Source organism: Bacillus sp. JJ1609, from assembly GCF_036967045.1.
GTDB lineage: Bacteria > Bacillota > Bacilli > Bacillales > Cytobacillaceae > Mesobacillus.
The window spans coordinates 6594-47754 of record NZ_JBALSS010000028.1; the positions used below are offsets into that span (position 1 = coordinate 6594).

Below are 41161 nucleotides of genomic sequence, written 5' to 3' on the forward strand. Positions count from 1 at the left end.
CTACAATCAACAGGTTTTTAAAAACAACATAAGGCTTTAACAGAGCCTATTTTAATAAAATGGTTTCAGCTTTCTTGATGGCTTTTTCTAGCTGTTCTGCAGGAGATCGAAGCAATTCCCCATGCCCCACTGCAAGCAGGCTCGGTTTTAGTCCTTGGATGATTCTGGCGCTTTCCAGCGCTATTTTTTTGTTCCAAGTTGCCATTGCCGGGAACGGAAACCACGGAACGGTTACGCCTGACACGGCCGTACCTCCTCTTGTCTGGAAGGCATCACCTGCAATTACTGCATTTGTCCTTACATCAAGGAATGACATGGATCCAGGTGTATGACCCGGAGTGAAAAAGGCTGTTAACGACCCAATTTTATCTCCATTCTGTAAAAGTACATCCGCCTTCGTTTTAATATTCTTAGGAATCCCGCCGCGTATCGGAGTTTGAGTTTCTGAAGGGTCCAGCGATGTATCTCCAGCTAGCAGTCGGGAATCTCTTGCTGAAATATAAACAGGGACTTGCAGCTTATCTTTCAATTTATCAAGCGCTCCTATATGGTCACCATGTGCATGGGTCAGAACAATTCTTGAGATTGGCTTTCCAATTTGCTTTGCCGCCTGCAATATAGGTTCTGCACTATTAGGCAACGCCGTGTCGATCAAAGTCAAACCATCCTCTTCTTCAATAAAATAACAATTCACCGGAAACAGTTTTGGCATAAACGTCAGTTGATATAGAAACCCTTCTTTTATCACTCTCATGAACAGGCCCTCCATTAAAACTAATATCGTTAGTTTTATTTTAACTAACATCATTAGTTTTAACAACAATAACTTTTCGACAAAAAAAGCAGAGGCCGGTTGCCTCTGCTTTCAAGTCTATTTTTTAACTTCGGTTGTAATCCCTGTCGGCGTCAAATCCATTTCACTCAGGCCAACCCACTTGGTATTATTGGCTAACTTATAGCCGAACCACAAAGCGAGGAATAACGGAATTCCGATATAGGTAACCATTATTCCCTGCCAATCAATGCTATCCCCTGTAAAAGCTTGATAGTTTTGCCCCAGGATGATGAAGATACAAAGTGCAGCAGCAAACAATGGCCCTAACGGGAACCATTTTGCCTTATAGGTTAACAGATTCATATCTCTTCCCTGTGCGATGTAGCCCTTACGGAAACGATAATGGCTGACTGCTATGCCTACCCACGCCAGAAAACCGGCAAGCCCTGATGAATTCAGGAGCCACATGAAAACTTTCCCCTCACCGAATATGGAGCTGAGGAATGCCAGAAGACCGAACGCCGTTGTAGCCAGCAAGGCATTGACCGGAATGCCATTTTTATTGACCTGTTTCAGGAACTTAGGGGCCTGACCTTCTTTTGCCATCACCCATAACATTCTTGTAGATGCATATAAACCTGAATTTCCTGCAGATAAAACAGATGTTAATATAACAGCATTTATTATAGACGCTGCAAAGGCAATGCCTGCATTTTCAAATACGAGTGTGAAAGGGCTCATTGCCACTTTATCGATATCTCCGCCAAGCAGCCTTGAATCTGTGAACGGAATAATCATGGCGATCACAAAGATTGATAGCATATAGAATAGCAAAATGCGCCAGAAAACCTGCTTGATTGCTTTTGGAAGATTTTCCTTAGGATTTTTACTTTCGCCAGCTACAATCCCAACAATTTCAGTTCCCTGGAACGAAAAACCTGCCACCATGAAAATTCCAATGATTCCAAGAATCCCATTATTAAATGGGGCATCACCAGCAGTAAAGTTTTTAAATCCTCCGACATCTCCTGACATGATACCAAAAATCATAAGCAATCCAGTAATAATGAAGGCGATAATAGCCACTACTTTAATAAGTGAGAACCAGTATTCAGCTTCACCATATTGTTTTACGGATAGAAAATTAAGTCCAAAGATAATGGTTAAGAATAATGCGCTCCAGATAAAAGATGGTGTATCGGGAAGCCAGTATTTCATTAAAATCGCAGCCGCTGAAACCTCAAGCGCAAGGGTGATTGCCCAGCTGAACCAGTAAATCCAGCCAATTGCAAAGCCAAATGCAGGGTCAACAAACTTTGTCGCATATGTACTGAAAGATCCTGTTACCGGCATATACGTGCCCATTTCACCAAGACTCGTCATAAGCAAATACACCATGAAACCGATAATTCCGTAAGCTAGCAGCGCGCCGCCAGGTCCAGCCTGGTAAATCGAAGCTCCACTTGCTACAAATAATCCTGTTCCAATACTTCCTCCGATGGCAATCATCGATAAGTGGCGGGTGCCCAGCCTTCTTTTTAATCCTGATGTGGAGAGTACTTTCTCTCTCCTAATTTCGCTTATAGCCTGTGTATCAGTAATCTGAGCTTCTCTCATAGTTTCTCCTCTCCTGTTGCTTCTTGTTAATAAAACGATGCTTGTTTGCTAACTTGTTAGTTTAGGAGTAAACTACCCGCTTTTTTTATTTCGCTAACCTGCTGATGAAAAAAGAATTTCGTTTAGCAGATTTCTCAGCAATTTTTTCTAATAAAAAAGCTGTACCAGTCCCTTTTCATGGGAAAAATAAACAAAATATTAATCTGAATAAAAATACTTATTTAAAAATTTAGAATTATAAAATATAATTTGGACATACCAAATAAAAAGGTGGGAATAAAGTTGAAAGCTATTAGGTCTATTATCATTTGGGGACTAGTCTCCGCACTCGGCGCTGCCGGCTTTGCGATGATGGCATTGAGCAGCGGAGAAAGCGTTAATGCCATCTGGCTATTAACGGCAGCAGTCAGTGTGTATGCCATTGCCTACCGGTTTTACAGCCGATTCATGGCAAGAAGAGTATTTGAACTGGATGACAACCGTAAAACTCCCGCAGAAATTAACAATGACGGGAAAGATTATGTACCGACGAATAAATGGGTGCTTTTTGGTCACCACTTTGCAGCCATCGCTGGGGCAGGCCCCCTTGTAGGTCCAATCCTGGCAGCTCAGATGGGGTATTTGCCGGGAACGATTTGGATTGTAGTCGGTGTTGTTTTAGCAGGTGCTGTCCAGGACTTCATCATCCTGTTTGGGTCCATGCGCCGAAATGGTAAATCGTTAGGTGAGATGATTAAAGATGAAATGGGAAAAGTGACAGGCTTTATTGCCATGATCGGGATTCTCGGAATCATGATCATCTTACTTGCAGTTTTAGCTTTAGTTGTCGTGAAAGCGCTCGCAGGAAGTCCTTGGGGTATGTTTACCATTGCCGCAACGATCCCTATTGCGGTATTCATGGGATTCTATATGAGGTATATCCGACCTGGACGGGTTGGTGAAGCCTCTGCTATTGGAGTTGTATTGCTCCTTTTGTCCATTTTCCTTGGGCAGACTGTTGCGGAAAATCCATCATTAGCCGCCATGTTCACTTTTAAAGGCGAAACGATTGCAATTATGATGATCATTTATGGTTTTATCGCTTCTGTTTTGCCTGTATGGATGCTGCTTGCACCGCGTGATTATTTGAGCACATTCCTTAAAGTAGGTACAATTGTAGGTCTTGCTCTTGGAATTATCATTGTAGCACCGGACCTGTCTATGCCTGGAGTAACGCAGTTCGTTGACGGTACAGGCCCAGTATTTGCTGGAAATATGTTTCCTTTCTTGTTCATTACCATTGCCTGTGGAGCTGTATCCGGGTTCCATGCGTTAGTATCATCTGGTACAACACCAAAAATGATCGAAACAGAATCTCATGCACAGCCGATCGGTTATGGTGCGATGCTGACAGAATCCTTTGTTGCAGTCATGGCAATGATCGCAGCTTGCGTCCTGACACCAGGGATTTACTTTGCGATTAACAGTCCTCCTGCTGTGATTGGAACGGACGCTATCCAGGCTGCCCAAACAGTTACGAGTTGGGGATACACGATCACACCGGATGATATTACAAACCTCGCTAATGATGTAGGAGAAGAAAGCGTTCTCTCACGTACTGGTGGAGCGCCGACTCTGGCAATTGGTATGGCCGTGATTTTCTCTAAAGTGATTGGCGGAAAAGCATTGATGGCTTTCTGGTATCACTTCGCCATCCTATTTGAGGCTCTGTTTATTTTAACGACAATTGACGCTGGTACTCGTGTGGGCAGATTTATGATCCAGGATATTATCGGAACGGCTTACAAGCCATTCGCCAGGACCGATGCCTTGATTCCTAACATTATTGCTACCACTCTTTGTGTACTTGGATGGGGATATTTCTTATACCAGGGTGTCATAGATCCGCTGGGTGGAATCAATACCCTCTGGCCACTGTTTGGAATCGCAAATCAGATGCTCGCAGCAATTGCCCTATTACTTGGTACGACCATATTGTACAAAATGGGTAAAAAAGCGTATGTCTGGGTTACGCTCGTCCCAACTACATGGATTTTAATCGTAACAATGACAGCTGGATGGCAGAAGCTTTTCCACGATAATCCTAAAATCGGTTTCCTTGCTCACTCAAAAGTATTTAAGGAAGCCTTGGATGGAGGAAAGGTACTTGCACCTGCCACTACTCCAGCACAGATGAAACAGGTGCTGGTCAATGATTATGTCGATGCAGGATTAACTGCCTTCTTCATGATCGTCGTCATCACTGTCCTGATTTCAGCCATTAGAATCTGGATGAAGGTTTTAACCAACCAGAAGCTAGATCTTCACGAAGATCCTTACGTGCCACGAAATGAAGGTGACTTAAAGCATTATGCTTAATCGTCTTAAGAGTCTTTTTCATTACAGGAAACAGTTCATCAGCCTGCTTGTCGGTGTGCCCAGCTACGAAAAATATGTTGAGCACATGGCAGCCCATCATCCTAAAGAACCTGTTAAATCAAGAAAAGAGTTTTTCTGTGAAGCACAGGAGTCAAGGTACAGCGGCAAAGGCGGCAAGGTTTCACGCTGCTGCTGAACAGTAAAACGCAAGCGCCTCGTTTGGCGGAACTTACTAACAAACTAGTAAAAACAAGCCTGCATCTCTGTGATGCAGGCTTGTTTTATTCCTATTAACCTGTTATTCAACCGTTTGAATGAATTATAAAACCTTGCTCAAAAATGCTTTAGTCCGCTCATGCTGCGGATTTTCAAAGAGATTTTTTGGTTTGTTTTCTTCAATGATCAAGCCCCCGTCCATAAAAATGACTCTGTCCCCTACTTCCCTGGCAAAACCCATCTCATGGGTGACAACAACCATTGTCATTCCTTCGCGGGCCAGCTGTTTGATCACTTCGAGCACTTCTCCGACCATTTCTGGATCAAGTGCCGAGGTAGGCTCGTCAAACAGCATGATTTTCGGCTCCATCGCAAGTGCCCTCGCAATGGCTACACGCTGTTTCTGGCCTCCTGAAAGCGAAGACGGATATGCATCTGCCTTGTCCTCCAAGCCTACCTTTTTCAAAAGCTCCATACCTTTGGCTCTTGCCTTCTCTTCGGAGATTCCGCGAACCTTTAAAGGAGCCAGCATGATGTTTTCCATCACTGTCTTATGAGGGAAGAGGTTAAAATGCTGAAAAACCATTCCTACATTCTCTCGCACTTTATTAATGTTGATGCCTTTATCGGTGATGTCCATCCCCTCAATCAGCACATGGCCGTCCGTAATTTTTTCAAGTAAATTGATGCAGCGCAGGAAGGTTGATTTTCCTGAACCAGAAGGTCCTATGACAACCACCACCTCCTGTGGCTTTACTTCAACATCAATCCCATTCAATACCTTGTTATGGCCAAAGGATTTCTGCAGGTTTGCAACTTTTATCATTCTGTATCAAGCCTTCTTTCCAGACGATTTAGCAGGAAGCTAAGTGAAAGTGTCAGTATGAGATAAATAACTGCTGCAGTCAGATATGGCTCCCAAACCCGGTAATACTGCCCGGCCATTGAACGTCCCCAGTACATAATTTCTGGAGTGGCAATGACCGCTGCGAGCGAGGATTCTTTAATCAGGACAATAAATTCATTGCCAAGCGGTGGAATCATTCTTTTAAATGCCTGAGGCAAAATAACGTATCTCATCGCTTGTACGTGGCTCATTCCGAGTGAACGGGCGGCCTCCATCTGTCCTTTGTCAATCGACTGGATTCCCGCCCTGAAAATTTCAGCAATGTATGCAGCCGCGTTCAGGGAAAGCGCGATTATCGTAGCGATAATCCCATTCGTTTCCCCCACGAACATCGGTACCACACCAAAGTGAATCAATAAAATTTGCACAAATAACGGCGTCCCCCGGAAGAAGGTGATGTACCAGTCAAACGGCCAGGCAAGCAGCTTCCGGCGCTGCATCTTGCCAAGCCCGATAAACAGGCCAAGGATTGTCCCAATTGCAATCCCCGCCAGAGAAAGCCCGATGGTTACTAGTGTTCCTTTTAATAGATAAGGAGAATATTCAAGGATAATATCAAAACGAAAATCCATAGCTTGACCCCCAAAACTGGAATGCTAATACTTCGAAAATGATCAATTCTTATAGAGTCCAAAAACTATTAACGTGCCCAACAAGGAAAAAATTGAATCCAGCAAGTGAAAAAAACAGCTTCAACAATTAAAAAATGAATCCAGCAAGTGAAAAACCGACTTTAAAAAGTAAAAAAACACTTTAAAACGCGAATTCCACGATTAAACAGATTAATCGATCCACTATTAATAGGCCCCCATTATTAAAAAATGCGTAACACTAGTTTAAGAGTTACGCATCTTGGCTGGTTGTTTGTTTCCCAATGTTATTTTGATGCTTTTTGTGCTTCCTTCAGCTTTTCCATATTAGGCTTTTGCCCGAACCATTCCTGATAGATTTTCTCATATGTGCCATTCTCGAATACCTTTTCGATCGCTTTATCGAAATCCGTTTTAATCTCAGTTCCTTTTGGGAACAAGAGGCCGTAAAATTCCGCATCAAAGCTGCCGCTGTCTTCAATGACCTTCAATTTTTCCTTCGGGTTATTTTTCGCATACACCTCAACCACTCCGTTATCTGCAACGACGGCATCGGCTCCTCCACTCATCATTTCCATGATGGCAAGGTTGTTGTTTTCGAATTTTTTGATATCCTCATTATTCTTTCCCAGGAGTTTATCCATTGCTTCCTGGCCAGTTGTGCCATTCTGGACGGCAACCACCTTCCCCTTCAGATCGGCCGCACTTTTAATATCGCTGTCTTCGCGAACCAAAATCTTATTGGTTGATAGGAAGTAAGGCAACGAGAAATCATAGGTCTGTTTTCTGTCATCATTTATCGTTATGGATGAAATAGCTATGTCAGCCCGCTCGCTTTTAATTTCTACAAAAATAGGATCCCAGCCGACGTGTTCAATCTTCAGTTTATAACCTGCTTCTTCCGCAACCGCTTTTAGAAAGTCGATATCGAAACCAACGATTTTATCGCCTTCCATGTATTCAAACGGTGCATAGGCTGCATCTGTCACGACACGAAGTTCCTTCTTTTCCCCTTCAGACCCTGTGCCGCTCGTTTCGCTAGTCTTGCTAGTGCCACAGGCAGAAACTATTAACGCTGTAACCGCCATCAGCACAATTGCAAATAATCTTTTCTTCATCCTTGTTGCCTCCTCTTTTATAAAAAACATGCCCAAAACTTTTAGTAATTTATATGTAACAATGCGGGCTTGTATTACCCGAGGAGACTAAGAAAAATCAATAAGGAAAACTTATCTAAAATTATTCAAATCTTGGAATTTCCTTATCTTACCTATTAATTTAAAATGAAAGAAAAGGAGGGATTCATTTGGCATTCAAATTTAAAGCAATTGACCATGTACAGCTGGCTGCCCCAAAGGGTTCAGAAGACAGTGCAAGGAAATTTTTTGGAGAAATATTAGGTTTTGAAGAAATTGAGAAGCCTCCAGTGCTGAAAAAAAGAGGCGGCGCATGGTTCAAATACGGCATCTGCCAGATCCACGTCGGCATTGAGGAACCGTTCGTACCTGCACAAAAGGCGCATCCAGCCTTTGAATTAGAGAATATTGAAGGATTGAAACAGCATTTAGCTGCAGCGGGTGTTGAATATATTGAAGACGATAATCTGCCTGGGGCCAACCGCATTTACGTTCAGGATCCATTTGGGAACAGGATCGAATTGCTGGAGTGGGTTTAATTAATCATTAAATTCTTGCTTGCTTGTTTGCTTGGTTTTCAATCACACTAAAATTTGGTATAATATTTAGAAAAGCGAAATATTCGTACCAAGAAAGAAGTGTTGATGGAATGACCCAGCAACAAAAGGCAAAACGCAACTTAATCATCATGTGGTTTGCGAATTTCTTTATCGCCGGCAGCATGACAATGGTTATGCCTTTTCTCTCCTTGTATATTGAAACGTTCGGCGATTTTACGGAAAAGTATGTTCAGAACTGGTCGGGAATTACGTTCAGCATAACCTTTGTCACTGCATTTCTATTCTCTCCGGTCATTGGCAGGATGGGTGACCGGTTTGGACGAAAAAAAATCCTCATCTTCATGGCTTTCGGTATGGGATTATCGATTTTCCTGCTTGGCTTTGCACATTCAGTTTGGCAGCTATTTTTACTGAGAATGTTCATGGGCTTGTTCTCAGGATTCATCCCAGTCTCCCAGGCGCTCATTTCCACTCAGACACCGAAGGAACACGCTGGCAAGGTATTGGGAACCTTGCAGACAGGAAGCATAACAGGCTCTCTGCTTGGGCCGATGATTGGCGGCGTGCTGGCTGATTCCTTAGGATATGCTGCCACCTTCCAATCCACATCCATCTTTATCCTCCTGTCCGGCCTGTTAGTTTTCAAGGTAATGGAACACAGAATCGAAATTAAAAAAGGGACGAAGACGAATTACAGCCGCAAAGAAGTGCTTCAGCATATTCTTAAAAATCCAATCATGGTGAATGTTCTTTTGATGTCGATGCTTGTCCAGATTGCCCATTTCAGCATTCAGCCGATTTTATCCCTGTATGTCGGTGAATTGCATGGACATGTAAATCTTGCATTCTACTCCGGAATTGCCTTTTCAGCCGCAGGACTGGGTAATTTAATGATGGCAAGAAAATGGGGACAGATCGCGGATAAGATCGGTTATATCAAAATCCTTGTCATTCTTCTGTTTTTATCGGCCATCGTTTATTTGCCGGGCGGTTTCGTCGAGAATATCTGGCAGCTTGTCCTGATTCGTTTCCTGCTCGGAATCACAATCGGCGGCATTATCCCGGTCAGGGTCGCCTACATTAGACAGGAAGCACCGATTGCGATGCAAGGCGAGGTCCTCGGCTACAATACGAGTCTTCGTTTCTTTGGGAACATTATCGGCCCAGTGCTTGGCGGTTTTCTCGCTGGTTACTACGGATTCACTTCCGTTTTTATCGTAACGAGCGGACTATTGCTGGTGAGCGGACTCGTCCTGTATGGATCGATGCAGCGTAATCCACAGTATGTGAAGGAAACCTTTTAAAAAAATAACAGACTGCCTCACAGCATATTTTGTGAGGCAGTCTTTTTTTTTAACGCATTAACGCACTGGGGGTCAGACCCCCAGTGCGTTAATTTACTAAAGTGATCTTGGAAACGCAATCATTTTTCCTAGATAATTTTTCTATTGCCTAAACCATTTATTTTATGTAAATTTAGCAAGTATGTCTAAATGGAGGTTACAACATGAATAACTCAAAAACAACGCAACAAATTCAAATTACTACTGCTGATCCTTCTGCTCTTGGGCTCTTTGGACTGGCAATGGTGACACTTGTGGCATCTTCTGCAAAGCTGGGTTGGACAGACGGAGTCTCTTTCGTTCTGCCTTGGGCAATTTTTCTCGGGGGAATCGCCCAATTATTCGCAAGTGTCCAAGATGCTAAACATAACAATACCTTTGGAACGACAGCCTTTGGCGCATTCGGTTTATTCTGGCTTGGCGTTGGTACATCATGGCTGATTCAATATGGAGTATTTGGTGAGGCCGCAGCCGCAGCTGCTGATCCAAAGCAACTGGGAATCGCATTTGTTGGGTACTTGATTTTCAGCTTGTTTATGACAGTTGGAGCTATGGAAACACATAAAGTTCTGTTTATCATTTTTGTTCTGATTGATTTTCTATTTATCGGCCTTTCACTTTCTTCATTAGGAATTGCCCCGGAAGCGATGCATAAATTAGCTGCTGTTTCCGAACTGCTGATTTCGATTGCCAGCTTCTATGGATCCGCAGCTAGTGTATTGAATACTCATTTTGGAAAGGTGACACTTCCTGTCGGCAAGCCATTTGGAATTTTCAAATAAGCTCTTTCGTGATAATTTGAACACTAAGACCTTATTATGTTCAAACCATCGGAAAAAATTAAGCACAGCGTATTTTAATAATGCGAAAACAATTAATAGAAAAAGATAGATAAGCCCAAACTTATCTATCTTTTTTTTAAGTATTGCGCTTATTCATCCCATCTTGGGGAACAAATACTTTATAGATATACATACGAAACAAACATTGTCGGCAAAATTAAATTTTAGATAAAAAGATTTTAACCACCTTTGTCATTTATCCTTATAACAATAATTCAAATCGGGTGATCACATTTGGAAGTACAAGCATTGCACGAGGTTGAAAAATTAGCCTTAAAAAAGCAAAAGATCTTTAAGCAGAGTAAAGTTAGATACTTAGCCAGGGCTGCCCTGGCTTCAATGTTCATTGGATTTGGAGTAATCGTCGCCTTTAAAACAGGTAATTTTTTTTATTCGGAGCATTCTCCGTTTGCTTATCCAATGGCTGCCATTACTTTTGGTGCCTCGATCATTCTGATTGCATACGGTGGAGGTGATTTGTTTACGGGGAATACTTTTTATTACACCTTTGCAGCACTAAGGAAGAAGATGGCGTGGGCACAGGTGGCCAAGATGTGGGTATTCAGTTATATTGGCAATATTATTGGAGCTGCCGCTTTTGCTTTTCTTATCTACACGACAGGACTATTTAATGACCCGTCGGTGAATGGTTTCCTGTTGAGCGTAGCAGAAAAGAAAACACTCGCTCCGACAATGGAGCTCTTTTTCAGAGGAATCCTTTGTAACTGGCTCGTATGCCTGGCGTTTTTCCTGCCGATGTCGATGAAGGGTGACGGTCCCAAAATGTTCGCGATGATGCTTTTCGTCTTTTGCTTTTTCATCTCTGGCTATGAGCATAGCATCGCTAATATGTGTACATTCGCAATCAGCATGGTGATTGACCAGCCTGAGTCCGTTACTTTTGCAGGTGTAATCCATAATCTCATCCCTGTCACGATAGGCAACCTGATTGGCGGCGGGGTCATGATGGGCTGGATGTACTATTATGCCAACAAGCCGTTTTTTGAGGATTGATGAATGAACACAGCCTGATTTATGATGAAACTGAAATGGTTTCATCTTTTTTTTCGAATAAAAAACCTGGATATTTCCTCATATCCAGGTGAGTTTGATAGCTTCATTTCCAGGCTGACAAGTATGTTTTTCGATATTTCGAACTTCTTCAGTCTCAATCAATTCCAGGGCAGTTTGTTTAATCTGTTCATACGTTCAGGTGATCATCCAGTTTTTTCAACCCTGCCATCATGTCATAACGAATCAAGGTATATTTACTATTTTCATTGTGGACATCCATTCATTAATAGAAATACTTCTATGTTTTACCTCAGTGTTTTTGCTTGTAATAAGTGATGCCAAGAGCAAATGCAAGCACGGTTCCCTTTACAATATCCATCGCATAATAAGGAACTGACATCATGACCAGCCCATTTTGGAGAATTCCAATCAGTACGGCGCCGATGAAGGTACCGAACGCATTGGGCTTGCCTGCTCCCAGAACGGAAAAGCCGATGAAGGCAGCCGCTACGGAGTCCATTAAATACGGAGATCCAGCACTGATTTCCGATGTCATCACGCGGGATGCGAGAACAATCCCTCCAATAGCAGCAAACAATGCTGATAAAAGGTATGCCGCTGTCTTGTAACGGTTTACCGGTATCCCTGACAGTCTCGCAGCCTCTTTATTGCCGCCAATCACATACATATAGCGACCATGCTTTGTATAGGTCAGGAATATATGGACGACGATAACAGCTACAGCCATGATGAGGATGATCCAGGGCACCTGGCCGATTTTAGCAAAAATAGCGCTGATCGTTCCTGTAGAAAAGCTGCCATCAGGCATAATCATATTTTCTGAAACGGTGGCACCCTTCGTATAGGTGAGGGCCGTTCCTTGAATGATGAACATCATCGCCAGCGTCATCAGCATATCAGGGATTTTCAGTTTGACGATCATGAATGAATTGATTGCCCCGACAATCAGTGCAGCGGCAATTGCTGACAGAATCGCAATCAGCGTATTCTGCGAAAACCAGACAAACATTGAGATCACTACTGCGTTTGATAGTGATGCCACAGAACCGACAGACAAATCAAAGCCATCAACGGTTAACGAAATCGTAATGCCAATTGCTATGATGGTCACGATCGAAATCGATCTTAATATATTGATTAAGTTATCTCCATTGATAAAAGAAGGGTTCGCAGCCGCAAAAATGGCTATTAGGACAAAAATAGTCAGGATGGTCCCATACTTATATAAGAACTGGAACAATTCGAATGTCTTTTTCGGCTGTGTGTTTTGCTGCAAAGGGAGTTTGGCGTCCATCCTATCTGCCTCCTGTTGAATAAAATAATAGTTCTTCTTCGGTTGTCTTTGCCGTTTCAAGCTCTTTGACCGGCTCACCATCATAGAGGACATAAACCCGATTCGTGATCCCGATGATTTCTGATAGCTCAGAAGAAGCATAAATAACACCTTTCCCCTGGTCAGCCAGTTTTACAATCAATTCAAAAATGTCCCTCTTCGCACCCACGTCCACACCTTTTGTGGGTTCATCAAAAATGTAAACCTCAGCATCTGCGATCAGCCATCTTCCAATCGCAACTTTTTGCTGGTTGCCCCCTGAAAGATTTTCAACCTTTGCCGACTCTGTGGGTGTCTTGATTCCTAATGCGCTAATGTATTCCAGCGCTGTGTTCTTTTCGGCGCGTCTGTCGATAAAACTTAAGAACCTCGTGAATTTTTTCAGGTTAACGGCAGTCAGGTTTGAGGTGACTGATTCAGATACAAGAACACCCTCCTTGCGTCTTTCTTCGGGTACAAGGGCAATCCCAGCCTTTACGGCGGCATGCGGACTGTTCAGCCTAAGGTTTTTTCCTCGCAGCTTCACTGTACCTGTAACATTGGGAACAGCTCCAAACAAAGCCTTGCACAATTCAGTTTTACCTGCTCCAACCAGGCCGGCGACTCCGACAATTTCTCCCGCTTTTACATGAAGCCGGGTGTTCCTGACTTTATCTCCATCGCTCAGGCCATCTGCTTCAAGAAGAATTTCTCCGGTCCCGCTTTTCAGTAGCGGAAATTGGTCCTCAAGCTTGCGTCCAAGCATGTATTCAATCACCTGGTTCGCATTCACGTCAGAGATTTTCTTTCTAACAACAAACTCTCCGTTCCGCATGACAGTCAGTTCATCGCACAGTTCAAAAATTTCCGGCATCCTGTGGGAAATAAACACAATTCCTACACCCTTTTTAACGAGATCACGGACAATCCTGAACAGTTCCGTTGTTTCTGTATGGCTTAAAGGTGCTGTCGGCTCATCCAAAATTAAAAAGGTACAGTTGCTGGAAATTGCCCTCGCAATTAGCACAAGCTGCTTCTCGGCAAGAGTCAGCTCACCGGCCAGCTTCTTCACAGGAATATGAAGATTCATGCCGGATAGGATTTCTTCCGCTTGTTTAAAAAGCAGCTTCCAATTAATCCAATGCTTGTTTTCCATGTTCTGCACAGTCTGGTTCAGCATAATGTTTTCAGCCACTGTCAGCGAAGGAATGATCGCCGTATCGACCTCCTGGTACACCGTCTGGATTCCATGCAGCTGTGCATCTCCAGGCATATGGATGTCAATATTCTCTTCATTAAGGAAAATCTCGCCCGAATAATGTCCATAAGCTCCGGATAGCACCTTCATCAAAGTAGATTTACCGGCTCCGTTTGCCCCGATTAAAGCATGGATTTTCCCTGTTTCCGTGACGAAATCCACATGGTCGAGTGCCCGAACTCCAGGAAAATCAATTGTAATGCTTTTCATCTCAAGTTTCTTACCTGCCATACCGGAACCCCCTCTTCTATTAATCTGCAAAGCAGACACTCTCTTTAGGATGAGAGTGCCTGCAGATGTAGAGATTAATTTGTTGTCAGATATATTAGTGCTTTTTGCAATTAAAATGAACCATTTAACTCTGTAATGGAATCCCAATCGGTAGTAATAAAACTTCTTAAACATAAGGCTTTATTTCTTGTAGTGATCCTTTAATTTCCTCATCCAATCTTCTTCAAATGCATCTGATTGTCCCCAGCCTTCAATGATGTCTGCAAGATTGACCATGTTGACTGCATCTTTTGACTCCTGAAGTTTTTCCTGTGAGATCAGCGCTGCTTCAAGGTCATAAGTTGGAGGTGTATCTTCCCCTGCAAGCTTTTTCGCTAGGATTCTCATATTTACTGCGCCAATTAATTTAGGATCTACTGCTGCAGTATATTTCCACGAGCTGCCTTCTCCCTGGATTTCCTGAAGATCCGCGTTGGAGACGTCGATTCCATAGATTTTGATTTCATCGCGGCCGGCTTCCTTAATCGCACGGGCAGCACCAATTGCGAATGCATCCCAAGTTGCAAAAATCGCATCGATTTCCCCTTTAGGGTGTTTGTTCAGCATCGCTGCTACCGCGTTTTGAGTTTGGACGCTTGTATCGGCAGCTGCCACTCCGAATCTCTCAACCTCTTTAATTCCAGGGTTAGACTTCAATGTTTCCTGATAAACTTTATTTCTTCTCACCATTGGCGGAAAACCGTCAACCCAAAGGTAGACAATATTCGCTTTACCATTTTGTTCTTTTACGAGCTGATCTAGAGCTAGCTTTGCAAGTGCTTCATCATCCTGAGATGTAAGGGTGACCCCATCTACCTGTGCAATGTCTGCATTCGAGTCAAATGTAACAACACTCTTTCCCTTTTCAACAAGCTTTTTGACATCATTCACCGTAGCTGCATCGTCGCCGTGTGATATGAGGAATCCATCATAATCCTGCTGAAGCGCCTGGTTGATCGCATCATGGAATTTTGCCGTATCGCCATTTGCGGTGAATACGTCCACCTTAAACCCTAACGCTTCTCCCTCCGCTTTAGCGCCAGCTAAATACTGAGCAGTATGGTCATCGCCGCCAATCTTGCGGATGACCTTGATTTTCACTTCTTCTCCTTTAGCAAAGCGATCAGGAACACCTTCAACCGGTCCGCTCGCCGTCTTTGTTTCTCCACCGCCGCAGCCTGTCAGCAAAAGCGCTGCCGAAACTGCTGTTAAAAATACCTTTTTCAAACCATTTCTTTTCATCTCTTTTTCCCCCTTTAAAAATGATTTGCTTTTTCCAACCATATAAAAAAACCTCTCCAGAAAAGAGAGGTTTCATCAGCGTAAAAGAACAGACGGATTCTTCCTCCCTTATCTTTCAAAACATAAAAATGTTTTGCAGGATTTAGCACCAATTCCGTATGGAACGGTTGCCGGGCGTCACAGGGCCAGTCCCTCTGCCACTCTTGATAAGAGAATTTCTTTATTCAGTTAACGGAGCAAATCGATAAACTTACTTTAATCTCCTATACTCATATTGTCAATATTATTTCGAAAATTAAATTTTTATTCGTTTATTTGCTATAAACCTCTTTGACTGAATAAAAAAAAGAAAGATTCCCAATCAGGAATCTTCCTTTTCCAAGTTATTCCCCTCTGCCTGCCGCTGTCATCCATTCATATTGACGAAGTTTTACTTCATACAGTGTCAATGGATCGCGATACAACTCAGGGTTTACCCTCATTTTTTCAAGCTCATTCTTGCCATATTCAATTTCTGAACGTGCCTCTTCAACGGCCTGCTCAAGAGCAATGAAAGGCTGCTTGAAGAATAGATTAACATCACGTTCAATCGATTTTTCGAAAATCTCGAATTGCTGAAGGAACTTGTTCGCAATTGAAACGGCGATTTCATAGTAATCTTCGGTTTCAAGATAGGTTTTATAACGGTTGTACAGCATGTTATTATTTTGCGGCAGCACTCCAAGAAGCTTACCAGCACTCTTTAAAAAGAACTGCTGAGGGGTCGATCTGTGCATGATATTGACCTTTTCATAATAGACACCATTCGTCATCCGGTCAGCATCGCGGCGCCAGTCATCGAGCACTCTGAAATCACATTCGAGCTTAATCCGTTCATCCCCATACATCGCATTGAAGCTTTCAGCCATTTCATTCAGGTAGGACTGGCTATGGCCGAATTCATCTTTTGAAAATTGTACCCAGCCTTCTAGAGATTCATGGAACTTAGGCAGCACCGTGTTGTCTAGATACTCCTGGATTCGTATATTCATTTCTTTATCAATCTCATCATGGAGCCTTCCAAAATCGCTGTCTTCCGTCACTAAATCAGTACAGCCGCGAAGCAGTTCCGGAATTTTCTCGATGATTTCAGCGCGGGTATCGTCCTTGATTTTGCGGAACGATTTTTGGATAGAGCGTGATTTTTCCTCTTCAATATCTCCCAGCTGATTGATGGCTCCATTCAGCTTACCAACCATTTCTTCATTCCAGCTGATGGATTCCATATGGTTATTTTCAATTTCAATTCGTTTATCAAGCAAATAAGTGATTGCCCTTCTGACAAAGAATTGCAGTTTGGAAGTTCGCTCTTCTTCGAAGTTCATAGCGTTTCGATTTGTTTTGATAAATTCAGAGAAATCCTTTAGCTGCTGCTGCTTTTCATAATTTGAAGAGAAGGCAAACATTTTAGCTTCAGGGTAATATTGGCTGATTTCAGACCATGTATTATCAAATACTTCAATCGCTTCCTGCTGGCTGTAGATGACATCCATTTTATTCAAAAGGAAGTGGATCGGCAGGTTAGGAAAGTATTCCGAAATCTTCGAAAGGATATCTCTTTCCCTGTCTGTGAATGGGTCATTCGCATTCAGGACAAACAGTAAGCTATCTGCAAAACGCAGGTAATTGAACAGCGGATGCTTGTCATAATTATTGCGGTTGACTCCTGGTGTGTCGATTAAAGTGAGTTCATGCTCACGCAGGAACGGGAACTGGGCTTTAAAATCAATAACGGTTTCGTTCTTATGCGTTTGGCGGCGTACTCCAGCCACTTCCTGAAAATCATTTACATCCGTAATTTCACGTACAACTGAATCAGTAATCTCCAAGATCTCGGTATTTTGCTGATCGTTGAAACGAATGACAGCGGCTGTTGGCGCAGTAATTAGCTCTTCGCCAATGATTGTATTTACAAAAGAAGACTTTCCATTTCCGGATATGCCTGCAACCAATAGGTTATGGACATTGGACTCGTTCAGCTCCTGCACCATCCACTTGATCCGGTTGCCGACTTCGATTTCATGCTCTTCGGCCCACTTGATGATTGTCGTGAACAGGTTCATGCTATCCTCATAGCCATCGTGGTAATCACGCGAATTCAAGATGAGCGTCTCTGCATCATGGATAGCAGCGCCACTGATCGTTGATGGGAACACTTCGTTCCAGGCAATGATCGATGATGCTGAAACCAGGCTATTAGCCTGACTCGTGATCTTCAGCCAATTAGTAAGCATATCTGGAATCAAAGGTGAAATTTCCTTGATTAGCCGATCGCCATTAATCAATTCAAAGTAGGCATCCTGGTATACAGCCGAAAGCTGATTCCAGCCATCCCTTCTGTTTCCATCCATTCCACTGAACAGATGATTGAATTCTCGCAGCCATGTCATATAGGTTGTCTGGCCCCTGTAGCTTTGCCATAGTGAAACAGCCAGCCGTTCAAAACGGCTGCGGTCTACCTGGAATAATACAGATAAAGCCGTGTTGAAATATGCAGGTTCGAATGAGCTTGTATTTCCTTGATCGACATACTGCGTCAACACATCGAACCAGCGTGGCGAACCAGTGCGCACCCCTTCATTGACAGCCAGTTCAACAGCATTATCCCAATCGTGGTGCTCTTCAAAAAAGGCACGCGCAATCTCGGTCACTCCAGGATAGTCAGGATCCAGCGCCACAGCTTGCTTAATGACAGCTACCGCTTTGTCTAAACTTCCCTGTTCTATGTAAAGGGATAATAGCTGCAAGCCGCTTTCAATTCTCAAGACAGTGCTTTCTGTCTGGATGGAAAGATACAGATCCTCCGCAGAAGGCAGCAGGCCAAGCTCAAGAAACGCGTCGCCCATGTTCTTCTTCGCCCATGGCTCCAGCTCATTCGTGATGTTTTCCCATTTAAAGATCGCTGCTTCAAAATCCTTATTATGAAAATAAACCTCACCCTGTGCAAAACGAATGTAGGACAAATCAGGCATATCATTCTTTTGTTCAGCAAGGTACAGTTCTCCAAGCACGCGGACCGGATGGACTCGTTCTTCCGATCCCATATATGTTTCAAAATACGACTTTTTGATTAGTTGCTCCTCAAATGTCATGTCCTTCCTCCGACCTTATCATAATATGAATCAATAAAAAGAGCCCTCAGACTCCTTCAGGCAATTAAAGTAATCTTCTTAACATTTCCTTTTTCCTCAAGGCACCCGTCTTCAAACCTTATCATTGTATTCTATCAAACATATTTTCATTCAAGATTTCAGTTCTCTTTCAGTTATGCTACAAGCATTACGAAAATTGTAACCTTCTTAATATATCATCCAATAAAATACCATTTAACACTTTAAAGCGCTGGGGGTCTGACCCCCAGTGCATTAATGCGGTGATTTGTTGAGGGTCTGACCCCCAATCAATTAATGCGGTGATGCGGTGGTTTGTTGGGTTCCTTCTATATCTTTCGAACTATATCGGGGTTTTCTGGGGTAGGAATGAAGTTTGTCACACCGCTGATAGGGCAATATCATTATAATTGGTTTATATGATCGTTATGAAAGGGTGAATGTGATGCTCATATTGAAGGTTATGGGTGCTCCTATTGAACATATACAATCAGAACATATTAAGAAGATCGGCGGCAATTATTCTGTTTATCGAGGTAATAAATCCCTGGCTACCATCAAGGGCACTGAAAGTGAAGTCGAATTCCAGATTGACCCGTATCTTGACTTGGATGAATTTCAGTTTTTAAGAGACATTTTTCTTGAGCTTAGCTTTGGAAATGAGGCGGCGATCGACGAAAGGGGCTGCCAGCTGGGGTATCTTGAAAATGGTGAAAAAGCGTACTTGATAAAAAACTGGGAAGAGTGGAAAGCATTCTTGATGAAAGCAAAGCTTAAGACTCTTGAAGGGCAGAATGTCCAAGCTTTGAATAATGTTGGCGAGGAACTCGGATCTGGACTTCTCGCTGAATACGACATCTCGATAAATCCTTTCCGCATCACCAGCTGCACATTGATCACTCTGTTCGGCGAACGGATATTTGAAGGGGAAAATATAAGGATTGTGCCGACGAATCAGTTTAGCTAAATCTTGCTCATCTGCGTGAACATAAATAACGCCATAATAAAAAGCAGCTGGGATTCCCGCTGCTTTTCATTTACTTCTTATACTCTGCTTTTTTCCAAAAAAAGAATGCTCCCGTAGCTAATAAGGTAGAAACCAGCGCCACAGCTACAGCGATGTAGACACGCTCATCTTCATGCCCGTAATATCCCTCGATTGCATTTGAAAGGGAAACGACATTGAAAGCAAGGAACAGGAAAATCGAAATGAATGCTGCCCTTCTTTTATTCATGTCTTAATTCCCTCCCAACTGCAAATACCTTGCCATCCTTAATTTCAAGAAGGATTTTTGGCAATTCTCGCTGCGGCGGCCCTGCCATTGGCTGCCCGCTATCCACATTGAAATAACCTTTGTGGCATGGGCACAGCAGTACATTCTCCTTATGCTCGTAAAAGACTGGACACTGCAGATGTGTACACTTATTGTTATAAGCCACAAATTTATCATCAGGTGTTCGGACTAAAATCGCTGGCTCATTTTTCGTAGGATAGTTAAAGTTCCTTGACTCACCAATCGCTAAATCTTCAATGTCGGTGATCTCCACTCTTTTTACCTCACCATTTTCATCGCGCAAAAACGTGAAGATGCCAAATGGTGTCGTTGCAAGACCGATTGCAACAGTTGCACCAAAGGAGGCTTTCAAGAATGCCCTTCTATTCAAATGGACATCATCTTTCCTGTTCAGGTTTTCAATCAGCTTAATCATATCCTTGTCATCTTCATGATTAGACTGTTTCTTTTTATCATCATTCATGACCAAATCCTCCTGCTCATAGAGTTCATTGCACGATTAAAATTTCGCGTCGATTCTTTCTGCCAGGTTAAGATATTCCTTAAATAAAAGACTATTTTCCTCAGCAATGGCTGGCGTTTCACTGTTTTCATCGGCTTCCTGGATTGGCAGCTGAACCAGCAATTCCGTACCTAGCTGTGCAGCAAGCTCTTCACCGCCGCCTTTTCCAAAAATGAAATACTTCTGTTCGCTATCCTCTGGCTTAAAGTAGGACATGTTTTCAACAACGCCAATCACTTCATGCTTGCTCTTGATTGCCATTGCTCCTGCTCGTTCTGCAACAAAAGATGCAGCCTTATGAGGAGTCGTCACAACAATTTCCTTGCTCTGCGGAATCATCAAGTGCATATCAAGCGCCACATCGCCAGTGCCAGGAGGCATATCCAGAATGAAGTAATCCATTTCTCCCCAAAGGACATCTTCGGTAAAATGCTGAATCATCTTGCCGAGCATGGGCCCGCGCCAGACAATCGGCTCGTTATCCCTCACAAGGAAGCCCATAGACATGACCTTTATTCCGTTCGCTTCAACCGGGATGATTTTTCCGTTGAATGTTTTTGGCTTTGAATCTATATTAAGGATTTTCGGTACACTGAATCCGTATATATCAAGATCGATTATGGCAACTGACTTGCCTAGTTTTTGTAGCGCAAGGGCAAGGTTTACTGATAAAGATGACTTGCCTACACCGCCTTTTCCGCTAGTCACTGCCAGTACATTTCCTTTTAACATGTGAAGCACCTCTTTTTTTGAAGGTCAGGTTACTATTCCCTACCTTATATGAGTTTTATTGAAACCCAACTGGAAAAAATCATGTAGAATTTCCAGTTCGCCAATATAATAGTATTTTCGCCAATAAAGTTGTGAACTTCGCCAATAAAATCTTTTTTCCGCCAATAAACCTGTGAACTACGCCAATATAATCAGCTTTTCGCCAATAAAATTATTTTCTCTCCAATAACAAGATATCGTCAGATAAAATCAATCTAAATTTAGAAAAACGGAGCCGGCCCTAATGAACTTAGCGCTCTCTTTCGGCCGGCTCTTATTAAAATTATGATTGTGAATCCGTATAAACTCCGAAGAATTCAGGAACGTAATCCCATTTGTTCCCCTCTTGAGGCTTTTTGCCTTCTACAAGGTTCATCTGTGTACGTTTTCTGCGAAGTTGCTGCATTTCGTCGAAATCGATGAAGCGAATCGCGTCACTTGGGCAGACAGATGCACACATTGGCGCGATATCATGGCGTGTTCTGTCATAGCACATATCGCATTTGTACATTTTGTTCTTCTCAAAATCGAACTTTGGAATCCCGAACGGGCAACCAAATGTACAGTTGCGGCATCCAATACACTTTTCTTCCATCGCTGAAAGGACTACACCTTCATCCGTGATTTGGATGGCATTCGCCGGGCAGACACGCGCACATGCTGGGTCTTTACATTGCATACACAGCATTGGGAAAGTCTGGCGCGATTCTGTAAAATCAACATACTCAACATAGTTCCGTTCCTTCGCATCATGGTCCCCGCACTCACGGCAGGCTGCCTGGCAGGCACGGCATCCGATACAGCGTTCAAATTCGAGATACATTATTTTGTTCATTATAGCCGTCCTCCTATTTATTTAGCTTTTCGAGCTTAACAGCACAAACTTTAAATTCAGGCATCCTTGAGATTGGGTCCAATGCCGGGCTGGTCAGTTGGTTGACTGCGAGTTTTTTGCCCCAATGATATGGCACAAACATTGTATCCTTGCGAATCGCTTTTGTTATTTTAACCGGTGCGACCATATCGCCGCGCGGTGTTGTAAGCTTGACTCTTTCTCCATTTTCAATCTGGTAAGCGCTTGCCAATTCTGGATGCATCTCAACGAATGGCTCAGGACATTGTTCTTTCAAAAAGTCGACGCGTCTTGTCTGGTTCCCGGAAAGGTAATGGAATACGACCCGGCCGGTTGTCAGCCATAGCGGGTAGTCCTTTGACTGCACTTCCGCAGGTCCTCTGTAGTCACAAACCGCCAGATTCGCTTTGCCATCTTCAGTTGCGAACCTTTCTTTGAACATAGAAGGTGTTCCCTGGTGATCCAAAGCAGGTGCTGGCCAGAAGACGCCGTCTTGCTCATCTATTTTTTCGTATGTGACACCATAGTAATCAGCCTTGCCGCCCTTCGATGCGAGGCGAAGCTCATCAAAAATTTCTCTTGGCTCATTATATTGGAAGTGCTGGCCTTTACCCAGGCGTTCAGCAATCAGGCTCATGATCTCCCAATCCGGCTTTGATTCACCTATCGGCTCAACCACTTTACGGATATGGATGATTCGGCCTTCCGTATTTGTAGTCGTTCCTTCGTCCTCAGCCCATGTTGTCGCTGGAAGGACAACATCTGCAAGTTCAGCTGTTTCAGAAAGGAAGAAATCATTTACCACTAAGAAATCAAGGTTTTCCAGTTGTTCTTGAACGTAATTGATATTAGGCGATGACACAACCGGGTTTGAACAGATGACATGCAAGCCGCGAATTGTCTTAGCTTCCATTAGATGGAACATTTCATAAGCCGAAACCCCTGGCTGCGGCATTTCCTCTGGTTTGATGCCCCATACTCCAGAAATATACTCAACGGCCTTCGGATCTGTAAGCTTACGGTATCCCGGAAGTAAATCTGCCTTTTGTCCATGCTCACGTCCGCCCTGGCCATTTCCTTGTCCTGTAAAAGTAGCAACACCTGAAGCGAACTTGCCAATTTGTCCTCTTAAAAGGGCCATCGATGTGTAAAGACTTACGTTATCAACGCCGGCTGTCTGCTGTTCTGCACCGCGTGCGAACATAACCACAGAGCGAGGTGATTTTCCGAAAATGTGTGCAGCCTTTATGATTTTCTCAACAGCTACACCTGTAATTCTGGATGTATACTCAGGCGTGAATTTAGCAGTCATTTCCTTCAATTCTTCAAAATTGTTGCAGCGTTCCTGCACGTACTCATGATCGACATAATCATGTTTGATCAAGAGGTGCATGATACCGTTAGCCAATGCTGAATCTGTTCCCGGAAGAAGGTCAAGGTGTACGTCAGCCACTCTTGCTGTAGCTGTTTCACGCGGATCGGCAACAATGAACTTCGCGCCTTTGTCCTTTGCTTTCCAGAACCATTGGATACTTGTTGGGTGACATTCTGCCGTGTTAGAGCCAGCCATGAAGAAGCAGTCACTATGCTCGAGCTCAGTCCAAGGAAGTGATGATCCCCGGTCAATTCCAAGCGTCTTATTGAATCCGCCTGCTGCGGAACTCATGCAATAGCGGCCGTTATAATCGATATAACGAGTTCCCAGCCCAACACGAGCGTACTTGCCGACAAGGTAGCATTTTTCGTTTGTCATGGATACGCCGCCATACACCGCAAGAGCATCTTTTCCGTATGTTCCCTGGATTTCTTTGTACTTTCTTTCAATTAAATCAAGCGCTTCTTCCCAGGAGGATTCTACGAATTTGCCATTCTTCTTGATTAAAGGGCGCTTGATCCGGTCCGGGTGATCAATTGTCTGATATGCAGTAACGCCTTTCGGGCACATTTTCCCTTTAGTCAAAACCCAGTCATAACGCGGTTCAACACCCATAACCTTATTCGTTTTTTCATCGACACGAATGTGCATTCCGCACTGCATTCCACAGTAGCAGCAATGTGTTGTGACTAATTTTTCGCCTTTGCGAATCTGGTTTTTCACGCCTTCTTTAACGAGAAACTGGCTCATTTTCTGTTTCCTCCTTTAAATCCTGGTCAATTCCGTAAAATTCATCCGAACGTTTTTTACTGAAGCCTGATATATGAATTCCGTTATTTGTGCTAACCGGTCCGTATGGATTGCCTTTTGGTGCTTCAAGATTCATTTGTTTCATCGCACGCATTCTGCGGCGGCATCCAGTGCAGTAATCTGAAAGGTACGTTCCATCTGCAAGCTGAAGGTCGAAGTTCTGGCTCTTTAAAATTGCCTGTACGTCCGCAATCTGGTCGTCATTGCTGTAAGGCTGGCCGCAGCCTTTACATGATTTCGTATCCACTTTTACCACCTCTTGATAACTCATTGGGACAGCTGTTGCCAGCGGCCTTATCGGCACGTGGAACAATTTCCCGAATGGGAAGTAGACGAGCATGATGATGACTGTTACCTGGTGGATCAAGGACATGTAATGATGCATCCAGCCATCCAGGAATGTATAAAGCACTGTTAGGATCAAGCCTGTCACCGTCACTGACAGAAGAATCAGCAATGGTAAAATATCAAACTCAAAACGTTGGGTTACTTTTACATCGTAGTTGGTCACCCTTCTATAAAGTGCCATCGCTGCACCTATCAAAACCATGATGGCACCGTAATTCAGTCCGTTATAAACGATTTCAGCAAATAAGCCATGTGCTGCCATCTTTATTGTTGGAATGTTGAAGACGATAATTTGGTACGTTTCCGGGTCAATCAAATCGAAGCGCATCCAGCCGAACGTTAGCCCGAAGGTGATCCCAAAGGAAATGATGCAGCCCCAAGAAATCATTAAGTGCTGAATACCGCGGTACAACCCGCGCTGGAAAATAAATTTTTGCAAAACAATATTATCTATGAACGTTTTAAAAATTGCCTTTGAATTACGTTTCAATCGTTCTTTATTGAAAAGATTTGTGACGCTGCGTGAAGCGACACGGTTTGTGGCTTTTCGCCACATCCAGAAGCTCATCCTGATTGTCAGTCCAATCGCAAAAACTGCTGATGAAATCGCATAGCCTAAAAGCGCCATGTCAATATGCACAAATTTGGAAGTCGAAACCCACATTGAGAAAAATAAAATGAGCACAACGCCAAAGGAATACATGCTTGTTTTTGAGTAAAAGGATCTTTCGAATTTGTACAACTTTGCTACCTCCCTGTAAATCGTCTCCGATTTCAAAAGTTATCTTAACATGGAAAAACAGTAAGAAAAGGATGAAATTGTAAACACTTTGTGAATAGTGAAAAATTGATTTAACAACAACAAAAGCAATAACTTCCATGTCGAACCTTCTTTAATTAAATCTTAAAATAGGGCATATAAAAGATATGTGAAGTCCGTCACACCTGAAAGGAAATGGGCAGGAAGGACACAAATTCGTAATAAATTAACCCAGGTGCAACAAAAATCATTGGGAGTCCCTTGTTAGTTATGGTAAGGTGATTGCATTTAAAAGTTGACTTATTAGAAGTTGGGCTTGTTTTTGCCTATACTTAAGCTAATAAAGCAGGAAGGGTTGGAGATTATGGACAATTTCAAAGCTTTTATCGTCAATAAGACAGATGAGGATTTCTCAGCACAGGTCAGAATGATCAGTCTGGAGGATTTCCCTGCCGGAGATGTCGTCATTAAAGTTGCTTATTCAAGCGTTAACTATAAGGACGGACTTGCAAGCATACCGAATGGGAAAATTGTCAGGTCCTATCCTTTCATACCTGGCATCGACCTTGCCGGCACGGTTGTCAGCTCCAACGACAGCAGATTTATGGAAGGTGACCAAGTCATTGCAACTAGCTATGAAATCGGCGTGTCCCATTATGGAGGATATAGTGAGTATGCGAGAATTCCCGGGGATTGGATCGTTCCATTGCCTGAGGGACTTTCGCTAAGAGAAGCAATGGTTTATGGAACAGCTGGATTTACGGCAGCTCTGTCTGTCCACCGACTTGAAGAAAATGGGCTTACACCAGATAAAGGCAAGGTTCTCGTTACAGGGGCTACCGGAGGTGTAGGAAGCGTTGCTATTTCCATGCTGTCAAAGCGCGGTTATCATGTTGTCGCTAGCACAGGAAAAGAGTCAGAGCATGATTATTTGCGGAAAATTGGAGCAGCAGAAATTATCGGCCGCGATGAGGTGGCTGGCGAAAAAATCAAGCCGCTGGATAAGCAGCTCTGGGCGGCTGCTGTTGACCCTGTTGGCGGCAAAACACTTTCAGCGATTCTCAGCAAGCTCAATTACAACGGCTCTGTAGCAGTCAGCGGATTGACCGGAGGAACAGATGTCGCAGCGACTGTTTTCCCATTCATCCTCAGAGGAATCAACCTGCTTGGGATCGATTCAGTGTACTGCCCAATGGAAACGAGGAAGCTGCTTTGGCAGCGGATGGCAACAGACCTGAAGCCAGAGGGACTGTTAGAGACTATACAGAATGAAGTAACGCTCGAAGAATTGCCAAACGTCCTTTCTGCTATTTTAAAGGGCGAGAACCGCGGACGGACGATTGTAAAAATGTAAGGATCACTTTTCTCAAAAGTGAGTTTTCATAAACTTGGTCTTTGTTATGTTTAAAAACACTCCACCCCCTTCTTATTTGGTATAATCTACCTGTTAATAAAATAAAGAGGATGGATGCTTAAATGAATGCAAGTGATTTAATAATATTAAATTTCGAAGAAGTTAGACGCAGGAGTATAAAGGTTTGGAAAGCAATCCCTCAACAAAAGTTAGATTGGAAACCTGACGAAGATGCACTTTCTTGTGCTGAAATGATTAGGCATGTACTCGAAAGTGAATATATCTATCATCAAATTCTAATCGCAAGAGGCAGTAAATCATTAACTAATTTGTCTAATCCTTTTGAAACAAAAGAGTTTGCAACAGTAGAAGATGATCTTGCATTTGCACAGCCTTACCGTGAGGAATTTCTGAATTACATTAAATCTAGCAGTACAAACGATTTAGAGAATATAAAAATAGATCGTTCTGACGTTGGTTACGTGAGAACTCTAGGAGATATGTTATTGCGTATTGCTTACCACGAGTCCATCCACACAGGTCAGTTATTAGACTATATGAGAACAATGGGGATTGACCGGCCTGTGATTTGGGATTGATCGTTTAGAACAAGATTTAGTTAAGGAATTGTTTTTGCTCTTAGATAGAAGAACAGCTTCTTAAGAAATATAGCCCAGATCCTCTTTATAATCGGATCTGGGCTATTAATCTTTAATTTTGCGCTACGAGCACCTCTGAATCTACTTTTGCCAGATGGCCGCAATCATTCAAAAATAAGACAGCTTTCTGATTTCCGTTCACTTTCAGCAAATGAATACCAGTATCACCAGTCACAAAATAGGTCTTTGAGACTGCAGGAAGATTCAGAAAAGCTCTTAACAAATTAGAAATCATCCCGCCATGTGAAACGATGGCAATTCTCTTCCTGCCTTCACTCTCAGCAAGAATCTTTGAAAATACTGTCTCGGCACGGAAACGAAATTCAAGTTCCGACTCTCCATCTTCAATAGCTTCATGAGGCTTCCTGCCTCCTTCTGGTTCTGGATAGCGGGTTTTTGCCTCGGCATATGGCAAGCCTGCCAAAACGCCATTATTGAACTCTCTTAAACCATCCTCTTCAATTACCTTAATCCCAGTTTCCATGCTTAAAATTTCTGCGGTTTCCCTTGCTCTTTTTAATGTACTTGCCCAAATAACCTCTGGGATAAATTTCTCTTTTACCACTTTTGCCATCTCTCTCGCCTGCCTGCGCCCGCGGTCAGTCAGCAGCAGATCCGCACGCCCCTCGTGCACATGCAATATATCCCCTTGAGATTCACCATGCCTGATTAATAGAATTTCCATGCTCTCATCCCTTTTACAAAAAAATACATATAACTATTATTTTATTCTGCATTTTTTTGACAATACCTTCATGTAAACTTTAAATGAGTTTCTTCATAAATATGTCCGGAATTTTCGAACCAGATAATCTCTTTCCGAGGAGGTGTTACTGATTTCATATAGTTTTCAGGCAGTTCTGCAGGTACAGAATAATCATGCCCGTCAAGGATTAATCGTATCAAACAACTAGTGTATTCCACAAAAAAAGACTCAAGATTAATTTGAGCCTTTTACTTATAGTATAAAGTTACTTAGTGGGTCCCAAGTTGGAGCGCCGAATCACCTGATTGATGACTTCGGAAAACACAAGACCGACAGCAATCGCTCCAGAAATCATCGAGGCTTTCGCCGCAAGAGATATAGCGATATTGTAGTCATTTTCCACGAAATTCCTCATCGCGTCATATGCAAGTCCTCCGGGCACTAATGGTATGATTCCGGCGACGCTAAAAATAATGACCGGGGTTCGGTATGCCTTCGCGAAGACCTGGCTGATAACAGCAATTAAAAACGAGGCCATTAGCGTGGCAAAAATCGTCCCAAATCCATTGTAATCCAGGGCAAAATATACAATCCAGCCAATCATCCCTGAAAATCCGCATTTGAACAATGACTCTTTAGGCGCGTTGAAAATGATCCCGAATGCCGCAGATGCGATAAAGCTAGTTATTAGTTGTTCTACATATATCATGGCTGATTCTCCTGCCTATAGAAAAGATAAAATGGCCGCAATACCCGAACCAATGGCAAATGCGGTCAGCAGAGCTTCTGCACCTTTTGACAATCCTGATACTAAATGGCCAGCCATCAAATCCCTTACTGCATTTGTGATAAGCAAACCAGGAACAAGCGGCATAACAGAACCGATGATGATTTTATCAAGCTCTTGGCCAAGACCAAATTTTATAAAGAAAAAGGAAACCATCCCAATAAAAAATGATGACAGAAATTCCGCGAAAAATTTGACAGGAACAATCCTGTGAAAATAAACGGCAAGGAAATAGCCTGTGCCGCCAGCTGCCATTGAAGGAAGAAAGTCAAACCAGCTGCCACTGAACATGATTGTGAAGCAGCCACTCGATATCGCTGCTGCAGCGAGCTGGGTATAAAATGAGTAGGAAAGATTGGCTTTTTCTAGATCTGCAAGGAGCCCACAAGCCTCTTCAAGCCCAATTTCACCACTGCTGATTTTTCTTGAAATACTGTTAACCATTGCCACTTTTCTTAAATCCGTTGTCCTGTCTGAGATGCGGACAAGCTTAGTCCTTTCAGGACCTATCCCTTCCACCGAAAAAATAATGCCGGTTGGCGTCACATAACTGTGAGTATCGCTGATTCCGAATGCGGAAGCCATCCTAGACATCGTATCTTCTACCCTGTAAGTTTCCGCCCCGCTCTGAAGCATAATTTTACCCGCAAGCAGGCATGCCCGCATCACTTCAAACGTCTGATCCTGATTCTCCATATCTGTCCTCACTTACCAATTTTCGTCCGAGATAAATTTCTTTACCAGTTTAAATCATAAGAGCGTCTATAAGCAACCATATAATACCACGCAAAAACAGCCTGACTCAGAAAGAAGGTCAGGCTGTTTTTAACATAGTCATAATTTTAGGATATAGCCTCTTTAGGCTCGCGAACTTCTTTAATGCGGCGTCCCTCCAAAACTGTCAGGATAAAAGCCACTACCATAAAAACACTGGAAATCTGAAAAAGTGTACCAATCTCCACAAATTGTGCGAGAACCCCAAAAACCAATCCGCTTAAGCCAATTCCCAAGTCTATTGAAGAAAAGAACATCCCATTCGCTACACCACGGCGGTTTGCTGGGGTTTTTAATAATGTCCATGATTGTAATGTTGGGATCAACGAACCAAATCCGATTCCAAATAGTACTCCGGCTAGCGCAATCATGAAATTGGAATGTGCAAACGACAGGACCCACATTCCCATAAACGTAATGAAAATCGTCAACATAACAAGTCCTCGTGGCCCTTTTCTATCAAACCATTTTCCAGCTACCGGTCTTGATAATGATGCAAGGATTGCATTACATAGGTAAAACAGGAAGATCTGATCAATTCCACGCTCTTCCCCGAATATGACGATGAATGTGACAATCGTTCCATAGCCAAGATTGATCATCAATGTAATAAAGGCGGGAAACCAGCCTGATTTATCAACCAGTGAACCCAGATAAGAAAACTTCAGATCTTCTTTTTTGGTATTACGTACGACATCAGGTGTCTGGTAGCGTACGGAAGCCATGAGGAGTAATGCAATAACGCCTAATGCGCCTGAAATATAGACAAGATTATTAAAGGATGTAACCTGGAACAAGAATATCCCAAGACTTGGAGCAATGATCATTCCGATGGTGATCGATAAACCATAATAACCCATGCCTTCTCCTAAGCGTGAGTTCGGAATCACATCAACCGCAGCTGTGCCGTTCACCGTTGTCGACCAGCCCCAGGCAAGGCCATGAATCAATCTGAAAGCCAGAAAAATAACGACGACCTGAGAAAGCGGATATAAGAAGGTAATCAATAGAAGCAAAAGCGCTCCTATTACCACAAGTGGTTTCCTAGCTTTGTATTCAAGCATAAAACCGATAAACGGCCTGCTTAAAACCGCACCAATTGAAAACAAGGCCGTAACCAACCCAATCTCCGTCCCGCTCGCCCCGATAGATTTAATATAAGGAGGCAATGTTGGAATCAGCATTTGAAATGACATGAAAACGAAAAGATTCCCTACCATTAATTTTATAAAGGATGAAGTCCATAAAGGTTCTTTCTTTATTTGTGACAAGTCTGTATCTCCCCTTTGCTGCAAACTACTCTATTTTATAAAAAGAAAAAAATCTTCTGCACGGAGAAGATTTCATTTTTATATTTCGCATTTCTAAATAATAGCACAGCCTGCAGGATTTTTAAAAGGGAAATATTGTGGAAATCATTGCAGGTAATCGGGTTTGTTTTGTTTGCTTGATTTACCGAGCTCTTCAAAAAAATCCGGCTTCACTGATTCGTGTTTCTTTTCCGTACTTAAGATCAATGCAGGAAGATAGTCATTTAGCACTTTCTTGAACTCACCAACAGTCAGAGGCTTAGCGTCGTCCTTCAATTCATAGCCGAGCAAGCCATTAGCCTCAATGGTGGCAAACTTAATATCCTCCATTTTGGAGATTCCCTGATTCCTCAACCGCATCTCTAATTGGTCCACTGTCAGCCTAAGTTTCTTAAGGGTTTTAACATTCAATTGGCCGTTTTCAATCACAACCTTCGATTTTCCTGTAATGAATTTTTCAAAGAAATTGAACTTCAACTCTAGATATTCCAAAATCAAAATAGTAGCAACGAAAATCGCGGCCCCTCCGATGGCCTTTGTCATACTTTTCTGAACGATGGGCTGGACAATAATCGTTCCAAGTGAAATCATCACAACGGTTTGGGCAAGCGTCATTTGCGAAATCGATTTTCTGCCAGCAATTCTTAATAGCAAGATTCCTGCCATTATCATTACAAAAGTTTTCCAGATAAAAGTAAAGTCCACGGTACCCCTCCTAAAAAATACTCCTTTTAATTTCTCCTAATTTTTGGTTTTTATGAAAATTATTAAGGGGAGATTATTCCATTGAAATAGCAGTTTGCCAATAAGGTCTATTTTCACTGATTCGTTTAAATCCAGCTAAAAGTACTATGTTCAAAACATTGTGAAAAATAAATTGTCTTTTCATTTATTTTGGGTTAGGTTGATATTAAAAATGTGGATAAGATCAAAAAGGAGATGCTATAAATGCTGGCTTGCCGGGATGAAGTCTTATTTTATACGAAACAGCTTGTAAACATCGGAAGCATTGTCAATACAACAGGAGAAAAGGAGATCGCGCAGGCACTCTATACGATGATTTCTTCCTTTCTATATTTCATAGAAAACCCAACACATGTCATAAAACCACAGACACAAAATGATGAGCTTGAGCGCTATAATGTGCTGGCTTTTGTAAAAGGAACAAAGGGAAACAGCAATAAAACAGTCATTTTGATGGGCCATCATGATACGGTGGGGATTGATGATTTTACCCAGCTCGCTGATAAGGCTTTTAATCCGGATGAACTGCTTGTCGAACTTAAAAAGGAAAATCTACCACCGCTAGTAAAAGAACACGCTGAATCTGGTGAATGGATGTTTGGCCGCGGCGTGCTTGACATGAAGAGCGGTGTTTCCTCCCACCTCTTCTTGCTGAAGTACTATTCTGAACACCCTGAGGAGCTTCGGGGCAATCTTGTATTTTTATCAGAGTGTGATGAAGAGGACAGCTCAAACGGGGTGCTTTCGGCTGTTAAAACACTTAATGCCTGGAAGCAAGAACATGGCTTCGAATATGTCACTGCGATTAACAGCGATTTTGTAGCTCCACGCCATGAAGGTGACAAGAACCGTTATATCTATAAAGGAACAGTTGGAAAGCTGCTCCCTTCTTTTTTCATCACCGGAGCAGAAACTCACGTTGGCTCAACTTTTGAAGGCTTAGATCCAAACCTTGTTGCAGCCGAATTAACAAGGCAGATTGATTACAATCCTGACCTGTGCAATGAAGCCTTCGGCGAGATCACAATGCCTCCCGTTTCATTGAAGCAAATGGACCTTAAGCCGAACTATACGGTGCAAACAGCATTAGCTGCCTATGTCTATTACAATTTCTTCATTCACTCCTGGACTCCAAAAGATGTGTTGGAAAAATTGAAGGAACAGGCGTATATTGCCTTTGAAAACGCATTGAAGCTATATTATGACCGCTATGAGCTTTTTTGCAAAATCAGCGGTGAGCCATGCAAGGAACTGACCTGGCAGTCACGGGTGATGACATATGAAGAGATGGAAGCTGAACTGATTAGGGCTAATGGTTCCGACTATACAGCACATATGGCGTCGTTCAAAAAGACTCTGCTGTTAGATTCCAGCCTTGATTTAAGGATGTACGCAGCAAGAGTCGTCGAGGAGGCATGGAAATGGATGCCGGATCAAAGTCCTGCTATCATCGTGTTCTACTCATCGCTCTATTCACCGCGTATCGAAGTGACTGGTGAAACAGAAGATGAGCGTAATTTAATAGAAGCTTTGGAACAGGCTGTGAAAACCGTTCAGCCTGAATATGAGGAGCCTATTGTCATTCGCAGCTTCTTCCCTTATATATCTGATATGAGTTTTTTAGCATTGAGCGACGATGATGAAGCACTGGATGCAGCTTCAAGAAATAACCCAAGTTGGGGAACAAAATTTTATGTAGATTACCAGGACATCCGCGAGCTAAATGTTCCTGTTATCAATATCGGGCCTTATGGACTTGACGCACATAAACGTTATGAACGGATGGAAATGGATTATTCTCTCGAAATCGTTCCGAACCTGACAAATGAAGTAATCAAGAATGTTTTAGCAAAGTAATTTCAAGGTGCCTTGTAAGGAGGCACCTTTTTTACATAATCCAGTCGGCAAATCCTCTTGTATTTCCGCTTTTTTCTTATTACTATAGAGTTCAGTGGAAATATATTATAGTAATCATTAAAATAAACATAATGAGACTGATCTAAGGAAAGGCTGATACGAATTGGAAGAGAACTCTAATTTTATAAAAACGATCATAAAAGAAGATTTGGAGAGCGGCAAGCGCAATAAAGTCGTGACTCGATTCCCTCCAGAGCCTAACGGTTACCTACATATCGGGCATGCAAAATCTATTATCATTAACTTTGGCCTTGCTGATGAATTCGGCGGAAAGACGAATCTCCGTTTTGATGACACGAATCCATTGAAGGAAGATCAGGAATTCGTTGACTCGATCAAAGAAGATGTCGCATGGCTAGGGTATGAGTGGGATGGTCTTTTCTTTGCTTCAGATTATTTCGAGGAAATGTACAACCGTGCAGTGCTCTTAATCAAAAAAGGCCTGGCATATGTGGATGACCTGTCTGCAGATGAAATTCGCGAATACCGGGGAACTCTATCTGAACCAGGAAAAGAGAGCCCTTACCGCAGCCGTTCTGTAGAAGAGAATCTTGATTTGTTCGAACGTATGCGTAACGGTGAATTCGCTAATGGTGAAAAAGTATTGCGCGCCAAGATTGATATGACATCACCGAACATCAATCTTCGTGACCCGGTTATCTACCGAATTGCCCATGCCACGCACCATAATACTGGCGATAAATGGTGCATCTACCCTATGTACGCATTTGCACACCCATTAGAGGATGCGATCGAGGGTGTTACCCACAGCTTGTGCACAACTGAGTTCGAGGATCAGCGACCGCTTTACGACTGGGTTGTCCGGGAATGTGAAATGAATGAAACACCACAGCAAATCGAATTTGGCCGCTTGAATATTACGAACACAGTAATGAGCAAGCGAAAGCTAAAGCAGCTTGTCGAGGAAAATTTCGTTGATGGCTGGGATGACCCACGCCTGCCGACAATCTCTGGCTTGAGAAGAAGAGGCTATACGGCTGAAGCAATCCAGGAGTTTGTAAAAGCAGCTGGTGTCTCAAAAGGATTTTCAACTGTTGATGAGCAAATGCTTGAGCATTTTGTACGTGAGGACCTTAAGCTGAAGGCACCTCGTACAATGGGCGTTCTCCGTCCTTTGAAAGTGGTCATCACGAACTATCCAGAAGGCGAAGTGGAATGGCTGGATGCAGAAATCAATCCTGAGAACCCAGAAATGGGCATTCGAAAGATTCCATTCTCCCGCGAGATTTATGTTGAGCAGGACGATTTCATTGAAAACCCGCCAGCAAAATACTTCCGCCTCTTCCCTGGCAATGAAGTCCGATTGAAGCATGCTTATTTTATCAAGTGTGAAGAAGTCATTAAGGATGAAAATGGCGAGGTTGTTGAGCTTCGCTGCACATACGATCCTGAAACAAAGAGTGGATCAGGCTTCACTGGCCGCAAGGTAAAAGGCACACTGCACTGGGTTGATGCAACGCATTCAGTACCAGCAGAGTTCAGACTTTATGAGCCGTTAATTTTAGATAGTGAAGAAGAAGAAGCTGACGAAGCAGAAAACAAATCTTTCCTTGATTTCGTAAATGAAAAATCATTGGAGATCCTTAACGGCTTCATCGAGCCAAACATGAAGGACGCCAAAGCACAGGACAAATTCCAGTTCTTCCGCCACGGCTATTTCAATGTCGATCCGAAGCACACTACAGAAGACAAATTGGTGTTCAACCGCATTGTATCGCTGAAGAGCTCGTTCAAGCTTTAATATGTGAATAAATGCTGGATAACTTGGAATCCCCGGACTTGATACCGGGGATTTTTTATTTGGGATTTGTTTTATGGCTGTTTTATTTGGGGATAAGCTGTGGATGGCCATTCTGTATTTGTGGTTTGATAAGTTTTACATTATTGCTTGATTAGCTGGTTTGGGTCAACTGGTGAAAAAATGACTTCAACTGGTGAAAAAACGACTCCAACTGGTGAAATATTGGTTTCAACTGGTGAAAAAACTTCGCCAACTGGTGAATTAATTAATCGGCCTCTTATTCTTCCTTAAAAGAAGCTTTATTTTCCTTCTATGTTTGCTCAAAAGCTTCATTTTCCGACCCATTATAAAATTTTTCACCAAATCAGCTCATTAAAGAGGAAATCCGCCATAATAAATTGAATTTATGTAGTCAATTAATTTTTACAGAGGTGAAAGGTATGGAAATCAGGCGTTTGTTAGCTGAGGATGCTGAGATGTATCGTGTAATCCGGCTGGAGAGTTTGAGGCTGCACCCGGAAGCATTTGGCTCTAGCTACGAAGAGGAGAAGGAAGCACCGGTTGGAAAATACAGTGAAAGTTTGCCATCGGTGTATACGTTTGGAGCATTTGAAAATAGTTCACTAGTTGGCGTTGTGACATTATTCCCTGATGGAAAGCGGAAAATGAAGCATCGCGCCAGCATTTTTGCGATGTATGTGGCTGCACAGGCGCGCGGAAAAGGTGTCGGAAAGCGATTAGTGGAAACTGCTATTGAGCAGGCTCGGGAGTTAGGCAGGATTGAACAGATTCACTTGCAGGTCGTGACCAGCAATGAATCTGCGAAAAGACTCTATTCTTCATTAGGCTTTGAAGTGTACGGTCTTGAAAAAAGAGCACTGCGCATTGGGGATATCTATTACGATGAGGAATTGAGAGTACTATTTTTATAAAAGGCCAATATTGGCCTTTTTTTCATGTTTAAAATTTGTCCAGAAAGGAAGTAGTTAAGGGATGAGTTTTAAGTGAAAGGAGAATTTCTATGTTTTTAGATGCATATGCAAATCAGAAGGTCCAGGTTAAGCTGAAGAATTTTCCCGAAAATATGATCGGCGATGTAACAGGAATCTATCAGCCAGATGAATGGTATCTTGTGAAAATGGTGCAAGCGGAGAGTATGGGAATATGGGTCGAGAATCCATGCTATAAGCGGACTCCTGTTCAAAAGGAAGATGGAACGGCGATTCCTTCGGAGGATCAGGTAGAGGAAACGTGTACCACTCACCTCTTCCTCCGCTGGGATTACATTGCTTCTATCATCACATTCCCAGATGCAGATCCTAAGGCGGATAAAAAAGCGAAATTGATAGGTTTCCAGCCTGATATGGATTAAGATAAAAAATGCCTTTCCAGTGCGGAAAGGCATTTTTTCATAGTAGGAAGCCGTATAGGATTGTAGCAATAATCGTCATCGCCAGCCCGATCGCTGTTTCATAGGGTATTAATTTCATCCGCTCGCTGATGGTCATTTTTACAGAATCAGCCGTTACATGAAAGAAGTTTCCATGTGGCAGGTGGTCCAGGACGGTTGCTCCTGCGTGAACCATAATAGCAGCGCTTAATGGAGCGACACCCATATCAATGATCGCTTCGCCAAAGGTTCCTACGGCAACGATTGTGCCTGTTGAGGTTGCTGCTGTTGCGCCACCCATCAAAATGCCTGCAATCGGAGCAAGCAGAGTTCCTGAAATACCAGCTGCCTCGATACTGTCGACAACTACACTGCTCAAATTTGAATTGGAGATGATTCCTGCGATCGACCCAGCACCAATCAAAATCATCGCCACTCCAGTCATTTTATTGAAACCTGATGTTGTATATTCAATGACTCTATCAAACTTGCCCATCGTAATCAGGCCCACGATGCCTGCGAATGGCAATATGATCATTGAATCGATTTTTACAGAAGTAAGGGCGTCGATGTGCAGGATACTGCCGATCGGATTGATCGCCAGCAACGCGATAGCTACTATAGGTGCAACAATTGCTTTTCCAAAACTGGGTTTTTCCTTTGGATGAACCTTTTCCAGCTGATCCGCTTCACTTATCTTTGAGCCTTTATTGCTAAGCATCCTGGCAATCAGGACAGTGACAAGAATGCCGCCTGCTGCTGGTAAAAATCCATTAAGCATGACTTGCGAAAGATCAACATCAAATCCTTTTGCCACGGCGATGGAGTTCGGATTCGGCGAGATGATGTTTCCTGCCTTCGCCCCTCCAATCATTGCTATAAGAATCGCAGGCTTCGAAAGACCTGTCTTCCTGCCCACGGACAGTGCTATTGGAGCAATAATGATAACGGAAACCGTAACGAATACCCCTACTGCGGTGATGATCATTGAGGCTAACGCAATGGCGAATATGGCTTTCTTTTCGCCAAGCTTGCCTACTATTGTTTCAGCCATTTTTTCTGCTGCGCCTGATTCGATTAAAATACCAGCTAGCACACCTGCTGCCAGTACACGGACAACTGCCGGCATGACACTGTTCGTTCCTTCGATTACAATGCTGACTGTTTCATCAATTGATGCTCCTCCAGCAAGGCCTCCTGCAATCGCACCTGTGAACAAAGCGTATACTGGATTAACTTTTTTAAAGATAAGGATAATGGCAATAGCCAATCCGAAAATTGCTCCGCCCCAATGGATCACGGCTTCATTCATGAAAGTTCCTCCAAGGTATGTAAAAATAGACCGTTCTACTAGAATATTAATATAGTTAGGGGTGGTTGAACATCATTTAAGTTCCTTTGAACGAAAAAACGCTGCCGAAAATTCGGCAGACCCCTTCCTGCACTACTTTATTTCCATAATAATTTGTATAATTAAAAAAGAAAAATTAAATCTGGAGGTTCCCTATGATAAAAGTTGGAGTTATTGGCCTTGGGGCAATTGGTCAGCGGTTGATTCAAGGATTTGAAAATCATCCGGAAACAGTGATTGCGGCTGTATGTGATACTTTGGAGGATAGAACGAATGAAGTTGCTGCTCAGCTTGGCGGGATTCCTGCGTTTTGTGATCATAACGAAATGCTAGAACAAGTTGAACTGGACCTTGTGTATGTGGCAGTGCCTCCAAAGTTCCATCATGCTGTTGCATCGGATGTGTTGGAGAAAGGGATACATATATTATGCGAAAAACCGCTGGCAAATTCTCTAGAAGAAGCTGAAAGCCTTTTAAACCAGGCTCAAGCTGCCGGCGTTGTACATGCCATGAATTTCCCGCTTAATTACAGTCCAGCAGCCACGGCTTTTGAAAAAATGATCAAGGCTGACTATGTGGGCAAGCTGAGAAGAGTCCAGCTGAAGATGCATTTCCCTGAATGGCCGCGTCCATGGCAGCAAAATGCCTGGGTGGCAAGCAAGGAACAAGGCGGATATGTATTGGAGGTTGGCATTCACTATATCCAGCAGATTCAGAAAATCTTTGGACCTGTTAAAGTGAATAACGTGCAAATCCAATACCCGGAAGACCCACAAGCTTGCGAGAATGCTATTTGGGCAACCTTAGAGCTTTCAGATGGAACTCCAGTGCTGATTGATGGCATGAGCCAGATTGCCGGGAAGGAAGAAATTGCGTTCACTGCTTATGGTAGTGAAGGAACATTATCGTTATTGAATTGGGGGCAGCTTGAAGGCGGAAAGATTGGTGAGGACATTGTTTCACTGGAATCTGATAACTCCTTTACAGAAACCTTAATTGATAATCTCGTAAAAGCTTTAAAAGGCGAAGAAGCTACCCTCATCGATTTTGCTGCTGGATATGAGGCACAGGTCGTTTTAGAAGAGCTTAGAAAAGGATAGGTTTGGGAAGCATAAATTGCCTTAGAAAAGAATGAAATTAAGAGCGCAGATTGCTGCGCTCTTTTTTAATAGCTGCTGATCAGCCAATCTTTCAGCAGCAGTTGCACTACCTCGCGTTTCTCGATTTGAAGCATATGCCCTGCTTTATCTAATACAGCAAAAGTAGAATTCGGAAACTTTTGAGCCAGATGTTGATGATCTTTATATCCGCATATATAATCCTGTTTTCCAAGCAGGAACAGTGCTGGTTGAGGCAAAGCTATTACATCATGGAAAGGTTCTTCTGATAGAAAATATCTTTTGGTTTTCCATTCTGAACTTAAGAACTCCCTGTTTGCCAATAGCCTGCCTGGCTGGATTTCGTCCATAAAGCAAGCAAAAATCTTTTTGTTTTGGTAGATGAAAAGTGTTTCAAATGCCGCTCTGATATCTGTATTCAAGGATTCTAGCAGCTCCTCATCTTTTTCAAAAATGACCCGATCAGGCAGAGTTCTAATCTTTAAATGCAAAGCTGGAGCGAGCAAACAAATGCCCTTCGCCTGATTTCTTCTTTTATGAAGGATGCCTTGCGCCAAATAGCCGCCGAAGGAAGATCCGATAAGCAAGAAATCTTGGTTTTCCAATGCCGCATCAATAAATTCCAGAAGGTTTTCAAGCATGTCATCTGTAGAAGTTACACTTTCATCAATCACGCTTTCTCCATGAGCTGGCAAATCAACATACACCCTTTTGTATCCTTCCAGGTTATCAAATATCTGTTCTACCCATGCCTTCATTGAGCGATAATCAGTGCCCATTGCGTGAATGATCACAATAGGAAAACCTTCTCCTTGAATCTGATAATGAATTGACCCTTTACTTACTTTACATTCCATGTCCTAAGTCTCCCGTTTTTAAATCTGCTTATTTCTGCAGCTCCCTCACCCACTCATCATCCCATTGAAATTCTGTTTTTCCCCTGTCTGATTCTATGAAAATACTCTTTGGATACGGCAGAGCGAGCTCTGGCATATGATCAACGCTAAAAAAACGAAGCTCTGCGGTTTCGTTATCAATCGGATTAAGTACCCCACCTTGAACCTGACAGTCAAAAACGAATACCACATACTCAACTTTATGCCCGTTCGGATATTCGTAGCGAAAATCCTTCCCGCCAAAAACACCTAATAGATTACTAGCTTTTACATATAAGCCTGTTTCTTCCCAAACTTCACGAACAACCGCCTCGGCTGGGGCTTCTCCAATTTCGATTGCTCCAGCCGGCAGGCTCCATTTCTCACCATTGCCTTTGTTTTGGAACAAGATCTCTCCTGCTTCATTCCGCACAATTCCCGCCACAGTTGGCATGAAAATCAATTCCGCTCCAAAACTGTTTCTTAGATTTTTATAATAATTGGACATTCCCATTCAAATCACCACCTAATTATATACATTCGCTCGCTCTCCATATTTTTCCTCCCACATATTATAGGTCTCACCCTCATTCCTGGGCGATAGCCCACACCCTCCGCGTTTACCTACATATTTTATAAGGAATTTATTCGTCTGCTTTGAAGGCGGATTTAAAATAAGGAGCGTGCCAGCATGAATCCATATCAGTATTACTACAGCCCCCAGCATTTTGACCCTTATACTCACTATGACTATAATTATTACGGACATCAGCAGGAACCAAATGATAGACAGCAGGGTCTTGAAAGAAGAGTAAACCAGCTTGAACGTCAATCTCAGCAGCAAAAAGCAGAATTAGACAGACAAAACAAAGAAATTGCCCGCCAAAACAGAGAAATAACTCGACTGAACAGAGAGATTGGTCGTATTAACGACGAAATTCAAAGACTGAATCAAAATGATGAAAGGCATACACGCCGCCTGAATAGGCTGAATCAGCGCTTGCGTACAGTGGAAAACCGTTTGAACATTCCATTCTCGGCGACGGATGGAGATTTTTAATAAATTCATAAGAAAAGCGCAAGCGACTTG

The 41161-nt window shown here is 42.8% G+C and carries 38 protein-coding genes and 1 riboswitch; of the genes, 15 read left to right on the forward strand and 23 right to left on the reverse strand.

Annotation, left to right across the window (positions count from 1 at the left end; genetic code table 11):
- Positions 1–46 precede the first annotated feature (46 nt).
- Positions 47–754, reverse strand: coding sequence for an MBL fold metallo-hydrolase (locus tag V7654_RS19610; RefSeq protein ID WP_335432490.1), 708 nt, complete (start codon positions 752–754; stop codon positions 47–49).
- 117 nt (positions 755–871) lie between these two features.
- A complete protein-coding gene (locus V7654_RS19615; RefSeq protein WP_335432492.1) occupies positions 872–2392 on the reverse strand; it encodes an amino acid permease in 1521 nt (506 codons plus the stop codon).
- 282 nt (positions 2393–2674) lie between these two features.
- On the opposite strand from V7654_RS19615, the gene V7654_RS19620 reads away from it, so the two are divergent.
- Both V7654_RS19620 and V7654_RS19625 read left to right on the forward strand, forming a co-directional pair.
- On the forward strand, positions 2675–4750 hold the full coding sequence (locus V7654_RS19620) for a carbon starvation CstA family protein (RefSeq protein ID WP_335432493.1): 2076 nt from the start codon (positions 2675–2677) through the stop codon (positions 4748–4750).
- Complete coding sequence (locus tag V7654_RS19625; RefSeq protein ID WP_335432494.1) at positions 4743–4946, forward strand: YbdD/YjiX family protein; 204 nt, start codon at positions 4743–4745, stop codon at positions 4944–4946. Before V7654_RS19620 ends, V7654_RS19625 begins: the two co-directional genes overlap by 8 nt.
- Before the next feature lie 123 nt (positions 4947–5069).
- On the opposite strand, the gene V7654_RS19630 is transcribed toward V7654_RS19625, so the two are convergent.
- The 3 genes from V7654_RS19630 to V7654_RS19640 all read right to left on the reverse strand — a co-directional run bounded on the left by V7654_RS19630 (position 5070) and on the right by V7654_RS19640 (position 7581).
- The gene (locus tag V7654_RS19630; RefSeq protein ID WP_335432495.1) at positions 5070–5792 is read right to left on the reverse strand and encodes an amino acid ABC transporter ATP-binding protein; all 723 of its coding nucleotides are present in this window, start codon (positions 5790–5792) and stop codon (positions 5070–5072) included.
- Positions 5789–6445: an amino acid ABC transporter permease gene (locus tag V7654_RS19635; RefSeq protein ID WP_335432496.1), complete on the reverse strand. Its 657-nt coding sequence runs from the start codon at positions 6443–6445 to the stop codon at positions 5789–5791. The genes V7654_RS19630 and V7654_RS19635 overlap by 4 nt, the downstream gene beginning before the upstream one ends.
- Positions 6446–6750: 305 nt before the next feature.
- Positions 6751–7581, reverse strand: a complete 831-nt coding sequence (locus V7654_RS19640; protein ID WP_335432497.1) for a basic amino acid ABC transporter substrate-binding protein — start codon at positions 7579–7581, stop codon at positions 6751–6753.
- Positions 7582–7769: 188 nt separating this feature from the next.
- Between V7654_RS19640 and V7654_RS19645 the strand changes: the two genes are divergently transcribed.
- The 4 genes from V7654_RS19645 (at position 7770) to V7654_RS19660 (ending at position 11358) form a co-directional block, all read left to right on the forward strand.
- Positions 7770–8138, forward strand: coding sequence for a VOC family protein (locus V7654_RS19645; protein ID WP_335432498.1), 369 nt, complete (start codon positions 7770–7772; stop codon positions 8136–8138).
- A 110-nt stretch (positions 8139–8248) separates the two neighbouring features.
- Positions 8249–9463, forward strand: a complete 1215-nt coding sequence (locus V7654_RS19650) for an MFS transporter (protein WP_335432499.1) — start codon at positions 8249–8251, stop codon at positions 9461–9463.
- 203 nt (positions 9464–9666) lie between these two features.
- Complete coding sequence (locus V7654_RS19655) at positions 9667–10284, forward strand: acetate uptake transporter (RefSeq protein ID WP_335432500.1); 618 nt, start codon at positions 9667–9669, stop codon at positions 10282–10284.
- Between the two features lie 294 nt (positions 10285–10578).
- Positions 10579–11358, forward strand: coding sequence for a formate/nitrite transporter family protein (locus V7654_RS19660; protein ID WP_335432501.1), 780 nt, complete (start codon positions 10579–10581; stop codon positions 11356–11358).
- A 310-nt stretch (positions 11359–11668) separates the two neighbouring features.
- Here V7654_RS19660 and V7654_RS19665 read toward each other — a convergent pair whose 3' ends face one another.
- The 4 genes from V7654_RS19665 to V7654_RS19680 form a co-directional block, all read right to left on the reverse strand.
- On the reverse strand, positions 11669–12673 hold the full coding sequence (locus V7654_RS19665) for an ABC transporter permease (protein WP_335432502.1): 1005 nt from the start codon (positions 12671–12673) through the stop codon (positions 11669–11671).
- 1 nt (position 12674) lies between these two features.
- Positions 12675–14180: a sugar ABC transporter ATP-binding protein gene (locus V7654_RS19670; protein ID WP_335432503.1), complete on the reverse strand. Its 1506-nt coding sequence runs from the start codon at positions 14178–14180 to the stop codon at positions 12675–12677.
- A 180-nt stretch (positions 14181–14360) separates the two neighbouring features.
- Positions 14361–15461, reverse strand: coding sequence for a sugar ABC transporter substrate-binding protein (locus tag V7654_RS19675; protein ID WP_335432504.1), 1101 nt, complete (start codon positions 15459–15461; stop codon positions 14361–14363).
- 105 nt (positions 15462–15566) lie between these two features.
- Positions 15567–15674, reverse strand: a riboswitch (SAM riboswitch).
- Positions 15675–15844: 170 nt separating this feature from the next.
- Positions 15845–18592, reverse strand: a complete 2748-nt coding sequence (locus V7654_RS19680) for a dynamin family protein (RefSeq protein ID WP_335432505.1) — start codon at positions 18590–18592, stop codon at positions 15845–15847.
- Positions 18593–19055: 463 nt separating this feature from the next.
- On the opposite strand from V7654_RS19680, the gene V7654_RS19685 reads away from it, so the two are divergent.
- The gene (locus tag V7654_RS19685) at positions 19056–19577 is read left to right on the forward strand and encodes a hypothetical protein (protein ID WP_335432506.1); all 522 of its coding nucleotides are present in this window, start codon (positions 19056–19058) and stop codon (positions 19575–19577) included.
- 70 nt (positions 19578–19647) lie between these two features.
- Here the strand turns inward: V7654_RS19685 and V7654_RS19690 are convergent, their stop codons facing one another.
- The 6 genes from V7654_RS19690 to V7654_RS19715 form a co-directional block, all read right to left on the reverse strand.
- Positions 19648–19845: a hypothetical protein gene (locus tag V7654_RS19690; RefSeq protein WP_335432508.1), complete on the reverse strand. Its 198-nt coding sequence runs from the start codon at positions 19843–19845 to the stop codon at positions 19648–19650.
- Positions 19838–20368, reverse strand: coding sequence for a ubiquinol-cytochrome c reductase iron-sulfur subunit (locus tag V7654_RS19695; RefSeq protein WP_335377120.1), 531 nt, complete (start codon positions 20366–20368; stop codon positions 19838–19840). The genes V7654_RS19690 and V7654_RS19695 overlap by 8 nt, the downstream gene beginning before the upstream one ends.
- Positions 20369–20404: 36 nt before the next feature.
- Positions 20405–21139 (reverse strand): Mrp/NBP35 family ATP-binding protein, encoded by a 735-nt coding sequence (locus V7654_RS19700; RefSeq protein WP_335432509.1) that lies wholly within the window; start codon positions 21137–21139, stop codon positions 20405–20407.
- A 322-nt stretch (positions 21140–21461) separates the two neighbouring features.
- Positions 21462–22013 carry a 4Fe-4S dicluster domain-containing protein gene (locus V7654_RS19705; RefSeq protein WP_207501954.1) on the reverse strand — a complete coding sequence of 184 codons (552 nt, stop codon included), beginning with the start codon at positions 22011–22013 and terminating at the stop codon, positions 21462–21464.
- A 13-nt stretch (positions 22014–22026) separates the two neighbouring features.
- Positions 22027–24156: a formate dehydrogenase subunit alpha gene (gene fdhF, locus V7654_RS19710; RefSeq protein WP_335432510.1), complete on the reverse strand. Its 2130-nt coding sequence runs from the start codon at positions 24154–24156 to the stop codon at positions 22027–22029.
- Positions 24137–25306: a respiratory nitrate reductase subunit gamma gene (locus V7654_RS19715; protein WP_335432511.1), complete on the reverse strand. Its 1170-nt coding sequence runs from the start codon at positions 25304–25306 to the stop codon at positions 24137–24139. The genes fdhF and V7654_RS19715 overlap by 20 nt, the downstream gene beginning before the upstream one ends.
- Before the next feature lie 382 nt (positions 25307–25688).
- Here V7654_RS19715 and V7654_RS19720 point away from each other — a divergent pair, with 382 nt between their 5' ends.
- Both V7654_RS19720 and V7654_RS19725 read left to right on the forward strand, forming a co-directional pair.
- Positions 25689–26678 carry an NADPH:quinone oxidoreductase family protein gene (locus tag V7654_RS19720; protein ID WP_335432512.1) on the forward strand — a complete coding sequence of 330 codons (990 nt, stop codon included), beginning with the start codon at positions 25689–25691 and terminating at the stop codon, positions 26676–26678.
- Between the two features lie 122 nt (positions 26679–26800).
- Positions 26801–27277, forward strand: a complete 477-nt coding sequence (locus tag V7654_RS19725) for a DinB family protein (RefSeq protein WP_335432513.1) — start codon at positions 26801–26803, stop codon at positions 27275–27277.
- Positions 27278–27389: 112 nt separating this feature from the next.
- On the opposite strand, the gene V7654_RS19730 is transcribed toward V7654_RS19725, so the two are convergent.
- From V7654_RS19730 to V7654_RS19750, 5 genes are all read right to left on the reverse strand, one after another.
- Entirely contained in the window at positions 27390–28022 is a 633-nt protein-coding gene (locus tag V7654_RS19730) for a histidine phosphatase family protein (protein WP_335432514.1), read from the reverse strand.
- A gap of 286 nt (positions 28023–28308) precedes the next feature.
- On the reverse strand, positions 28309–28752 hold the full coding sequence (locus tag V7654_RS19735; RefSeq protein ID WP_335432515.1) for a threonine/serine exporter family protein: 444 nt from the start codon (positions 28750–28752) through the stop codon (positions 28309–28311).
- 15 nt (positions 28753–28767) lie between these two features.
- A complete protein-coding gene (locus V7654_RS19740) occupies positions 28768–29526 on the reverse strand; it encodes a threonine/serine exporter family protein (protein WP_335432516.1) in 759 nt (252 codons plus the stop codon).
- 146 nt (positions 29527–29672) lie between these two features.
- Entirely contained in the window at positions 29673–30824 is a 1152-nt protein-coding gene (locus V7654_RS19745; protein WP_438825329.1) for an MFS transporter, read from the reverse strand.
- A 195-nt stretch (positions 30825–31019) separates the two neighbouring features.
- Entirely contained in the window at positions 31020–31586 is a 567-nt protein-coding gene (locus V7654_RS19750; RefSeq protein WP_335432559.1) for a DUF421 domain-containing protein, read from the reverse strand.
- Positions 31587–31862: 276 nt separating this feature from the next.
- On the opposite strand from V7654_RS19750, the gene V7654_RS19755 reads away from it, so the two are divergent.
- The 4 genes from V7654_RS19755 (at position 31863) to V7654_RS19770 (ending at position 36709) form a co-directional block, all read left to right on the forward strand.
- Positions 31863–33515, forward strand: coding sequence for a M20/M25/M40 family metallo-hydrolase (locus V7654_RS19755; RefSeq protein WP_335432518.1), 1653 nt, complete (start codon positions 31863–31865; stop codon positions 33513–33515).
- A gap of 163 nt (positions 33516–33678) precedes the next feature.
- Positions 33679–35337 carry a glutamine--tRNA ligase/YqeY domain fusion protein gene (locus tag V7654_RS19760; RefSeq protein ID WP_335432519.1) on the forward strand — a complete coding sequence of 553 codons (1659 nt, stop codon included), beginning with the start codon at positions 33679–33681 and terminating at the stop codon, positions 35335–35337.
- 440 nt (positions 35338–35777) lie between these two features.
- The gene (locus V7654_RS19765) at positions 35778–36269 is read left to right on the forward strand and encodes a GNAT family N-acetyltransferase (protein ID WP_335432520.1); all 492 of its coding nucleotides are present in this window, start codon (positions 35778–35780) and stop codon (positions 36267–36269) included.
- Between the two features lie 89 nt (positions 36270–36358).
- Positions 36359–36709, forward strand: a complete 351-nt coding sequence (locus tag V7654_RS19770; protein ID WP_335432521.1) for a hypothetical protein — start codon at positions 36359–36361, stop codon at positions 36707–36709.
- A gap of 37 nt (positions 36710–36746) precedes the next feature.
- Here V7654_RS19770 and V7654_RS19775 read toward each other — a convergent pair whose 3' ends face one another.
- Positions 36747–38039, reverse strand: a complete 1293-nt coding sequence (locus V7654_RS19775) for a GntP family permease (RefSeq protein WP_335432522.1) — start codon at positions 38037–38039, stop codon at positions 36747–36749.
- Between the two features lie 194 nt (positions 38040–38233).
- On the opposite strand from V7654_RS19775, the gene V7654_RS19780 reads away from it, so the two are divergent.
- Positions 38234–39178: a Gfo/Idh/MocA family protein gene (locus tag V7654_RS19780; RefSeq protein WP_335432523.1), complete on the forward strand. Its 945-nt coding sequence runs from the start codon at positions 38234–38236 to the stop codon at positions 39176–39178.
- A 65-nt stretch (positions 39179–39243) separates the two neighbouring features.
- Here the strand turns inward: V7654_RS19780 and V7654_RS19785 are convergent, their stop codons facing one another.
- On the reverse strand, positions 39244–40053 hold the full coding sequence (locus V7654_RS19785) for an alpha/beta fold hydrolase (RefSeq protein ID WP_335432524.1): 810 nt from the start codon (positions 40051–40053) through the stop codon (positions 39244–39246).
- A gap of 28 nt (positions 40054–40081) precedes the next feature.
- Positions 40082–40585: an NUDIX hydrolase gene (locus V7654_RS19790; protein WP_335432525.1), complete on the reverse strand. Its 504-nt coding sequence runs from the start codon at positions 40583–40585 to the stop codon at positions 40082–40084.
- A 177-nt stretch (positions 40586–40762) separates the two neighbouring features.
- Between V7654_RS19790 and V7654_RS19795 the strand changes: the two genes are divergently transcribed.
- A complete protein-coding gene (locus V7654_RS19795; RefSeq protein ID WP_335432527.1) occupies positions 40763–41131 on the forward strand; it encodes a hypothetical protein in 369 nt (122 codons plus the stop codon).
- The last annotated feature ends 30 nt before the right edge of the window (positions 41132–41161 follow it).

What these genes read in the sequence shown, in the direction of transcription:
- V7654_RS19655 (WP_335432500.1), top strand. Translation starts at nt 9,667, where the DNA reads ATGAATAACTCAAAAACAACGCAACAAATTCAAATTACTACTGCTGAT.
- fdhF (WP_335432510.1), bottom strand. Translation starts at nt 24,156, where the DNA reads ATGAGCCAGTTTCTCGTTAAAGAAGGCGTGAAAAACCAGATTCGCAAA.
- V7654_RS19780 (WP_335432523.1), top strand. Translation starts at nt 38,234, where the DNA reads ATGATAAAAGTTGGAGTTATTGGCCTTGGGGCAATTGGTCAGCGGTTG.
- V7654_RS19630 (WP_335432495.1), bottom strand. Translation starts at nt 5,792, where the DNA reads ATGATAAAAGTTGCAAACCTGCAGAAATCCTTTGGCCATAACAAGGTA.
- V7654_RS19670 (WP_335432503.1), bottom strand. Translation starts at nt 14,180, where the DNA reads ATGGCAGGTAAGAAACTTGAGATGAAAAGCATTACAATTGATTTTCCT.
- V7654_RS19770 (WP_335432521.1), top strand. Translation starts at nt 36,359, where the DNA reads ATGTTTTTAGATGCATATGCAAATCAGAAGGTCCAGGTTAAGCTGAAG.
- V7654_RS19610 (WP_335432490.1), bottom strand. Translation starts at nt 754, where the DNA reads ATGAGAGTGATAAAAGAAGGGTTTCTATATCAACTGACGTTTATGCCA.
- V7654_RS19720 (WP_335432512.1), top strand. Translation starts at nt 25,689, where the DNA reads ATGGACAATTTCAAAGCTTTTATCGTCAATAAGACAGATGAGGATTTC.
- V7654_RS19755 (WP_335432518.1), top strand. Translation starts at nt 31,863, where the DNA reads ATGCTGGCTTGCCGGGATGAAGTCTTATTTTATACGAAACAGCTTGTA.
- V7654_RS19635 (WP_335432496.1), bottom strand. Translation starts at nt 6,445, where the DNA reads ATGGATTTTCGTTTTGATATTATCCTTGAATATTCTCCTTATCTATTA.
- V7654_RS19775 (WP_335432522.1), bottom strand. Translation starts at nt 38,039, where the DNA reads ATGAATGAAGCCGTGATCCATTGGGGCGGAGCAATTTTCGGATTGGCT.
- V7654_RS19640 (WP_335432497.1), bottom strand. Translation starts at nt 7,581, where the DNA reads ATGAAGAAAAGATTATTTGCAATTGTGCTGATGGCGGTTACAGCGTTA.
- V7654_RS19700 (WP_335432509.1), bottom strand. Translation starts at nt 21,139, where the DNA reads ATGTTAAAAGGAAATGTACTGGCAGTGACTAGCGGAAAAGGCGGTGTA.
- V7654_RS19690 (WP_335432508.1), bottom strand. Translation starts at nt 19,845, where the DNA reads ATGAATAAAAGAAGGGCAGCATTCATTTCGATTTTCCTGTTCCTTGCT.
- V7654_RS19725 (WP_335432513.1), top strand. Translation starts at nt 26,801, where the DNA reads ATGAATGCAAGTGATTTAATAATATTAAATTTCGAAGAAGTTAGACGC.
- V7654_RS19735 (WP_335432515.1), bottom strand. Translation starts at nt 28,752, where the DNA reads ATGATATATGTAGAACAACTAATAACTAGCTTTATCGCATCTGCGGCA.
- V7654_RS19740 (WP_335432516.1), bottom strand. Translation starts at nt 29,526, where the DNA reads ATGGAGAATCAGGATCAGACGTTTGAAGTGATGCGGGCATGCCTGCTT.
- V7654_RS19615 (WP_335432492.1), bottom strand. Translation starts at nt 2,392, where the DNA reads ATGAGAGAAGCTCAGATTACTGATACACAGGCTATAAGCGAAATTAGG.
- V7654_RS19680 (WP_335432505.1), bottom strand. Translation starts at nt 18,592, where the DNA reads ATGACATTTGAGGAGCAACTAATCAAAAAGTCGTATTTTGAAACATAT.
- V7654_RS19790 (WP_335432525.1), bottom strand. Translation starts at nt 40,585, where the DNA reads ATGGGAATGTCCAATTATTATAAAAATCTAAGAAACAGTTTTGGAGCG.
- V7654_RS19785 (WP_335432524.1), bottom strand. Translation starts at nt 40,053, where the DNA reads ATGGAATGTAAAGTAAGTAAAGGGTCAATTCATTATCAGATTCAAGGA.
- V7654_RS19705 (WP_207501954.1), bottom strand. Translation starts at nt 22,013, where the DNA reads ATGAACAAAATAATGTATCTCGAATTTGAACGCTGTATCGGATGCCGT.
- V7654_RS19795 (WP_335432527.1), top strand. Translation starts at nt 40,763, where the DNA reads ATGAATCCATATCAGTATTACTACAGCCCCCAGCATTTTGACCCTTAT.
- V7654_RS19650 (WP_335432499.1), top strand. Translation starts at nt 8,249, where the DNA reads ATGACCCAGCAACAAAAGGCAAAACGCAACTTAATCATCATGTGGTTT.
- V7654_RS19665 (WP_335432502.1), bottom strand. Translation starts at nt 12,673, where the DNA reads ATGGACGCCAAACTCCCTTTGCAGCAAAACACACAGCCGAAAAAGACA.
- V7654_RS19750 (WP_335432559.1), bottom strand. Translation starts at nt 31,586, where the DNA reads ATGATAATGGCAGGAATCTTGCTATTAAGAATTGCTGGCAGAAAATCG.
- V7654_RS19765 (WP_335432520.1), top strand. Translation starts at nt 35,778, where the DNA reads ATGGAAATCAGGCGTTTGTTAGCTGAGGATGCTGAGATGTATCGTGTA.
- V7654_RS19745 (WP_438825329.1), bottom strand. Translation starts at nt 30,824, where the DNA reads ATGGTAGGGAATCTTTTCGTTTTCATGTCATTTCAAATGCTGATTCCA.
- V7654_RS19685 (WP_335432506.1), top strand. Translation starts at nt 19,056, where the DNA reads ATGCTCATATTGAAGGTTATGGGTGCTCCTATTGAACATATACAATCA.
- V7654_RS19730 (WP_335432514.1), bottom strand. Translation starts at nt 28,022, where the DNA reads ATGGAAATTCTATTAATCAGGCATGGTGAATCTCAAGGGGATATATTG.
- V7654_RS19695 (WP_335377120.1), bottom strand. Translation starts at nt 20,368, where the DNA reads ATGAATGATGATAAAAAGAAACAGTCTAATCATGAAGATGACAAGGAT.
- V7654_RS19625 (WP_335432494.1), top strand. Translation starts at nt 4,743, where the DNA reads ATGCTTAATCGTCTTAAGAGTCTTTTTCATTACAGGAAACAGTTCATC.
- V7654_RS19675 (WP_335432504.1), bottom strand. Translation starts at nt 15,461, where the DNA reads ATGAAAAGAAATGGTTTGAAAAAGGTATTTTTAACAGCAGTTTCGGCA.